We start from the raw sequence: 56,616 nt of genomic DNA, 5'->3' as shown, positions 1-56,616 counted from the left end.
AGTCGCCGCTCGGAACGGATCCCCATGATATAGCCGATGACCAGCATCCGGATGATCAGCCCGGGTCGATTGAGGGACGTCCTAGGGGAGCTGTAGAACGGGCGCAGAACCTCCCGCATGCCATCCATATCGAGGAAACGGTCAATCTCTCGGAGCATGTGATCCGAGGGCACGTGCCGGTCCAAATCGAAGTCATAAAACAACTGCGCCGGTGCGTCCTGAGTTCCCATCATGATGAAATCCTCCAATTCCCTCATAGTTGAGTGAATCAAACGACTTGCCGCGCCGCAACAAAGACTTTTTCAACAGCATGGGCGCGAAGAGGACGTCGGTTTAGCGGCCGTCGATTGGCCGCTTCGGGCCGTTCTTGCCTTTAATCGGAGCCCGCCAACATCCAATGCCACGCCGCATCCGAAGCTCGCAAGGAGCCCACTGGAATGCTGCACTGAACGCCGACGGCGGTTATGCAATGGTATTACCCCTTTGCAACGTCGAACTTTCAAGTCGGCGGCGCAGTCAATCGTGCTAAGCCTGCTGAACTCGAAACGTCAATTCGCCGATGACCCATCATGAATTATCAAACGGCTCTCTGGTGTGTCGCTGCAGTGCCGAACCTCAGTTGTTGCTTGTCGCGTTAGCTGGTGGCTTCCATCCCGTACACCGCCAGCTTGTTCCCGTCCGGGTCGCGCGTGTAGGCCGCCATTGCGCCAGGAGCCCAAGGGCGGGGGCCTACCGCGCCTTCGTCAGGCATCCCGAGGGTCATAGCCGCCTCATGAAAGGCGTGGACAGAGGCGTGATCCGGTGCTCGGAAGCTGATTGTTGTCCCGTTTCCCGCCGTGGCGGGCGCACCGTTTCGCGGCAGGGTGACCATGAAGCTGGGTGCGCCATCGCCCCAAAATGATCCGGTGTCGCCCAGATCCGCAATCCGGGACCAGCCAAGGGTGGCCAGCACTTTGTCGTAAAACTCGCGCGCGGCTTCGATGTCGTTGGTGCCGACAGCAATATGGGTAAAATTCATCTTGATTTCCTTAAGGTTGGATTGAGGTGTTTCGGATCTCGGCCAGCACCCGCGCGGCGTCGCGCGACGGTGGCAGGCCGAACAGGCGTGCATATTCCCGGCTGAATTGGGTTGTGCTTTCATACCCGACCGAGAAAGCGACGGAGGTGGCCGTCCCTGCGCCGGTCAGCAGAAGCGTTCTCGCCTGTAGCAGGCGCAGCTGCTTCTGGAACTGCAGCGGGCTGAGCGAGGTCACTGTCTTGAAGTGCCTATGAAAGGCGGACACCGACATGGCAGCGCGGCTTGCCATGGCCTCTATGGTGACCGGCTCCATGTAATTTGTCCGGAGCCATTGAATAACCTGATGGATGCGGTGGAGCATCGTGTCGGGCGTGGCGATGTCGCGCATCATCGTGCCCATCGGGCCGGACAACACGCGATAGAGGATCTCGCGCTCATAAACCGGGGCCAGTGCCGGGATGTCCTCTGGCCGCGCCATCAGGCGCAGAAGACGCGCCCAGGCATCCAGCAGGTCCGGCGTGACGGCCGCGACGGAAAATCCCTCCTGACGCGCGTTTGCGCGGATCGGGGGGATGTCGGCCAGCAAGGATGCGATGCGCGCTGGCTCCAGCGTCAGGGCAACTGCAAGATAGGGCGCGCCATCCTCGGCCGCGTGGATGGTGCCGATAGCCGGAAGATCGACCGACATCACAAAATAGGTGGCAGGATCGTAGCGCAGGGTGCGGTCGCCGACCGACATCGTCTTCGATCCTTGCAGGATCAGGTTGATCATCGGCTGATAGACTGCCGCAAGCTCGTGCTCGGGCACACGTCCCTTTACCATCGCAAGGCGTGGGATTCCGGTTTCCGTTCGCCGGTTTCCGGCATGCGCCATGAGGTGGCGCAGCTCTTCGAGGGTTTTCTGGGTCATGTCCGCAGTCATGATGATGCTTTCGCTAGGGGCTCTAGGGGCTCTAGGGGCTTGTCAAAGGTGACCGACTTCGTGCCCTTCGCCAATCCCGAACACGCCAGAAAGTAGGATCAGGCAAGTTTGCGCCACGATCGGATGGGCGCGGCGATGTCGAGTTGCCTACCTTGAGGCAAGACAATGGAAGGAACACGAAATGAAGATAGCAATCATCACCGGTGGAAGCCGCGGCATCGGGGCCGCCACCGCCCTCGAATGCGCCCGTGACGGCATGGGCGTTATCCTGACCTACAACGCCAACCGTCAGAAGGCGGAAGAGGTTGTTGCGCAAATTGAGGCGGAGGGTGGCACGGCCGTTGCCCTGCCGCTGGATGTCGGCGTCAGTTCATCTTTCGGTGCGTTCCGGCGGTCAGTGGCGGATGCCCTTGCATCGGTCTGGTCGCGAGAGACCTTCGATGCGCTGGTCAACAACGCGGGCTACGGCGTCTTCAATCCGCTGGAGACGGTGACCGAGGACGAGTTCGACGGGCTCTTTCGCGTGCATCTGAAGGGGCCGTTCTTCCTGACGCAGACGCTTTTGTCGCTCATGGCCGATGGCGGGCATATCGTGAATATGGTCAGCGCGACCTCGCGCGTGGCGACGGCGGGCGTGGCGCCTTATGCCAGCTTCAAGGCCGGGTTGGAGGTGCTGACTCGGTATCAGGCCAAGGAGCTTGGGCATCGCGGCATCCGCGCCAATTCCATCGCGCCCGGGCCGATCCGCACCGACCTTGGCGGTGGGCTGAACGCGGAGTTCGAAACGCTGCTGGCCGGGCAGACCGCCCTTGGCCGTGTCGGCGAAGCGGCAGAAGTCGGGGGTGTCATAGCAAACCTCCTGTCCGACAAGAGCCGCTGGATCAACGCGCAGTCGATCGAAGTCGGCGGCGGCTACATGATCTGAGGAGATCCCCATGCTCGACCATATCTTCCTGACCGTCCACGAGTTTCGCCGGTCCATCGCCTTCTACGAGGCCGTGCTGCCGGTGCTCGGCATCACTGTTCGGCACGATTACGACGGGGCAGACGGCCATCCCGACCTCAAGGGGTTCGGTGCCAATGGCCGTATCTTTTTCTGGTTGCGTCAGGGCAACCCCGCACCCGGCGCCGTTCATGTGGGCTTTGTTGCAAACAGCGAGACAGAGGTGCAGGCGGCCCATGCCGCAGCCCTTGCCGCCGGGGCGCAGGATCTGCACGGCCCTGGTCCCCAGCTTCACTACGACCCGAGGTATTACGCGGCGCAGGTCCGCGACCCCGACGGCTACAGCCTCGAATTCGTTTACAAGGATTGGCAACACTGATGACACATCTGATGATCTATGGTGCGACCGGATATACTGGGCGCATGGCGGCGGCTCACGCCAAAACACTGGGCCTCCCGATACTCGTTGCGGGACGCGATGAAACCCCTCTGCGCACTCTGGCGGAAGAGCTTGGGGTCGATGCCCGCGTCTTTGCACTCGACGAGACGGCGGATATCGACGCCGGTCTGACGGATGTGGCGGTGCTGCTCAATTGCGCGGGCCCTTTCCTGCACACGGCTGACCCCCTGATGCGGGGGGCGCTGCGCAACGGCGTCCACTACCTCGACATCGCGGCGGAACTGGACAGCTACCGGCTGGCCGAGACGCTGGAGGACGCGGCACAGGCGGCTGGCGTGATGCTCTTGCCCGGCAGCGGCGGCAGTGTCGCAATGCTTGGCTCGCTGGCCGGGTTTGCGGCCAGTCACGTGGCCGAGCCGCGCAAAATCAGCGTCGCGTTGCACGTCACTGGTGCCATGTCGCGCGGGTCGGCAATCAGCGCGTCGCAAAACCTGACAACCCGAACCATGGCGCGGGTGGATGGCGTTCTTGTAGACCGCGACCCATCGAAGTTGATGGATTTCGACTTCGGCATGGGGGTGGTGCCCTGCTTCCCGGTGACGCTTCCCGATCTCATCACCCTCTGGCGCAGCACCGGAGCACCGAACGTGGAGACCTTTGTTCATGTGTCGGGCACCGCCTTCCCCGAAGGCGATCTGTCCGACATGCCCGACGGCCCGACGAGTGAGGAGCGCAACGCCAGCCGCTATCAGGCGTCTGTTTGCGTGACCGGCGCCGATGGCCTCAGCGTCCGCGCGGTTCTGGACACCGTCAACGGCTACAGCTTCACGCCCCTCGCGGCGGCGGAAGCGGCGCGCCGTGTCATGCGCGGTGAAGCTCGCCCCGGTTTCCAGACACCCGCCGGCCTGTTCGGGCCGGGATTTGCCGAAACCATCGCGGACACGCGGATCACCTTGCTGGACTCAATGCCAGCCCATGCGGAGACCTGAGACCATGACGCACCAAGATCGCACATCCGACATCATTGCGGTGACTGATGCCCTCTACCGTTTCGCCGCCGGGATCGACCTGCGAGACAGGGACCTTCTGGCCTCTGCCTTTGCCGAAGGAGCCGTGTCGGACTTTCGGCCCGCCGGCAAAAAAGCGGGGTTCGACTATCTCGTGCTCAAAGGCAGGGACACCATCGTCGCGGCCTTGCTGGGTTCACTCGCCCCCCTCGACACGTCGCATTCTGTCAGCAATCCTCGCGTGATCCTGAATGGTGACCTTGCCAGTCTGGATGCGCTGGTAGAAGCGCAACACGTGCCGCGCGCGGATCACACGCGCCACTACCTGATGAAGAACAGGTATGACGTCGAATTGGTGCGGCGAGGAGATGCATGGGTCATCCAGCATGTGACCATCGATAATATCTGGCGAACCGGCGATCCTTCTGTTCTTGCCGGAATATGACGCGAGACTAAACGTCGCCCCCTGGGCTTTGCGACCACTTGCGCAAGGCGCAGGGTGCATATCGCCTGATTGAGCGTCGACTTTTCCCAAGGTTGTCGAAATGTTTCGCGTCGTCGCAGCCCGAGATAGGAGGGGCTGGGAGCAGTCGTTATCATTGGCCGTGCGGCTGACAGCTTCGTCCCGTTCTGCCGCTCGCCCGTCTCCACGAGTGCGAACGCAGCGAACGACCGGTCTGGTGAAGCTGCAACGCGGCACCTGATGAAGAGACGAAGGCCCGGAAAGGGCCGGTCTCGAACGGGAAACAATTCGAAAAACGGTTCGGTGGTGCAATCAATGCTGATGGTTTCTTCCACGCAAGAATGCAAGTAAGCGTTTGGGTCTGTTGTAAACGTCTATTTCGCAGAGAACCGAATGTTCATTTTTCCATATTACAAACGCCTCTTTCTCAAGTTTGGCACCTGCAACGGGACCACCAACGAGTTGGGCGACATCGGGCCCGCAGATTTCCTTGGTAGTCGGGATGACACGGATAAGGAAAGCGTCAGGCTTTACCGAGCCCTTGCACGGACGCTTCGCGCGGATGGGTTGAAAGGACTTCAGCAAGAAACACGTCTCAGCCGAGAAATCCAACGGTATCACGAAAGCAAGTCTTCAGATTCTGAAGCCTACAGGGAAATAAAGGCGCTTCAAATGTCGTCATTGTCGGATTTCCCGATTACCAACGATGTCTCGATTTTGCTTTCGCCGCCTGTGATGCAATCTAGTCCGAGGAAGCGCGTTTCCATCTTGGAAATGATTGAGCGGGCGGAGAAGCTCGCAGTGGGTTCACGAAGCGGAAAAGCTACGCCTAAGGACTTCCTGTATTATCCGTGGGTGGGAGCTGGTAAACCTCTCATTCCCGTGCCCAACGAGACGGAAATTGAGTGTGTTGAGCGTTTGGTCACCAGTGATGTCATGTTCTTTCTGTGGGTGATGGCACTCATTTCAAGTGTCGGTATTTGGTCAAGAATCGACATTGAGAACCTTGTCCCCGCACGGGCTGACCAGCTTGGAGGCGCATGGGTGTCTTGGCTACAAGTCTTCACTCTGCAACCAAAAACGGTACCTAAGAGAGGGCCAAAGCCCGTGTATCAAAACGTTGCGACGCTTCTGGTTAGCGGAGACCCAGATGGTGGGCCGATGCAAACAGTTGCGGACGAGTTAAGTGCCTTGGATCGCAGTAAGAAAAGGCTCACCGCGCGCGTATTGGATCGGCATCGCACTCTCTTGGCAGCCGCATTTGCCGCGAATTTTGATGCGGAGGAAGAGCATCCCAATCGCGCGGAAGAGTTGGCGGCGGTCGCATGGTGCGTTGGATCAGTTCTGGGGTTCCTGCAGTTTTCCAAGGAGGTAGGTCTGTCTGAGCTGTGTGATAAATATCCTTCGGCGGATTTGGATAGTGCCTTTGATGATGGGTTGGCGTTTTGGCCTCATTTGGTGCGTCACGCGCGCGCATAAAACGCCCCCCACAGGTTTGCGTGAGGGGCGCAGTGTTCGTCTACTTCCCCTTGCCTCCCCCGTTAGAACGTCCGCCGCCACTTGGGTTGCCTGTTGTGGACGGCCAGCCTCCGCCGTTTCCTTGTCCTTTGCCCATTTCAACGTCCTTTCCATATCTGATTGGTCTAGGTGCCTCCAATCTACAGTAAACGCGCCGGAAACATTCAGATGGGTCGGGACAAAGCGACTTTGAGGTTCAAGACCACTTGAGCAGTGTTTCCGCTTGGCTCGAGACAGTATTGATAGCCACAGGGTGTCCGTTGTCAGAGTTTTTGGGAGCAATGGCGGCCTAAACCAAGAGAGCCTTTGGCTCATCTTGTAGGTTTGATTGTGCAACGAATGGTCGTGTGTGGATAGCTCCTGCATAGCAAGACATTTTTTGAGGTGAGTTTGCACTGGTCAGAAGCAGACGTGTGTCCGGCCTGTTCGCGCGGCACTCGTAGTCGCTGGCCCTGATGGTTTCCGCGACCAAGTCCCAAACGGCTTATCGAACAACACTGTGTCCTGGACATTCGACGGGTTGTCTTGGTTGGCGGGCTGACTGTGCGCCATCATTTCAATGGTCTTGCTGTCTCGGGTGTTCCTTTTCCTTCCCTTAGGCTGCGTGGGGCCGATAGTATTCGTTCCTGGTCAGCACTGCCCAGACTATTCGTGCGGTCTTGTTCGCCATTGCGACGGTCGCCAGTCGAGCAGGCTTTCGTTCCAGTAGGCCTATAGCCCATGATCGACACGATCAGGGTTCACTTTCTTTTGCCGCAATCGCGCTGTCATGCCGGTCACCAGAAGACGTCGGATGTAACGGTCGCCCATTTTCGTGATCCGCCTAAGCGTTCCTTTCCGCCACTGGATAAGTTTAGCGGCGTGAGGCCTATCCAAGCAGCAAACTGTCGGCCATTCTTGAATTGCTTTGCGTCGCCGACAGTGGCGACAATGGCCGAAGCGGTCACTGGGCCAACGCCGGGAATCGTGCGTAGCAACATCACGCGTTTGTCCAGTTTCGAATGCAGCCGCATGCGCATCTCGTACCAGCGGAAGCGCAAGTGCATCGCAACAAGTTGGTGGCTAAGTTGACTCAAGACATCTATTGCGAACTCTGGAAGAGCTGGTTTTTCGCCCTCCAAAACACCCTTTGCATATTTGACCGCGGTCCCAGTCCCTTGTGGAATGATGACGCCAAATTCGGCAAGCAAACTGCGAAGCATGTTGCTCAATTGCGTTCGCTGCCTGACGATCAAATCGCGCGCGCGATGCAGGAAGAGCACGGCTTGTTGTTCCCCGGACTTGGGAGCAACAAACCGCATCGTCGGACGCGTCACTGCTTCGCAGATGGCTTCAGCATCATTGGCGTCGGACTTGCCGCGTTTGACGTAGGGTTTTACATAATTGGCTGGGATCAGGCGAACATCATGCCCAAGTTTGCTGAGTTCCCGCGCCCAGTAATGACTGGATCCACACGCCTCCATGCCGATCAGGCAGGGTTCCAGATTGGTGAAGAACTGCATGAGTTGTGCTCGGCGGATTGCGCGATTGAAGACAACCTGCCCATCCTTGGTAATTCCGTGGACCTGGAAAACATGTTTGGCCAGATCGATGCCCACTGTTGCAACTTGCATTGGGTAGCCCCGGTTCGCGTGCACCGACGCAGCCGGGGCATTTTTATGCGCGACATTCTACGTCGGGAAGGTGCCAAGTTCGTTGGATAGTTTGGCCTTGTTCGTCTATACTTAGTGCTAGACGACGGTAGGAGAACAACATGCGCCTAATCGACCCGCGCAACGGCAAGCAATTGACCATCGACTTAGACTTGTCGCAGCGATGCGCGAAAGAGTTTTCGGATTTGGCGAAGCACGAATGCAAACATGAACGGAAAGAACTTCGGCGCGGCACGAACAAGGGCGGGCACCCCGTCATAAGAATGCAGTGCTTGGATTGCGGGCTTCGTGTGGGCAATGCCTTGAAAGCGCCACCGAACGCGGAAGAACTGCCCGGCTTTGATGATGCGATGCACGACGCATACTTGGCTACTCGGAAAGCTGCCAAGGAAAAGATTGACCTGAAATACGTCGAAATCCAGCTACGGCGATGGAAGGCGAAGGAACGGGGCGACAGCTACTACCAGCAAGCCCACAACGCCTATCTTGCTTCGCCGGAATGGCGCGACCGTCGGCAACGCGTCATGGACCGGGCGCAAGGGCAGTGCGAGGGGTGCAGGTTGGCGCAAGCGACTGAAGTGCACCACCTAAGCTACGACCATTGGGGCCATGAATTCCTGTTTGAACTTGTCGCCCCGTGCGGCGACTGTCACGACCGCATTCATGCCAAGGGCGACCACGAAGCTATGGTGGCCGGTTGCAGCGGTTGCCTTCACGCCAGCCGGGGCCATTATTGCCGCCTCTACGACGTTCCCATGGTCACGGCGCTAGAAGCCGACGAACTGTGCACCTTTGAGCGTGACGGCTTTGAACCTGCCCGATAGTTGTTCACGACTTCGTGAGCGTTCGACGGGCTGGAAGGGCGCGAACAACCACCTCAAAAGCAAGAGTAGGTTGTTAGTAGAATTTATGTCGTGCCAATTTACCCAACGAAATCAAGGGTGAATTGGCTCCGGCGGTAGGGATCGAACCTACGACCAATTGATTAACAGTCAACTGCTCTACCGCTGAGCTACGCCGGAACATGTGGCGCTGTATAGCTATGTGGTTTGGGCCGTGCAAGGGGGTTTTATGACAAAACTTGGATTTTTGTGCCGCTTTCTTTTAACGCACTGAAAAGGTCGCGGATTCAGCCAGTTTTGGCGTGGCTGAAACCCGATTTTTTTGGCTTAGATCAATGAGATGAGCCAATGTGTTGCGGGCAGCCATGGGCAGGTGAGAGGCTGGCAGATCGGTGTAAACTGCGCGGGTGAGGGTGAGGAGATCCATTGGTTTCTCGCCTAAGGCGCGCAGAATTTGCGCCTCACGTGCGGCCCGGTGATTCAACAGGAACCTGATCCGTTCCCTTGGGGTTTGGACCGGCGCGCCGTGACCGGGATAGAGCCGGGCCGGGGCATGGTTTACCACCAAGGCACAGCTGTCACGAAACGCCGCCGCATCGCCATCGGGCGGGGAAATCAGCGACGAAGACCAGCCCATGATCAAATCGCCGGAAAACACCGTATCGTGAAAGCCAAAACACAGGTGATTGCCCATATGTCCGGGGGTGTGCAGCGCTTTGATCGCGCCCGCCGGGGTGTCCAGCATGGTGTCATGGGGGACGGTTTCGTCGGGAACAAAGCCGTGGTCCAAGCCTTCGCCCCCGGCCAAAAGCCCATCTTGAGCCAGCGCGTCCATATGTGGGGCGCGGCCGGTTTGGGCATCGCCAAAGGCAAAAATCGGCGCGCCGGTTTCCTGCGCCAAAGCGCGCGCGCCGGCGCTGTGATCGACATGTGCGTGGGTGACGAGGATATGGGTGAGGCGGGTGCCTTGGGGCAGGGCGTTTAAAATTGCCGCGCGGTGGCTGGCGTCATCCGGGCCGGGGTCGATCAAAACGCGGGCTTTTCCGGTGCCCAGCACATAGGTATTTGTGCCCCAATAGGTCATCGGCGAGGGGTTCGGTGCCAAAATGCGGATCACGGCATCGTCAAGCTGGGTCAGGGTGTCTGGGCGCGGGTCCACTCGATTTCTCTTTCCATTGATGCGGCAGCAAGGCTACCAATAGCGCATGTTTTTTACTTGGCTCAAAAAATATATGCCACGTGGGCTGTATGGGCGCGCGGCCTTGATCCTTTTGGTGCCCGTGGTGGTGATCCAACTTGTGGTCATGGTTACCTTTTCGCAACGCTATTTTGAAGACATCACCCGCCAATTGATGCGCGGGGTGGTGGCCGAACTGAATCTCTATGTGGCGGCGGTGGAGGGTATCCCCGAGGGTCAAATCGCCCCAGCTCTGGCCGAACTTGACGCGCGGTTGGAATTTGCCTCTGGCTTTGGCACTCTTGATCCGGTCGCCGATGCGCGGCCTTGGTATGACATCTCATCGCGGGTCATTGCGGCGGTTTTGCGCACGGGAATTGAGGGGGTAGAGGGGGTGGATGTGTTGACGCAGCCCACGGTGGTGCATCTGTCGATCCTGACCGATGCGGGCCGTTTGGATGTGCGTTTGCCGCGTCGTCGCGCGTCGGCCTCCAATCCGCATCAATTGATGGTCTGGACGCTGTTCACCGGCGTGGTGATGACATTGATCGCGGCGGTGTTCCTGCGCAATCAATTGCGGCCGATCCGACAATTGGCGCGCGCTGCCGAAAGTTTTGGTCGCGGTGAAATCCGGCCTTATCGGTTGGCGGGCGCGGTCGAAGTCCGCTCGGCCGGGGCGGCGTTTTTGAACATGCGGGCGCGTATTGAGCGCCAGATCGAACAGCGCACATTGATGTTGTCCGGTGTGTCGCATGACCTGCGCACGCCTTTGACGCGCATCCGTCTGGGGCTTGCCATGCTCGATGTGCCACCCGAGGACGCCAAAGACATCACCGACATGCAATCCGATCTGGATGAGATGGAGCGGTTGATTGATGCCTTTTTGGCCTTTGCCCGCTCTGACACATTGGAAGAGCCAGTGCGGCTTGATCTCTGTGCGCTGGTTGTGGCGGCCAAAGCCAAGGCCGAACGTGCCGGGGGGCAGGTCAGCCTTGGTGAGATGCCGGATCATGAGGTCTGGCTTACGGCCCGGCCCGAGGCTCTGGCCCGCGCGCTAGACAATCTGGTCTCAAATGCTCTGCGCTATGGCAACCGAACCCAACTGAGCCTGCGCCTGTTTGAGCGTGCCGTGGTCCTGTCGGTTGAAGACGACGGGCCGGGGATTGAGGCCTCTGCCCGCGAACGCGCCTTGCAACCCTTTGTGCGCCTGGACGCCGCGCGCAATCAAAACCGCGGCTCGGGCGTCGGGCTTGGCCTTGCCATCGCGCTTGATGTGGCGCGCCGTCATGGTGGCACACTCCGGCTTGGGGTCAGCGAGACGCTTGGTGGGCTCAAGGCCGATTTGGTTTTGGCACGCTGATCTGGCGCATCACAACACCAACCCCGCGCCAAAGGCGGGAGAGGGCGTTAAAAATGCCCGTTCTTCCATCAGCTCATTGATTTGAAAGAGGTTTGGTAGGCCCGGCAGGACTTGAACCCGCAACCAAAGCGTTATGAGCGCTCTGCTCTAACCAATTGAGCTACAGGCCCCTACCAATGCTGTGACTATTGCGGACGCGCGCCGGGGTCAAGAGTGGCTGTGATTGCGCGTGCTTTTGCAAGCTCACGCTTTTCTTTATCCCCCATCTGCGTTAAAGCGCGGAGCAAATGATGCCAGTTTGGGGACCAGAGATCATGAGCGACGGCAAAAACGGCCTGACATATGCGGATGCAGGTGTGGATATTGATGCGGGCAATGCGCTTGTGGAGCGGATCAAACCGGCGGCGAAAAAGACCGCGCGTCCGGGGGTGATGTCCGGGTTGGGCGGTTTTGGGGCGTTGTTTGATCTCAAGGCGGCGGGCTACACCGATCCGATTCTGGTTGCGGCCACCGATGGCGTTGGCACCAAATTGCGCATCGCGATCGACACCGATCACGTCTCGACCGTGGGCATCGATTTGGTCGCCATGTGCGTCAATGATCTGGTCTGTCAGGGCGCGGAACCTTTGTTTTTCTTGGATTATTTTGCGACGGGCAAACTCAAACTCGACAATGCCACTGCGGTGATCGAAGGCATCGCCAAGGGCTGCGAACTCTCTGGTTGCGCGCTCATTGGCGGCGAAACCGCCGAGATGCCGGGCATGTATGAGGACGGCGATTTCGACCTTGCGGGCTTTGCCGTGGGCGCGATGGAGCGTGGCTCTGACCTGCCGGCAGGCGTTCAGGCGGGGGATGTTTTGCTGGGTCTTGCCTCCAATGGCGTGCATTCCAATGGCTATTCCTTGGTGCGCAAAACCGTTGAAGTCGCGGGCTTTCGTTGGTCCGATATTGCGCCGTTCTCGGATGACACTTTGGGCAATGAGCTGCTTAAACCGACGCGGCTTTACGTCAAGCCGGTGCTCAAAGCGATCCGCGCGGGCGGTGTTCATGCGCTGGCCCATATCACCGGTGGCGGCTTGACCGAAAACCTGCCACGCGTGTTGCCCGAAGGCTACGGTGCCGACATCAACCTCAACGCTTGGACCTTGAGCCCGGTGTTTGCTTGGCTGACCGAAACTGCGGGCCTGTCGCAGCATGAATTGCTCAAAACCTTCAACGCTGGAATCGGCATGGTCGCCGTGGTGTCCGCCGATCAAGCGGATGCCCTGAGCGCATTGTTGGAAGGCGAGGGCGAAACAGTCTACCGTATCGGCGAGATTACCCTTGGCGCGGGCGTGACCTATGAGGGCGAGCTTAAGTGAGCGTGACGCATAAAAAGGTCGCCATTCTGATCTCGGGGGGCGGCTCAAATATGGTGTCGCTGGCAAAATCCATGGTCGGTGATCATCCGGCCCGGCCTTGTTTGGTGCTGTCCAATGTGCCGGGCGCGGGCGGGCTGAACAAGGCCGCTGACATGGGCATTGCCACGGCTGTTGTCGATCACAAAGACTTCAAGGGTGACCGAGAAGCCTTTGAAGAGGCTTTAATTTCTGCGATTGACGCCTATGCGCCCGATGTGATCGCACTGGCCGGGTTCATGCGCATTCTGACGCCGCGATTCATCACGCATTATGCGGGCCGGATGCTCAACATCCATCCCTCACTTTTGCCGAAATACAAAGGCCTTCACACCCATCAACGCGCCATTGAGGCCGGGGATGCCGAGGCCGGATGTTCGGTCCACGAGGTCACCGCCGAGTTGGATGGCGGGCCGATTTTGGGGCAGGCGCGGGTGCCAATTTTGCCCGATGACACCGCAGACACCCTTGCGGCCCGTGTGCTGCCACGCGAACATGCGCTTTATCCTGCCGTCCTCAGACGCTTTGTCGTGGGGGACATCACCCGTGTCGATCTGTAACTGCTGTTCCCCGCGTTTTGGGCAAAGCACTTTCATTTCGACCGCAAACCCCGTATCACGGTTCAATCGGCGGGATGACCCCGCGCCGCTCAAAAAAGAAGTCTAGATGATCACACTCACAACGACCGAGGGCCTTCAGGCCTTCTGCGACCGCGCCAAAAAGCAACCCTATGTCACGGTCGACACCGAATTCCTGCGCGAGCGGACCTATTATTCCAAACTTTGCCTCGTTCAACTCGCCATTCCGGGCGATGCGAAAGAGGATGCGGTTTTATTGGACCCGTTGGTCAAGGGCCTCGATCTTGCACCGCTTTATGAGCTGTTTCGCGACACCAGCATCGTCAAAGTGTTTCATGCGGCGCGTCAGGACCTTGAGATTTTCTTTATCCAAGGCGGCGTGATCCCCGATCCGCTGTTCGACACCCAGGTCGCGGCCATGGTCTGTGGCTTTGGCGAACAGGTCGGATATGAGACCTTGGTGCGCAAAATTGCCAAGGAAAATTTGGACAAGACCTCGCGCTTTACCGATTGGTCGCGCCGTCCTTTGACCACGGCACAGGAAAATTATGCGCTGGCGGATGTGACCCATTTGCGGGTGATTTACGAATTCCTGCGTGATGAAATCAAACGCGAAGGCCGGGAAAAATGGGTGGCCGAGGAGCTGGAAATCCTCACCTCGCCCGCGACCTATGTGGTGCAGCCGGATGAGGCGTGGAAACGCGTCAAGACCCGCACCAGCTCGGGTAAATTCTTGGCCGCCGTCAAGGAACTCGCCGCCTTCCGCGAGATTTATTCGCAAAGCCGCGACATCCCGCGCAACCGCGTTTATAAGGATGACGCTTTGTTGGAATTGGCGTCAACCAAGCCGACCTCGCTGCAAGACCTGTCGCGCTCGCGGCTTTTGCTGCGCGAAGCGCGCAAAGGTGAGATCGCCGACGGTATTTTGCAAGCCATTGAAAAAGCCGCAAAATACACCGCCGCCGAGATGCCCAAACTGGACCTGAGCAATGATAAGTTACAGGTCAATCCGGCTTTGGCCGATATGTTGCGGGTGCTGCTCAAGGCGAAATCCGACACCTATAATGTTGCCGCAAAAATGATCGCTTCGGCCTCTGATCTGGATATGATCGCCGCTGGAAAACGCGATTTTCCGGCGCTCAAAGGCTGGCGGGCCGAGGTGTTTGGCGTCGATGCGCTGCGCCTGTGCAAGGGCGAAATCGGCCTTGCCGTCAAAGGTCAGCGCGTGGATGTGATCGAGCTGTAAAGCATTGGGCTGAGGGGCACGCGCGCCTCAGCCCTTTCCTTAGCTCAAAGCCATCACAAAGCGTGGGCCTCGCGGGGCCAGAGGTTCAAATCCACAGGCCAAATAGGCCGCTTGCGCCGGTTTGTTTTCCGCATGGGTGCCGACCGTCAGTTGCACACAGTCCAGATTGCGCGCGGTTTCCCGCGCCGCAATGATCAAGGCGCGGCCAATGCCCATGCCGCGCTGATCCGCGTCGACATAGAGGTGGTGCAAATCCATGGTCCGCAGGCCAAATTGCAACTGAAGCCCGCCGACAAGGGCGGCATAACCCACGATTTTACCGTGACTCTGCGCCACCAAAATCCGCGCCCAGGGCGAGGGGGCGTAGATCAGGTCGATCAGCGCGGCCTCGTCAAGGCTCATGCGGTCGCCGTGTTGGCGGGTCAAGGCGTCGATCATCTGCAAAACGCGCGCGCAATCACCCCATTCCATCGGACGGATGGACAGGGGCACATGCGTCAGATGCGAGGTCTTGGCGGGGCGGGGTTTGGTCATCACTTGGGTCTCCTGATTACGCGCCACAGGACACCAACAAAGTTAAAGCCGCCCTATGGCGGCCGTGAAATTTACATGACAAATGGCCGCATCCTATGTGGAGCGGCGATAATACGCGGTCATGGCGAACAGATGTGTCATGGGGGGGAGAGTGCGAGAGGCGGCGCGGCCTGTCAATCTGAAAACGTGGCATAGGGACTCGGGGGCCAAAAGAGGGGCGCTGTGAAAAGAGCGCCTCAATGCGTCGAAATGGATCGAACATCAAGGCCAATCGCATGAAAACCCCACCTCAGATCATTCACTGAGGTGGGGTCGGTCAATTTTGGGATGCGGATTTCGGCCGATGCTGTGTGGAAACGCCTATTCATGATAGACTCGGGCATGGCTGATGGAGGGCGCAATGTCGGGTTTCATCGACGGGGGGGATCGGTCGCAGGCAGCATTTTTCCGGAGCGTCTCGAAGACGGGATCGGCGAAGATCATCTGCTGCGCGTTGTCGCTCTGTTCGTCGATGAGCTTCGCCCACCCGGAGCTTGGCTTCGCCCACCCGGAGCTTGGCTTCGCCCACCCGGAGCTTGGCTTCGCCGGCACCGCCACTGCACGCACAGGCCGCCGCGCGGACAGGCCGCCGCACGGACAGGCCGCCGCGCGCGCCAACCGTTGCCAAGAGGTCGGGCGGCGGAGTGTCCACACAGAGGCCTCCGGCCCTGACCTGCCGTTGGCCAATTGACCTGACGCTGCGGCACAGCTTTCGCATTGCTGTCTTTCGTGCGCCGCGCAGCAATTTCACTGGCTGGAGTGCCGCAGTGTGGAACAAAGCGGAAATCGATGATTGTGTGAATATGTCCGAAATTGCGATTTCGAACGTTCTGGATCGCGTATTCGGGCTCTTTGCCCGGCGCCATCCGTCATGTGCAAGGCGTTGCAGCCACATGCGCAACTCAACCAACCATGCACAAAAGGACACCAGACATGTCGCGCGAAACTTTCACTCTTCTTATGACCGCCCCGGTCGCGCTGCTCCTCACTTCGCTCGGAGCCAGCGCCCAAGAGGCAGATCAGCAAACCAACTGGCCCATGAGCGCTGCCGTTCAGACGGTGGCAGGACAAGAAATACCTGCCGGGGCCTATGGGGTTGCCTACATTGATGCCCCGCGCGTGGCGACGCTGCTACAGCTGAGGGGGGTCACGGGACGCGGCACCGTGATCGTGAAGAGCGATGACAGCCACGATTGCCTGACCATCCCGATCCGTTTCGTCGCAGGCGATTTCGGAGGCGAAGGCATCTCTACCAGTGAAACCCATCCAATTCGTCTGATCCTGCGATCCCGGCGGGTCGCCGGAGCTCTGGCGGCTGGCGATGATGTGGTCAGCGATATGTATCGCGTTAGCGCCCAGATGGACGACCCCGAGGCAGACATCATTATTGAGAGTGGATTGAGTGAAAGTCATGGTTTCGTTCTCAATCCGGGACGCTCCGTCGTGGCCGACATATTTGGTGCCGCGACAAGCCGGACCGCGTGCTCTGAGCTTCAGGCTCAGGGCTCATGACCAGAAGATGACGGTTTCGGCGATGCATATGGGCTTATGAAAGTGTGTGTGCATCTGTCATAGCTGATCGCGATGCGTCGCCAGTCCTTGTGGCGGTCGGACATGCGCGCGATCTGGTTGCGCGGCTGGTGCAATTTCGTGCCAGTTTTCGACTGGTATGTCGCGGCTTGCCTCGGAGTGGAGATTTCGATGCCGCGACGGGTCACCTGCCAGCGATTGCAGCACTCACGCCTCTGACTCCGATTGTGATTTTGCGCACTGTCGGGCTCAATGCGTTGCTTGGGTTGGCATTCGGCTGGCTGTTCTGGCGGCGTGGCCTCGAACACGCGATGGTTGCCCATATTGCCCGCATCTTGCATTTTGGCCTGTTGCCGTCGCGTTTTAGGCTTACTGCGCTCCGCGCCATCATGGCGCTTTATCTGTGTCCGTCAGTTGGTGGCATTATCAGTGCGAAATTGTGACGGAGTTTGCCCGGTCACCCGGCGAAATTCGGTGTTGAAGCTTGATTTGCTGACAAAGCCCGCTTCAAACATCACTTCCGTGATGGACAAGTCGGTCTTGCGCAGGGTCTCTTGGGCGTGGCGAATGCGAAAGCCGTTGATATAGCGGGAGAAGTTTTCGCTTGTCGTTCTATTTATCGCGTTGGAGACATCCCGCACAGGGACGGATAACCGCCGAGCGACCCGCGCAAGCGTGAGGTTGCTGTCCGTGTAGAGGTGCGCGTCATTCATGAGCGCATCAAGTGCCGCCCGTGTCGCGTGATCGTTGTCGGTCGGCCCTTCGACTTTTGTTGCACCGCCCTTTGTGACCTGAAGCAGCATCGGTGCGCCGATGAGAGCGACAACAAAGACGAAGGCCGTGAACACACCCGACACCCCGGTCAGAAATGTCAGGATATAGGCATCGCCCGCGAACAGGCTGGCGGCGACAATCGAAAGATCCGTCGCCACCATCATGCCAAGCAGGACAATGGTGGCTTTGATCGCGGAGCGCAGGATTATCAAGGCATGCGGCGCGACATGGACGAAGTCATCTGCTTGGCGGCGCAGAAGGCGGGCCATCAAAACGAGGTAGATGCTGTTGATCCCAAGGACAAACATATCTGCCGAGATCGGGAGGTTTGCCAGTATTGCCAATTGCGCGACAACGACCGGCGCGCCTCGCAAAAGGAGCGTCTTGCGCCAGTTCGACCCCAGGTCCGGGGTCAGAGCCGAGAAACCGAGATAAGCCGAAGGTGCGACCATCACGGCCACCAACGGCTGAAGCCGAGCAGCCAAGGGCGCGTCGAATGAAAGTCGGAGCCCAAGCAACACGCCGATGCTCGCCAAGGTCAGAAGAAAAATGCATAGAAATAGGCGCGCTTGAAAGGGCATGCGGGTGTCCTGCGCCAATGCAAAAGCTGCGATTGTCGTCAGAACACTTACGAGCCACACGAGGGGCAGAGTGATCATTGGTCTTCCTTCTGGCCAAACAATAACCTGATCGTTGCTATACCGCAGTTTTTTTGACTCATCACGTCGGGTCAACAACAGTTCAGGTCTCCTTGCGGCGAGCACCGTTGATGGGAGGCGCTGATAATCAACGCCTCCCGGTCATTTTACGAAGCGGGCATTGCCATCTTGAAGGTTTCGTCGCCGCTGGCGTCAAAAACGCCTTCGCCGATTATAACAAAGCCATATCGCTGGTAGAACGGCAGACCGATTTTGTTGTCTTTGAAAACCTCGACGGTCAGCGGTCCTTTGAGGGCAACGATATGGTCTACCATTTGACGCCCCCTGCCTTTGCCTTGTTCAGAGGGGGCGAGGAACAAGCCTCCAATTTCCGTGCCGATCATCGCAATGAAACCGACCGGCGCGCCCTCGCTTTCCAAGACCCAGTTTTCGGCGTTTGGCAGATAGATATTTCGCATATCTTTGCGCACCTGATCTCTGACTTCATCCGACAGGAAAGGGTGCGCGAGTGGTTCTGCCATATCCCAGATTGCGATCAAGGCATCGGTATCGTCCGCTTTATATCTACGTATCATTGTCTTATTTCCTGTTTTTCTGCTGGATCGCGTTGATCATTTTATGAAGAGATTTGTCGGCAGTTTTACGTTCGGCCAAAGTGGACGCGTTAAAGCGTTCTTCCGCGACCAGTTTGTTCCATCGCGCACGTCGGTCAGGATCAATCTCGCCGCGCGCCAATGCACCTTGGATGGCGCAACCGGGTTCTGTGCCATGTCTGCAATCGTTGAAACGACATTGGCGCGCCAAGGCAACGATGTCAGCAAACACATCTGCAATACCGGTCTCTACATCGGTGAGTTGAAGCTCTCGCATGCCGGGCGTGTCCAGCACCGCGCAGCCCTCGGCTGTAAAGTGCAATTGTCGCCGCGTCGTCGTGTGGCGGCCCTTGCTGTCATCTTCGCGAATGGCAGCCGTATCGGCCATACCATCGCGAAAGAGAGCATTGACCAGTGTCGATTTGCCGACACCAGACGACCCCAGAAAGGCAATCGTTTGGCCCGGCTTGCGCCATGGAGCCAACTTGGCGATTGGTTCGTCACTCAAGGCATTGAGCACCTCGACCAAAACACGGTTTGAAATCGCGCTTGCCGCTTTAACGTAGGCGTCCGGGTCGTCGCAAAGGTCTGCCTTGGTCAGCAAGATCACAGGCGTTACCTGCGCCTCGAACGCCAAGGCGACATAGCGTTCGAGCCGCGCGATGTTGAAGTCCTTGTTGCAGGACGAGACGATAAAGACCGTATCCACATTGGCAGCAATCAGTTGCCGTTTGCGGTCTGAGCCCGGCGCACGACGCTCAAAAACACTCTTGCGTTCCAACACCTTACTATTGGACGGCCTTTGCGGATTATAGATCAACCAGTCACCGACTGTCGCATTTGGCACCGGCGGGATGAGGGTATCAAGATTTTCACCCAGCACCCGCAGGCCGGTTCTGTGGACTTCAACCACGCGAACCGGTGGTGCATCAGCAGCCGCGTCAAGATCGGTTTGTTGGCTGAAGAAAGGGTTCCAGCCAAGTCTTTCCATAGGAGAAGGCTCGCGTTCAGGGATCTTGCTCGAACCCGAAGGCGGCAAGAAATCGGAATAGTCCCGTATCATTTTTGGGATCTTTCATGTTCGAAGGACGGGCCAAGCCCGTGCCATAAATTTAGAATGACCAGATTGCACAAAGCTATTCGCCCGCAGAAGTCACGCGGCGGCGTTGGATTTGGTTAGCTGTGCTTCGGGAGGGCGCTTTGCCTCCCCGCATTATCGGGTCATAAAATCTCCATGAACATGCGGCTTGCGTAAGGGATTACGGTGATTTTTGCAAGACTTTCAGCCGTTCGGATTGGGATAGGCCAACAATTGTCCGCGATGCAGCATCAAGCACCAAGGACATGAATCTGTCCTGCAGCGGTGCCGAGAAAACCCAACTTTGAGGATCGCCTGAATGGCAGAGTCACCTGATCTCTCCATGAGATTTCGACTTGCGGAGGATGCCCGCAAACCGCCCGTTTCGGTGAAAAACTCCGCATAGGGTAAATGGCCTTGAAAACTCGGAACCTGTTCTCACCACGAGAGTCTCGGGCGCATGCAAAAGCGTCTGGAAAACTTGAGCTTACAAATATGGATCTTGCGGATAGTTTTCGTCGCTGGACCGGTGCAGCGGATGGCGCGAATGTATTTTTGACGGAGACCCCTCATCGGATCAAAGCGCATACACTTTATCCATCACAGGCTGATTTTTCGTAAGAAATTTCGAATTTCCACAGGTGCCGTGCTGCCCCCCCCTCAGGGCGGAACAAAGATCAGAGCACGGGCATCATCTGAGAAAATTTTCCACCCCAAAACAACAACGGCTTGGCCGCGCTGTCCTGTTCGAAATGGGTCACTTTGCCAATCAGGATAACGTGATCACCGGCCTCGATTTCCTGAACAACATCGGTCAGGAAAAAGGCCGCAACACCTGACAGGACGGGCAACCCGTTGCACGGGCTGAACACCTTTGCCATATCGGGATTGTGACGTCCGGCGAAATGCAGCGCGACCCCCTCCATCTCATTGGACAGGATGTTGATCGCGTAGCGGCGAGAGGCGCGCACTTTCTCAAGCATTTTGGCGTTTTTATCGAGAGAGATCGACACAAGCGGCGGGTCCAATGACACGGACATAAAGGCGTTTGCCGTCATGCCGTGATCACCCTCAGGCGTCGTTGTGCTGATGACCGTCACGCCGGTGGCAAAACTGCCGCAGGCGTTGCGCAGCGCGCGGGGGTCGATTGTAAGGGCTGTCTTAGACATGGGTTTCTTCTTTAAATCTTGTGTCATCCGCCATCAGCCGACCGGCGAGCAAGGCGTCAAATCCAAGCGCGCCCTGCAGGTCTTTGGCCTGAGCCAGGTGACCGTCTGCGCGCAATCCCCGGATGCGGGTTGAGGAGACGACTTGGCCGCCGTCGCATAAAACCGGGTCCGCCAAAGCGACGTTGAAATGCTGTCCCAACAGGGTCACATCCCCCGCTTGTCGACAGCCAAATCGGAAATCGTCCCCAACATGAACCGTCAGAGGTGACAGGCGCGACAGATCAGTGATGAAGTCTTCTGGCGAACGGGTGCAGTAGGTTTTGTTGAAGCAGGCCACAACGATATAGTCCGGGCCAAGCCGGGCCAGTCTGGCGATTTTATCCGTCAAAGTGGAGAGCGGCGCAGCGCGGCCAAAAAACACTTTCGGCGCGGGATCAAAGGTCCAGACCACGCAGGCCACGCCTGTGCTTCGGGCCTCGGCCACGGCACGTCGGATCAGAGTTTGATGGCCGCGATGCACACCATCAAAGGCCCCGATTGTGACGATGCTGGCGTCGAGCTGTATCTGACGATCCCCGACAATTTGGGTGTGAGATCCACTGAAGTTCAATCCCATTTCATCCTCCCGTTTTGAAGGGTGGCCCAACACAGGCGGGCCACCCGGATTTTTACCCTTGAAAGCCGCCGCCAAGACGGTTGACATCCCATGGGTTGATCATGTCGGGCACGGTCCAACCGCTGAGATCATATTCCGCCATGTATTGTTCGACGAGATTTTGCATCATCTCGAATTCGCCGGTCGCCTGCGCGGTCAGCATGGTTTCGATGCGGATATTTTCGTAATTGCCGGCATAGTTGCTTTCATAAAGCTCATGCCGCCCGCCAAATTCGGACCCCAAAGCGTCCCACAACAGTTTGAGAAGTTTGACCCGGTCAATCGCCACCATCCCGTTGGAGCCGCGCACAAAGCGGTCCAAATAGGGGCGGATTTCCTCTGACTCAAAATCAAGCGAGGAGGACGGCAGATAGATCAAACCAGAGGCCACGTGGCGTTCGATCAGCTCTTTGATCCGTCCATACGCCATGGGCGCAAAGACGCGGTAGGCCAGACCATAGTTGACATTGGGCAGGTTGTACCCCTCCGTGCCCTCCCACGGCACCGGGCTTTTGACCATCGCATCAGACAGGCCCCAAAACAGGTTGCGCCATGCGATAACCTCGCCCACCGCAGTTTGCGGTCCGCGAAAGCCGCCCGCGCCCGTGGCCTCCAACGCTTTGGAAAACAGACCGGACAGAAAGTCGAGTTTGACCGCGAGGCGCGTGACCCCGTGCAGGGTAAAGCGTGGCACAAATCCCGATGCCGGGAAGAATGCGTTGATCTTTTCCACATCGCCGTAAATGAAGACGTTTTCCCACGGCACCAAAACCTTGTCGAACACCAGAATGGAGTCGTTTTCATCCAGCCGAGAGGACAGGGGATAGTCAAACGGTGTGCCCATAACGGCTGCGTTCAACTCGTAGCTGGCGCGCGAGATCAGTTTGACGCCTTCAGCGCCCATCGGTGCGGTGAAGATCAGCGCGAATTTCTTTTCTTTGATCGGAATGCCATAATGCGCGATGAAATTGTAATGCGTCAGGGCCGAGCCGGTGGCGACCACTTTGGCCCCTGAGACGATCAACCCCGCATCGGTTTCCTTTTCAACCTGCATGAACACATTGCCGGTTTCCTCAATCGGCAAGTGACGGTCGATCGGTGGGTTGACGATGGCGTGGTTCCAGTAATCCAGACGCTCTTGGGTCCGGTTGTACCACAGCTTCGCATTGGGGGCGTATTCGCCGTAAAAGGCACTGTTGGCCCCCAAAGTGCCCAAAAACGACGCCTTGTAATCGGGCGCTCGCCCCATCCAGCCGTTGGCCACACGTTGGGTCCCGGCAATGGCATCCCGGCTTGCGACGAGATCTTCGACGGTTTTTGTGCCTTTGAAAAACGGATGCGTCCATCCTCCCGACCCGGTGTCCGTGGGCCGTCCCAATGTGTCCTTTTCTGCATGCAATTTATCATACCAGCGCGCCACCATGCGCGCCGAATTGCGAAATGCGGGATGTTTCGTGACATCCTTCACACGTTCGCCGTGAATATAAACACACCGATCATCCTGAAGGCTATCAAGGTATTCCGCGCCAGTGTAGGGCGCTGTTTTGCTGGTTGCCTGGTCTTTCATGTCGTCCTCCCTTTCCCACATACGCGTGTCGCGCTTTTGGAAATTTGAGACTGCCATGAGATAATATTTATCGAAAGGTATGTAGAGATACCTCGACTTTTTCCGCCATTACCGGAAAGATTTGATCGGAGGTGCGCCATGAAAACCATTCGAAAAATCGGAACTCTTCTCCGCCAATTCACCCATTCCTCGCCCGAACACAGCCTCTCGGACCTCGCGCGTGCAACGGGCAATTCGACCAGTGGCACCCATGATCTGGTCAGCGGCCTTGTTGATATTGGCATGCTGCAAAAAATTGATCGCGGGCGGTATCGGTTGGGGCCGTTGATCTCGTCGCTGCACCGTGTGCTGGAGGACAATTCGGCGCTTATTCGCGTGTCGCGACCTGTGCTTGATGCGCTTCAGGACGAATATGGCGAGACGGTGCATTTAACGCGCCATGACAAGGATCGCTTGTTGGTGCTCACCGCCGTCGAGGGAAAGCGCAACGTCCGGGTCACGACCTCGGTTTTGAGCCCGGCCACCGCCTTGCACGATGCGCCTCCCGGCTTGCTGCACCTCTCTACTTTTTTGCAACATCAACGCGAGACCTATCTTGAGGCTTTGCCCACGGTGGTGAGGCGGGCGGCCCGCGAAGACCTGACCCGCATCCAGGCTGACGGGTATTGCGCCGGCCCCATTCATCACGAAGACGGCGTGAGTTGCTCGGCGGCGTTGATCCGAAATCATGCCAATTTGCCGGTTGGCGTGATCAGTCAAAGCGTCCCTGCGGAGCGGTTTGACACACAACCTCGCGCGTTTCGAAACATCACATTGGAAGCGGCGCATAAAATCAGCGCGGCATTGGGGCGGACTGGAACAGTCCCATTCATCCGCTCCAATGAGCATTAGAATGCATTGTTTTCCTCAGCCATGCGCAGTTTGAAGTAAATACCGTCAGCCCGGACGTAGACGAATTTTGAGATGGTGCACAGAAGCGGTTATCCTGCCCTTATAGAAGGCGTTGCAAATCGTTCGGTTCTAAGACGGAAAGAGTTTTCTGAGCTGCTGCCGGTTTCGTGGACACGAAGATAAGATCGTGACCAAGGAATCGGAGATCGGACATGGTAAGACGGAAGTTCACGAAGGAGTTCAAGTTTGAGGCTGTGAAGCTGGTGACAGAACGGGACGTGTCAGTGGCGCAAGCTGCCGGGCATGGATATGCGGATTCTGGCGAAGCCGCTCGGCAGTCAGGCCGATGTTCAGGGTATGCTGCGCCGCCGATTGCCGTGGGGACCGATTCAGGTGAATTGGAGGTAGGGGGGGAAGTCGAGGGGGGGAGGGATGATGGCGGTGATTTTGAGCTGTGCAATGGTGCGGTCGCGCGCCTTTTCGAGATGCATCGCAAGCATGCTTGCGGCGGCGGTTATGGAGCCCGAAAGGGAGAGTTCAATCACTTGTCCGAGTTCCAGACTCGATTGCGTGTCCGGCGGGAGACCCAGGGCAAAGAGCGCCGACTGGCAGGCCTCTAATTCGATGCGGTTGCTCGAAGCAAATGCGGAAAGATCCGCGTTCGACGTCGTTAGAATAACCATTTCAAAAAAGCGCTGATCAAGAGAAAACCACTGAGCCGGAGTCAGCGTCGACTGTGTCGAGAATGTGCGGATTTCTTCTGCAAGGGATCGAAGTTTTTCGGTTGGAAGCTTTGCTGATTTGAGTGCTGCCACTTCAAGGATGCTTCGTAGTTCGAATTTGTCCTTTATTTTCTTAGATGTAAGGGGCTCTACGACCCAGCGGGAGGTGCGGCTCTTTTGGACCAAGCCACGCTCCTGAAGGCGTCCAAGAACATCGCGGATGATTGTGCGGGAGACGTTATACTCTTCCGCCATCTGCGCCTCGAAAATGCGGTAACGTCCAAACACAGGACACCGTGTCACGTGATAGGCGACGTCATCGTAAATTCGGAGCCAACTGGGCTTTCCAACGCTTTCGGACAGCGTGCTGTGATCCAGTTCGATTTGGCGAAGGTCGACGCGTTTTGGCGTGAGGTCTCTGCCGGCCACCACAAAACCACGCCCAGAGAACCTTTGGATTGCCCCTTCGGCTTCGATGATTTCAAGCGCTCTTTTGACCGTGGCACGCGACATGTCTAGTCGCTCGGCCAGGGCGCTTTCTTGCAAAACCAGGCCAGGGCAGAGGTGGTCGAGCGCGATGTTGTGGCGAATGAATTCCGCGGCAACCTCGAAAAGAGGTGCCCGCTTGTCGTTATCTTCAGTGGTGGGCGCGGGGTCTTCTGAAATGGCCATTTCTGCCTCGTCTGGTTTCCTTCCCTGACAATAAGAGGTGGGAGGAATTGATAAAAGCAAATTATTTTTGTGCGCAAAAATCAAAAATAACAGAGCGCCATAACTTTAAGCAAATGCGGCTTAAGCCTTTAATAGTACAATAATAATGCATTCCCTTGCGCTCACCTCACTTTAACAAAACGATTTTTAGAATACAAAGATCATTTATTTACTTTACGAAATACAAGAATCGATGTTTGTATCAACAAAATCAAAAATATCGAAACAGGGGAAAATCAGTGCTGACGCTAAGCCGAGTAAGCCGCAGATACGGCGAAACTGTCGCCTTGAGTGGCGTGGATTTTGTCGTCCCGGAAAACACATATATGTCGCTGCTTGGCGCGTCCGGTTCGGGAAAGACGACTCTTTTGCGCCTGATCGCGGGGTACGAAGAACCCGATCAGGGAGAGATTTCCATTGATGGCGAACGGATCGACGGCCAGCCCTCTCATCTGCGCGACATTGGGTTTGTGTTCCAGAACTTCGCTCTTTTTCCACATCTGACCGTGGCCGAAAACGTAGCGTTCGGGTTGCGCTATAGGGCCTCTGCGCCGTTGACCAAAGAGTCCGAAATCAAAGAGCGGACCGAAGACATGATGGCGCTTGTCGGGCTGTCGGGCTTTGGTCACCGGGCGGTCAGTGCGATTTCCGGCGGGCAGCGTCAGCGCGTTGCGCTCGCCCGAACGCTGGTATGCGAACCGCGGATTGTTCTGCTTGACGAACCGCTTGGGGCGCTTGACGCCAACTTGCGAGCACGGATGTGCGACGAGTTGAAAGCAATCCGGGAACGTCTCGGCGTAAGCTTTCTTCATGTGACCGGCTCCGAAACAGAAGCTCTCACCATGGGCGACAAGGTGGCGGTTCTTGCGAATGGACGCATTGTGCAGTCCGACGCACCCGATATGCTTTTCAACCAACCTGGAAATGCCGAGGCTGCGCGGCATCTCAATGCATGGAACATCTTTGAGGCCGGGCTGTGTCGCGGTGATTTCTCTTCGGGCACAATCGCTGTGCGGTTTGACCAGATGGATGTGAGCGCGGAAGGCGCCGCACCGCAAGGGCGTCCCGCTTTGGGCGCGAAATATCTGACTGGAGAATTCAACGGGCCGACCGCGCTGTCCTTTTTTCGCGCGGATGACGGCACGCTTTTGCAGGTCATTGATCACCTGAGCCAACCCCGCTTGCCCGATCTTGTCGAAGGTCAGCGCTACGATATCCACTTTGCCCCGCAAGCCTTGCGCCAATTTCACGGAGCCGCCTGATGTCAGCCCTGTCTACAGACACCCACTCCGCCACCACACATTCCCCCGCCGAATTGCGCGAGAAAAAGGACCGGCGTCGCGCGATCAGCCTTTTGACTCCGGGCCTGTTGTGGATGTTTTTCTTCATGGTCCTGCCGATGGCTATGGTGATCTATGTGTCCTTCTGGACCCAGACGACATTCTCGGTGAATTCGACCCTGACCACCGCAAGTTGGAAACACTTCCTGAGTTCTGCGACCTATCTCAGTGCGATCTGGACCACACTGCGCATCTGGCTCATCGTTTTGATCGCGACCGTTGTGGTCGGCTATCCGGTGGCGCTTTTCATCGGGCTTTTCGTGCGCAACAAGACGCTGCAAACGGCTCTGCTCGTGGCCTGTGTGATCCCGTTCTGGACCTCTTTCCTGATCCGTGTGATCGCATGGCGTCCGATGTTGGGGACCGAAGGGGCGATCAACGTGATCCTAATGAAACTCGGGATCATCTCTGAACCTCTGACTTTTCTTTTGTTCTCCGAGTTTTCCGTGCTTGTCGGCATGACCCAGATTTACTGCGTATTCATGGTTGGGCCGATCACCTTCATGCTGGGGCGGATCGACATCTCCGTGATCGAAGCCGCACGCGATCTCGGAGCCTCCTTCGGAACCATTTTCCGCCGGATCATTCTTCCGCTGTCACTGCCGGGGGTCATTGTCGGTGCGATCTTTGTTTCCGTCATGGTGCTTGGCGAGTTCGCGACCGCGGCATCGCTTTCGGGCCGCAAAGTCAACCTTCTTGGAAATATCATCGTGAGCCAGGTCGGTTCGCTCAAATGGGCCTTCGCTGCCGTCGCAGGTGTCGTGCTCACCATCATCATCACCGCCGTGATCGCGCTCGCTCTGCGTCTCGTCGATCTGCGAAAGGAAATGTGAGCCATGGAATCTCGTATCCTTCGTCCGACCCTCGCCATTTATACGGCATGCTTTCTGCTGTTTCTCTACGGGCCGATGATCGTCCTCGCGATCCTCTCCTTTCAAAGCATCGACGGCGGTCCACAATTTCCGATCCGCGACTGGTCGATCTACTGGTATGAGCATCTTCTGGGGCTGGCCGAGACCTCTCGCGTGTCCCAGCTACCAGTGGGCGAGAGCCTGATCCGTTCTATTGTTCTGGCCTTTATGACCACGGTGGTCGCCACGGTTCTTGGCGTTATGAGCGCCGAAGCCTTTCGCACAAAATTCAAAGGCTCCGGTCCTGCCTTTTACCTCATCATCCTCGGGATGATGGTGCCGGGGGTTCTGGTCGGTCTCGGGATGGCGCTTTTGTCCAATACGCTCGATCTCGGACGGGCATGGTGGGGGACGTCTTTCGTCCTGCACGTTGTCTACACCTATCCCTTTGCTTTCCTTGTCATGCTCGCCATTTTCAATCGGTTCGACCGCACGGTTGAAGAAGCCTCCCTCTCTCTCGGTGTCAGCCCGGCTCAGACGTTCCGCCGCGTGACGTTCCCGATCATTTTTCCGGGGGTGCTCTCCGCCATGCTGTTCTCTTTCACGCTCAGCTATGACGAGTTTGCGCGAACGCTGTTTACGGCTGGCCGCGACCTGACCCTGCCGCTGGCGATCTATGGCACCTTTTCGGTGGAAATCTATCCCAATCTCTTTGCTTTCGGTGTTCTCACGACGCTCTTCAGCTTCACGCTTTTGGTCATCTACGGACTGTTGATGAAGCGGTTTACATCCAAAGCCTCGCGTTACAAAGGCCAGGAGGACGCATGATGATTGCACTTGTTACCGGAGCAGGGTCTGGCATCGGGGCCGCGATCGCCCAACGTCTCGCCGCCGACGGGCATATCGTCGCCGTCAATGACCTTTCGCTTGAGGTCGCCAAAACAACCGTCGCGCAAATCCATGCCGCCGGGGGTGTTGCCGGAGCCTATGCCGCCGATGTCAGCGACGAGGCCGCCGTCACCGAGATGATCGCTTTGATCACCGAAGATTTCGGCGCGCCGGAGATTTTGGTCAACAACGCGGGCTTCGGCCATCAGGCGCCTTTCATCGAGATCACGCCAGAGATGTTCGACAAGATTTTCGCCGTGCATGTCCGTGGCAACTACCTTTGCACCCGGGCCTGCCTGCCCGCGATGCTCGCGAAAGGGCAGGGGCATATCGTCAATATCGCCTCGCAACTCGGCCAGATCGGCGGTGTTGAACTGACCCATTATGCAGGGGCCAAGGCCGCTGTGATTGGGATGACCAAATCTCTCGCCCGTGAGGTGTCCGCCAAGGGCGTGCGCGTCAATGCCGTCGCGCCGGGGCCGATCAATACACCTCTGGTCGAGGCTTTGTCCGAAGATTGGAAAACCGCCAAGCGCGCCGAGTTGCCTTTGGGACGCTTTGGCAGTCCGGCCGAAGTGGGCGGTGTTGTCTCTTTCCTTGTCTCCGACGATGCGGCGCTTTTCGTTGGACAAACGCTCGGGCCGAACTCCGGCGACGTCATGCTCTGACCTCTTCAAACGGATATGAATCAAATGGATAAACGTATTGTTCTCATCACCGGCGCAGGCATCGGCATTGGCCGCGCCACCGCTCTGGCCTTTGCCGCCCAAGGCGATCATGTCGTTGTAACCGATGTGCTCGAAGACAAAGGCAAAGCCGTCGTCGCAGAGATCGAGCATGCCGGTGGCAGTGCAGAGTTCCACCCATTGAATGTGCGTTCTACCGAGGCGGCGGATGCGCTGGTCGGTGATCTCAACAGCCGTTTCGGCGGGATCGACGTGATCGTTGCCAATGCGGGCATCGCCCTGCGGGTCCCGATGTCGGAGATGACCGACGAGACCTGGCATGAGACCCTCGACATCAATCTCTATGGCATGTTGCGGGTGATCCGTCCGGCTTTGCCCGCGATGAAAGAGGGCGCGTCAATCATTTGCCTCTCTTCCATTATGGGCACGAATTACGGTTGGGACGAGCATGTGCATTACTCGACCGCGAAATCCGGTGTGATCGGTATGATCCGCGGTCTGGCGGTGGAATATGCCCAGAAGGGCATACGCGTCAACGGCGTCGCTCCGGGTTACATTCGCACCGCGCAGCTTCTCAATCCGGGGCATAGCCTTGGACCGGATGCTGCCGAGATTGCCTCGCCTTACATCCCGATGAAGCGATTGGGCGAACCCGCTGAAATCGCCAATGTCATCAAGTTTCTTGCGTCTTCTGACGCGTCCTACCTCACCGGTCAGGTCGTGACGGTGGATGGGGGCTTAGCCCCCGGACGCTACTGAAGTCGCCAATGATAAGAGGCGAATAACGCCTCGTTTTCTTTCGATCAACGTCAATACGCCAGCAATAGGGAAAGACACTATGACTTTGAAATCCAACCGCCGTACCTTTCTGAAATACGGTGCCGCTGCGGGGGCTGCCGCCCTTGGTTCCGGTTTGCACCCTTGGTCGCGCATGGCTTATGCCGCGAACCTTTCCGATCTGGAATTGCGCACCACCGGTCTGTCCACGACCGTTCAGGATCGCATTCTTGAAATGTTCAAGGTCCAGACGGGCGTTGGAGCGACCTCCGGCACGCCGTCCACATTTCCGGACGCCCAGACCAAAATCCTGTCTGGCTCCTCGGATTACGATTGCTGGGAAATCATCGGCGAGCGCCTTCCGGCGCTGATCGCGACCGACAATGTGGAAACCATTCCGGCAGCGGAGCTTCCGAACTGGGCGTCGATCCGCGACACTTTCACCAAAACCAACCCGAAATGGCAGCCGCAAGAGCAGATCTCCGGCCAAATTTGGGCGGACGATGCGCAGACACAGCTCTACATGGTGCCAGCCGTCTACAACTACGACTCCATTGGCTATAATCCCGACGTGTTGAGCGCCGAGGAGGCCAACACATGGACCGCGCTGTTCGATGAAAAATGGCAAGGGAAATCTGGCCTGAACGTTGACCCGCTCATCGCCATCGGTCAGGCCGTCCTCGCAATGAATTCGCTCGGTTTGCTTGAGGCGAAAAACCCCGGCAACCCGACGAAGTCCGAAATCGACGAAGCCGCCAAATTCCTTATCGCCAAGAAGAAAGCCGGTCAGTTCCGTGCGCTTTGGGGCGATTTCGGTGAGCTGGTGAACCTTATGGCTTCGGGGGAAATGGTTGTCTGTGACGCGTGGCAGCCCGCCGTCATGGCGGTGAAGGCACAGGGTAAGCCCGCCAAATACGCGACACCAAAAGAAGGGTATCGCGGCTGGGCCATCGGTCCATCAATGCTCAAGGGGACGCCAAACCGCGAGGCCGTCATCGCCTATGCGAACTTCTGGTTGTCGGGTGAGCCGGGCATCGCCGTGACCGAACAGGGCTACTATTCGCCGTCCACAAACATCAAAGACGCGATGGACCCCGACAAATACGCCTTCTGGTATGAGGGTCAGCCGTGGAAAGGTGAGCCGGAGCGTGGCATCAATCCGGGCGATCTGCGCGATGGCGGGTCTCTTGATGAGCGCGCGTCCAACGTTGCGTACTGGCACCAGTGGCCGAATGAGTACGATCACCTGATCATGCGTTGGGACGAATTCCTGAACGCCTGATGCGTGACCGCGGGCGTCTGATGCCTCTTCGGACGCCCGCCCATTTCCAATGCTTAAAAACCGAAAGTTGAGTGCCATGGTCCACGACCTCGAACTTATTTCCGTTGGTAAAACCTATCCTGACGGCACCGTTGCTGTTTCTGATTTCGACCTGAAAGTGGAGAAGGGCGAATTCGTGGCCTTTCTTGGACCAAGTGGATGCGGTAAATCCACGACTTTACGGATGATCGCAGGGTTTGAGCACATCACCAATGGCGACGTCTTGATGATGGGGCAGAATGTGACAGATGTCCCGCCTGAGAAACGGCCAACCTCCATGATTTTCCAAAACTATGCGTTGTTCCCGCATATGTCGGTGCGCGAGAATGTCGCTTTCGGGCTTGATGTCAAAGGCACTCCCAAAACGGAACGCGACCGCAAGGTGGATCGCATCCTCGATATGTTCGACCTCGAACAGGTCGCGGATCGCAAGGCCGATAAACTATCGGGGGGCCAGCGTCAGAGGATCGCGCTGGCGCGTGGTCTGGTCGTTGAGCCGGAAATACTTTTGCTCGACGAACCGCTCGGAGCGCTGGACGCAAACCTACGACGGATCATCCAGAACGAATTGAAGCTTTTGCAGCGCGAACTGGGCATCACTTTTATTTTCGTGACCCATGCGCAATCCGAGGCTCTTGGCCTCTCAGACCGCGTCGTGGTCATGTCCAACGGGGTGGTGGAACAAATCTCCCCGCCGCGCGACTTGTATCGCAGGCCGAAAACGCCCTTTGTCGCGGATTTCATCGGCTCGAACACGGTGTTCGAGGGCACACCCAAAGGGGCAACAGCAAAAGGGTTTGGCCGGATTGAGACCCCCTTTGGTCTGATCGAAGGTGTCGGGCTTGGCAATGAGAGCCTTGCTGTCGTGCCTGCGGAGGCCTTTCGCATCACGCCACAGAACACGCCGGGCGAAATCCGGTTCGAAGGCCGCTTGGCCGAGCGCAAGTTGGTTGGCGCCGTCGGTCATCTCAAAGTGCGGCTTTCAGAGGACCGTGAGATTGCCGTCGAAGTGAGCGCCGATCGTCCCGAGGTGCGCGCGCTTGAACTGGGCGCACCGATCACCCTTGGGGTCGACCCGGCCTCTGTCACTCTTATTCACACTTAACCCCCCAACAGGAGACAAATCCAATGGCAAAAGAAATTCTCGTCGGTTTCGGGATTGATGTTGACGCCGTGGCCGGCTGGCTCGGGTCCTACGGTGGCGAAGACAGCCCCGATGACATTTCCCGCGGTCTGTTCGCAGGCGAAGTCGGCTCGATCCGTCTTCTCGATCTGTTCGACAAATTCGGGATCAAAACCACTTGGTTCATTCCCGGCCACTCCGCAGAGACCTTTCCCGAACAGATGAAAGAAGTCGCAAAGCGCGGTCACGAGATCGGTATCCACGGCTATAGCCACGAAAACCCGATCGCCATGACACCTGAACAGGAAGAGGCAGTGCTCGACAAATGTATTGATCTGATCACCGAACTTTCGGGCAAGCGTCCGACCGGCTATGTTGCGCCGTGGTGGGAATTCTCGGCCGTGTCCAACGAGCTTCTGCTCAAAAAGGGTATCAAGTACGATCACTCTTTGATGCATAAGGATTTTGAGCCGTACCGCGTACGTGTGGGCGATACATGGACCAAGATCGACTACGCCGGCAAGCCCGAGGACTGGATGAAGCCGCTTGTGCGCGGTGAGGAAACCGATCTGATCGAGATTCCTGCCAACTGGTATCTCGACGACCTGCCGCCGATGATGTTCATCAAGAAATCCCCGAACTCCCACGGTTTCGTGAATCCCCGCGACATCGAACAGATGTGGCAGGACCAGTTCGATTGGGTCTATGAGAACATGGATTACGCCGTTTTCCCGATCACCATTCACCCGGATGTCTCTGGCCGTCCGCAAGTGTTGCTGATGCTCGAACGCTTGTTCAAACATATGGCCGCGCATGATGGTGTGAAATTTGTCACCATGGACGAAATGGCCGACAACTACGACAAAAAGTTCCCGCGCGGCTAAACCTCGCGGTGCCTTTGGCGGACGGGCAATCCCCGGCTCCGTCCGCCATTTAACGAGACGAAGGAGAGAGGCATGTGTTCGCTTTGCGGTATTCTTGGCTGTGATGACCACTGGACCAACGCGATTGTGCGCCCAGGTGTCTACACCCGTAATCATGACACGCAATCGCGCCGTGCCGAGGGCATGCGACGCCTGAAGTCTGCCAATGCAGTCCTCTCATATCGCCGTCTTAAGCTTGATGTCTGGCAAGGGCGGTCCTATGTCATGACGTCTCCGACCGGTGGCTCCAGCGTGTTCGAGGCCCTGTCCCATCTTTGGTCGGAGGCGGAGGCCTTATCGGGCCGCGATCTTGATCCGCTCGACGATGATCTCATTGAATGGATGGAAGAGAGGACAAGCCTATGACTCCTGTCATCCTGCTCACTGGGTTTCTTGGGTCTGGCAAAACAACGCTTCTGCAACGCCTGCTCACCGATCCCTCGATGAAAGGCGCGGCCGTGCTGATCAACGAGTTTGGCGAGGTTGGGTTGGATCACGAGCTGCTGGACCGCATTGATGACACCGTGGTGTTGTTGAAATCCGGCTGTATCTGCTGCACCGTTCGGGGTGAAGTGGCCGATGCATTGTCCAATCTCCATAGCCTAAGGGCGCGCGGCGAGATCGTCTTTGATCGGGTGGTGATCGAAACGACAGGGCTGGCTGATCCATATCCCGTCTTGCAAACGCTGACCGCGCATCCTGTGCTGCGGTCACATTTTACCAATGGCGGCGTTCTCACAACAGTGGATGCGGTCAACGCTGTGCTTCAGGTTGAGCATCGCTCAGAGGCCGTGCGTCAGATTGCGGCGGCGGACCGGATCGTGTTGACCAAGACGGATCTCACGGAGCCAGAGACGGAACAGGCGCTGCGGCGGCGTCTCGCGCGGATCAATCCGGGCGCACTTATTTTGACGACAGAGGCTTCTGTTGACGTGATCCTTGGGGGTTTCGGCTCGACCGATTTCGCCAATACTCTTGCCAGCGAGGGGGGAGGCGATCCCCTTTGCGGACCAGCCTGTGATCACGCAGAGCACAAACATACCCATCATGATCATGCGCATGACCGCCACCACGCGCATCACCATGACGACGCGCTTGGCGTCACCAGCTTTTCCTTGGTGATTGAGCAGGAGATAGATTGGACTATGTTCGGGACTTGGCTTACACTTTTACTGCATAAGCACGGTGAGAGGATTTTCAGAGTGAAAGGTATTCTAGCGATCGAGGGCGAAGACAGCCCGATTGCGATACACGGTGTTCAACATCTCGTTCATGCTCCGACCCATATGGTGAATTGGCCAAAGGGGCCACGCCAGTCGCGGATCGTCTTTATCCTTGAAGGGCTGTCGCCGGACCAAATTCGCCGCTCCTTTACAGCCTTCATGGGGCTTTCTGAGGCCAGGACTGCGGCGGAATGACAGAGCCGCTTCGCATCCTGACAACTGAAATCCAGCCTTGGCGCTTTCTAAAAGACCGCGCTGAGAGTGATCTTGGGTTTCCTCTTGAATTCATCGAAATGGATTTCAACAGCGCGCAACGTTCCGCCGCGCTCGACCCGGCAAGCTATGATATTTATGATCAGTGTTTTCATAATCTCGACATTGTCTGGTATTGGCGCGCGGTGCAGGCCATTGATACCCGCCGGATTACACATTGGGACGATTTGGGTGAGTTGTCGCGGATGCCCGGCGCGCCGGGGCGTCAGGCGCTGGGCGATATCCCTGCGTCACGCCTGTTCGTCCAACACGACATGACCCTCTCGAACAGTCCGACAGGGCAGATATCCATGCTGCCTACCTTTTACAATTTTGACAGTTTTGCGGTTGAAACCACTGACGTGGATGTCGACCGTGACATCGTGAGTTGGGCGGAACTGCTGAATCCAAAATGGGCGGGTCGTGTCGCATTGGTGGATGAGCCGGCGATCGGTCTGTTCGATCTCGCTATGGCACTGGCGGCATCGGGGCAGATGAGTTTCGAGAATATGGGCAACATGAGTGTCGAAGAGATCGATGCTTTAAGCGAACATGCCCGGTCCCTGATCCTTAGCGGGCATTTGAGTCCCTTCTGGCTTCGTGCGAATGAGCCAGTGGAGCGGTTTTTGGAGTGTGAACTCAAACTCGCCTCGATCTGGTCGCCCACAATCGTCGAAATGAAACGCCAAGGTGTCCGCGTGCGTCAGGCCCATCCGCGCGAAGGCTACCGCGCATGGCATGGCGGCATGTGTCTGTCCCGCGTGTTGGAGGGGGAAAAACTCGACCGCGCCTATGAGTGGCTGAACTGGTATCTTGATGGCTATGCGGGGGCCGTGGTGGCGCGACAGGGCTATTACATGTCTGTGCCTGAACGGGTGAAGGCGCATCTGCCACAGGCCGATTGGGCGTATTGGTACGAAGGCCAACCTGCGGCGCATGTTCTTAAGGATGTGGCCGGACGTCCGGCGATACGGGCGGGGGAAACCCGTTCGGGCGGCTCTCGCGAAGACCGGTGTCGTCATATCGCGATTTGGAATTCCACCATGGACGAACATAACTATGTCGTGCGCCGGTGGAATGAATTGGTTGATTTGGCTGCCACCAAGGCGCGCACCAATCGCCGCGCCAGCTAAAAAGAAACGCACTCGTCGAGAGAAACCCAATGAAAAATGTAACCCTTATCGCCACTGGCGGAACCATTGCCTCTTCTGCAGATAAAGCTGCGGGTGCCGTGAACGCGGGGCTCACCGGCGAAGCTTTGTTGCGCAGTCTGCACGATCCGCTGGATGGAATTTCAGTCTTGGTTGAGAATTTCGAGGCCGCGGGCAGCTATGCGCTCGACCTTGCCACGATTCATCACCTGTGTCGCCGCATCGATGCCGTGCTCTCCGATGATGCGGTGGATGGGGTCGTCGTCACCCATGGGACCGACACGATGGAAGAAAGCGCATTCCTTGCTTGGGTGCTCACAAACACCGACAAACCCGTGGTGTTCACAGGCGCACAGCGCCATGCCGGTCAACCGGATACGGATGGGCCACGCAACATCCACGATGCGATCTGTGCCGCTGCCAGTGCAGAGCTGATAGGCGCGGGGCCGGTCATCCTGTTCGAGGGCGACATTCATGGTGCGCGCTATGTGACAAAGGCTCATACCTCGCGCGTGGATACGTTTCGTTCGATTGGCCATGGGAAATTAGGCGAGGTGGATCATGGCAAAGTGCATCTTTACACGCGACCCGCGCAGGCGCGTGTGGCACTTGATACGCCGAAGCTCGACCCGGATGTTGAATTGATTGGCCTCGGTCTTGGCAGTACGCCACGGCTGATGGGGCTGGCGGCGGATCATGGTGCCTCAGGGATTGTCCTGTCCGCTTTTGGGCGCGGCAATGCGCCGAAAGGCTTTGCCGATGAGGTCGCGCGGTTGGTTGCAAAAGGCTGTGTCGTCGCGGTCGCGTCCCGTTGCCAGGAGGGGCGCACCCGTGCGGTTTATGGCAAAGACAGCGGCGGGGTGACGCTGGTGGAACATGGCGCCCTGTTGGCTGGTGATCTGTCTGCCGTGAAAACCCGGTTGCTTCTTTCCGCTCTGCTGGGGGCTGGGCTATCGGGAAGTGCTCTGTCGGAGGCGTTCGCCCGCTATATCTGACTTGCGGCATCCGCTCCTCAAAAGCGGTCGGGTGGTTGCCGGGCGGTTGCGGCGAGGGAAACGCCTTGATGAAATTGTCATGAAACATGCGTATTGTTTCGGATATTTCTGACCCCTGCGTCATGCAAAACGCCCACAACATTGATATGTCTGGTAGCGTCACCCTTTCTCCTGCTTCAGGTGAAAGGCGTGACGCTTTAGTCGGACCGATGGAGCCTGTTCAACACCCCAGTACTGCGCCAAACTTTGCTCAATACGCCGAGCATTGAAGACACCATTTGCAACAGATTTCATGCATTGCCAATATCAATGGCAGGTGCCTCAGCACAGGCAGACATCACGTTGGGCTGTGTATTTAAGCTGATTTTGTATTCAAGATGATTTAAATCATGATGACCGAAAAATCTGTGGGTTATTGATTGTCATCGCATTTGGTTGCATTTTATTTGGGTGTACCCTAATGGTTTGACCGGGTTGTTCTGCATCTTCCTAAAGGCTGTATGAGTTAACGACGGTTGTCACATTTCTACTATAGAGGCATACATGCGAATTCTAGCTGTCGACGACGACCCGTACATACTTGAACTTCTTCCAATGATTGCGCTAAAGGCGGGGTTTTCCAAAGTGTCGACGGCCCCCTCCGGGGCCGCTGCGTTGGATCTTTTGAAAAACAGTGAGATACCATTCGAATGTCTCCTTCTGGATATCAATATGCCTGAGATGGATGGTATCGAACTTTGCACCCATGTCCGTGCAATCCCGTCCTATCGCAAGACGCCAATAGTCATGCTGACTGCGATGAAAGAGCGGGAATACATTGATCGTGCCTTTGAAGCTGGGGCCACAGATTATGCCAGCAAACCGTTCGACATAGTTGAATTGCGGACGCGTTTGCGACTGGCAAAGGAACTCATGGTCGCCCGGAAAAGTAACCTGCACACGAGTGGCGAGAGTTTGCCGCAGTCCCCCTCTGTTGGATCCGGCACCCCATCCCCTCTTTCCGAAGCCGTGATGATTGAGGGTATCAAAAACCTTGTCGATGAAAGAGCCTTGGAAAATTACCTGAAACAGCTTTCGAGAGCGGGCCTTGGGGGCTCACATATCTTTGCTGTCAAAATACACCAGATCGAAGCCATCCATGCCCGCGCCTCAGTGGCGGAGTTCTCATATGCACTCACGGAGGTGATAGATGCGATTTCCAACGCGTTGGGCACAACCAGCTATCTGATGTCCTATGTCGGCCACGGTGCTTACATTGTTGTCTCCAACGGGCCACGCTTTGAAAGCTCTGAAGAGGTGGAAGCCAACATTCAGACCATTCTCGACGAAAAGAACTCCGAATACGACAATGGTGATCCTCTGGATATCGAAGTGTCCGCCGGAAACCCGCTGCAACCCAACACCAGTGTGGCGCTTTTGATCCAAGAGACTTTTGCACGCGCCATTGCGCGTGCCGAGGCCCGAGTTGAGGAGAAAAAGAACGGGCCGAGGCCGATAAATATTCACTCAACCTACGGTGTTCCAAAGTGACCCGAAACAGATCAGTGGGCTGAACTCCCGCCTGGGTCTTCTATCGGAACTGTAAACCAAAATGTGGTTGTCTCATTTGGAATGCTTTCAAAGCCGATTTCCCCCCCTGTCTGCTCAACAATTTGTTTGGTGATGCTGAGACCCAGACCAGTCCCACCCTTGGGGTGGGTCGTTCCGGGAGAGGCTTGGAAAAAGGGCTCGAACATTTGAGCCTGCATGGACACAGGAATGCCTTCACCTTTGTTGCTGACGGAAATACGCACGGCTTCGCTTTGTGCAATAATCGAAATGTCGATTGAACTCCCTTTGGGGGCAAATTTTGTGGCGTTAGACAGGAGGTTGGCCATCACCTGTTCAAATCGTTTAGGATCAACAAAACCGCTTGCCGTCCGATCCGGGCAGATGACGTTGCAACGCACATCAGATATATCTGCAGCGGCTAAATTTGCCATCACGGCCTCCTCGACAAGCAAGACAAGCTGCTTTCGCGATAAGGAGAACTGCATCTTATTGGCCGAAAACTTTTCGAAATCCAGAATGTTGTTGACCAAACCGCGCAGGCGCTCCCCGTTTCTTTGCGCAATGAACAACAAACGCTGAGCCTCATCCGACAGGGGTTCGTCGTTCAGGGCGGACAGCAGCATCAAAGAACCAAGAACCGATGTCAGCGGCGTTCTCAACTCATGACTGACGGTGGACACAAACGCACTTTTAAGCTCGTTGAGACGCCGTTTTTCGGTGATATCTATTATTTGGCATATGAAATATTCCGGGCATCCATCAGCATCTTTAAGCATATTCACGGTTACAAGCGCCCACATGATGGACCCGTTCGCCCGAATGCAGCGCTTTTCGATCTCGTAATGCGAAATTTCACCGGATTTCAATTGGTTAAATAGACGAATTTCATCACCCTGATCATCAGGATGCGTCAATGTTTGAAAATCGAAAGTCAGAATCTCCTCGCTGGAATACCCCAGAAGATTACTCACAGCCGCATTCACACGTTGTAAATGACCGTCTAAACCGACAATGATTTTCCCAATGACCGGACTTTCGAAAGAGGCTCTGAACTGTTCGACACTCGCGCGCAGTGCGTTTTCAGTGGCCTTTATGTCGGAGATATCCATCATTGCGCCACTCAAACGAATAGGCTGACCTGCCTCATCCCGTTGCGACACCGCGATATCGGTGCGCATCCAGCCCCATTGCGTTCCATCCCGCGACCGTAATCGATATTCGCAACGGGCGCGTTCGCGTGTGTTTTCAAGACAAAGTCGGATTGGCTCCAGTGCGGCGTCAAGGTCGTCAGGATGCACGCGCTCGCGCCATTCCACCTGAACGTCCACCTCGTCCGTGGGGGTCAACTCCAGCAACTCTCGCCAGATATCCGACACAATCACGGTGTCATCAACGGGGTTGTATTCAAAAACGCCAATATGAGCGCCAACTATGGCATTGTTCGCCCGTTTCAACTCGTCTCTGACCAAACTCGCGGTTTTCAACTCGTTTGAAATGTCTCTTAAAACCAGTGCATGTTGTGGGCCATGGTCGGCATCAATCCATATCGTGACATGGACCGAGAGAGTGAGCAGATCCCCGTTTTTATGGCGTCCCGCTATTTTTTTAATGAGGGTATCCACGGCAGGAGGTTCGATGAAAGCATTCAACTCAGCCAAGGATTCAACGTTTAAAACATCACATATGTTGCGTGCTATCAACTCGCCTTCGTCATAGCCAAACAAGCGATTGGTCTTGTGATTGCTATGCAATATTTGACCTTCTGATCCTAAAATCATAAGCGCGACCTGCATGTGTTTGAAGGCTTGAATGATCGGAAAATCTTTCAATTGGGTGTTCAAAGCTCTTCCCCACGCGTTTCGCAAATGACAGATGCACAAATTCGGTGCTGTCACTCAGGTTTCCTGTGCGATTGAATTGGTGGCCTCAGGCAACGACTTTGTCTACCTTGCTTTTCGAAGTTTTGCAAAATTCACGGACGTGTTTGTCCTTTTGGCGCTTGGTATGAGGGAGACAGGGTGCTTTTCTGGTTCAGAAAATGCGAAATTCACCCCGGGTTGGGGTTGGATCTTTAGATTTCAATGGCCTCTGAGACCGCAAGAGCAGCTTCAAGCTCGACGCCCAGAGACCAGACCGTGCTGCCAACTTGCCGTGGCCCAACAAAACGGAACCATGCGCAGCTTGCCAGTCTTCTTGCCAGTCTTCTTGTCCGTCTGAGTGAGCACTGTTCGCGATGACGGCAGAGGGGTGAGGGCGGCGGGGTGAAGGCGGCGGGCGTTACACGGACGCATCCAAGACCAGTGCAGAGCCGATCCCACCCGCAGCGGCGATGGTGCACAGGGCGGGGCCGGGGCGTCGCGTCAGCTCGTGGAAGGCGCGGCAGACCAAGATGGCACCGGAGGCTCCAATCGGATGACCGCGCGCCAGAGCGCCACCTGAGATGTTGGTTCTGTCTTCGGGCAGATCGCCCAGTCTGATGCATGCGATGGCCTGCGCGGCATAGGCCTCCATCACTTCGATGGTCCCCAGATCATCTGGCGTGAGAGCGGATGCCGCAAGCACGCGTTTGATGGCTGAGACGGGGGCCATTCCGGGCAATGCCGAATCCGCGCCGACGCTGGCATGGGCGCGGATGGACACCGCATGATCCGCGAGAGCCCCCATATCATCGGCCACGACAAGGCAAAAGGCCGCCCCATCCGCCTCCACCGCCGTTGCGGCGGCGCTGACCGAACCCGCTAAGGCTTTGGAGCGACTGGCGGTTTTCATGGTCAATCTGCGTGTGAAGGCGTCCCTGTCCACGCCTCGGATCGAAACGATTTCGGCCCTCAGAACATCCTGTGCCGCCGTGGCCTTGCGATGGCTTTCGATGGCAAAATCATCCTGCTCTTGCCGCGCAATGCCCAAATCGCGCGCAAGATGGTCCGCAGCAACGGTCAGGTCCGGGTCCTGTTCGGGAAATGGGCTGAACGGGGGGCGGGTGTAAAATCTCGGCGCGCCGTCCTGACCGGATTGCGTTGCGCGCAGGGGACGCTGCGAAAAGCTTTCGCTTCCTCCTGCGATGACCGCACGGGCAAACCCCGCATCGACCCAAGCCGCCGCCATCGCGATCGCATCAAGCCCCCCTGCACATTGGGCGTCGATGCTGATGCCCGACACATGCCCAAGGCCGGAAAACAACGCGGCCATACGGGCGGGATTACCGCCGCCGCCCAGAGCGTTCGACAGAAAGATTTGCCCGATGTCGCCGGGTTTCAGGCCGGTATCGCGCAACATGGCATCAATGACAGGTGCGGCGAGTTCATGCGGGTGCAAGGTTGAAAATGCCCCGCCACGGGGCACGACTGCGGTGCGGCGGGCTGCGATGATCAAGGCCATGGGGGAGCCTGCGTCAAGCCTGCGAGATCCGGTTTTCCCGAGGCCAACAGGGGAAAGTGGGCGGTCAGGATGATCTTGCGTGGCACCATGGTCGCACCGAGGGCCTTGGTGATTTCCTGGCGCAGCCATGCGTCATCGGGGGGAGCCGTGGCCCCGGTTTCGATATAGGCGACCAGCACATGCCCGCGTCGCGCGTCGGGCCATGTGGTCACGGTCGACAGGCGGTCGGGCAAAAGTGTGGCCAAGAGCGTTTCAAGCGCCTCGGGGTGAACATTTCGGTCCGCGATTGTGACCATCCGATCACGCCGCCCCATCAGGAAAAGATAGCCGTTCTCGTCGAGGCGTCCGATCTCTCCGACTGTCATACCCGCTTCATCTCGTCGCGTCGCGGCACTTTCACCGTCGACGTAATGATCGAACAGATAGGGGCTTTGCACCCAAACCTCGCCCACACCGTCCTGCGCCGCGCGGATGTCCAGCGTCACGCCGGGATAGGCGCGGCCGACCGAACCGGGGGGCGTCTGGGCGTCGGTCAGCGTCACGAAACTTGTCTCGGAGGCGCCATAGAATGCGCGAAGCTCCGCGCGGGGGAACATCTGCGCGACATGCGCTCGGGTCGCCTCATCAAGCCGCCCGCCACCGCACAGCACGACACGCACCGAGGGGACGGGGGGACCGCTCAGCATCCGCAGGTGCGTCGGCGTCGCATAGATCACGCTGATCTGGTGACGGTTCAGCTGTTCGATCTGCGCTTTGGGCCGCAGCCCGTGCAGCAGGTGAAGACCAAGCCCGCAGTGATGGGATTCCGCGATGCCGTAGAGCGTCAGGGAATGGCTCAAGGCCCCAAAAACCGCCGCCCGATCGGAGGGGGCGAGGGCGAACAGCTTGCGGTTGACGGCGAAACTTGCGGTCCATGAGCTTCGGCTGCGCCGTATGACCTTTGGCTGTCCCGAGCTTCCCGATGTGCAGCATTCGATGGTCTCCCGGCCTGCGATTTCCAGAACGAAGGGGGCGCGAGGGTGCACGCGAAAGGCTTGGCCGGAGTTGAGACATGTCAACAAGCGCCGCAGGGCTGCGGCCTCTTCGCCTTCGGTATCGACCCCAGTGTTGGCCCCGGTATCGGCCCCTGTGTTGGCCCCAGTATCGGCCCCGGTGTCGCCCCGAAGCCGCCTGTCTCCCAGATAGACCTCAGTCGCGCTCATCGGGGTGATCTTTCTCGAAACCATGGAACGTCGCGTAGTCCTCAATCGGCGCGCGCTCTGTCCTGAGAGCATTGACCGCGGCCTGCCCGTCCGGTCGGCCAAGAGCGATCCCGCACACCACGATGTCGTCCTGCGCCAGACCGAGCGTCTGATGCGTCAACCGTCCGTGATTGGCCAGCGCCCCGATGCCGCAGGTGCCATAGCCCATGCTGTGCGCGTGTAGCATCAAGGCCATCAACGCCATGCCCAGATCCATAAAACAGCCCGCGCCCATCGTGCGCTCGATGGTCACGACGATGCCGACGGGGGCATCGAAGAAACGGTAATTCTTGGCAAATTGCGCCTGCCGTCCGGCGATGTCACGCCGTTCGATCCCCAAGGCATGGTAAAGCGCATACCCGGCTCTGGTTTGCCGCGCGCGCAGATGAGGCGGCAACGGATTTGGGAAATAACTGTATTCGGAGGGCTCGGGCGGACTTTGCGCAACAGAGGCAAGTGCCTCGCGCAGCCGATCAAGCGGCGCGCCGGTCAAGACATGGAACCCGCCGGGCTGTAGGTTCGCGCCACTTGGCGCGCGTCGCGCGGCGCAGAGTATGTCCCGCAGGTCGGCCAAAGGCACCGCATCCGGCAGGAAGGCGCGGCAGGAGTTACGCTGTTCGAGAAGCTGAAAGATAGGGTTGCTCATAACGGGGCAAGGGCCTTCCTCGGCAGTTCATTGTGACAGCACTCTCTTTGTATTTATTGAGGCGGCGCTCCCTTGTCCAGCCTGCGTGCCTCACCCAACTGCGGCACTCGTTCAACGCTGCGGTATGCGAGAGAGGACGCGCGCGGGATTTGGTGCGCGGGATTTGGCGCGCGGGACTTGGCGCGGCGGTGATGGCCCAGAATGAAGCCTGTGAAGCGTCGTGGACGACCCTGTTTGGCCAGATTTTATGCGGCTGTGACGTCTTCGGCCAACTCTCGCAAATGATTTGCAATTTCCGGGGCAGCAAAGCGTTGGATGGGCATCAGATGATAACAAATGCGAATGCCGTTTTCATAGCGTGCCTTGATTGAAACCATCGTTCCTGTTTCAGGCATCGAGAACCCACCAACCAGAATGTCCAATCCACAAGCATAGGCGAGATCGCCGTGATCACTACACCAAATAACGGCCTTATGTGTGTCAGGATCGGACCAAAGAACGATTCCGTCCATAATTGAAACCTTTTAAATTCATGTCATCCATTGAGCATATACTCGTATCATGAGCAGAAGGCGTATAACATTCGGATTTATGTGTCATGATATGATCATTCTGACGCTGTTTGGCGTCAAGCGGACAGCCTATCCTAAGATTTTACACAAAACTGTATCAACCAACCCTATTTTTGCGCATACTCTGTGTCATCAGGGCGGGTTTTCATGTGATACAACGTCTTCGCCATGCCCCGAGAAGCGCGCAGCTTTGTTTTTCAACAGAATGCAATCTGAGGGGGGCATGACGTGAAACAGGATGTATCTCCTGCACAGCTGAGGCGTGTTTTCGGAGAGAATTTAACGCGTCTGTCGGAAGGTGCCACCTCCGTCTCACAGCTGTGCCGCGACCTTGGCATCAATCGTACGCAATACAATCGCTATCTCAAAGCCGAAGCGTTCCCGCGCCCGGATGTGTTATATCGCATCTGTCAGTATTTTGATGTGGATGCGCGGATTTTGTTGGAGCCTTTGGACAGCATCAAATCGCAAGCTCAAAAAGGGGCTGCGGTGCGCGAACTCGCGGGGTTTTTGGGCGGATTGAGCGAGGTGGGGATCTCGCCGGCGGAACTGCCAGACGGGCCCTACCTGCATTATCGGGTGTCCTATTTTGACGCCTGCGCGCTAAGTTGCCATTTGTTCACGCTCAAACGCGATGAGGTGGGCGTGATGCAAATCTCGGGCTTTATGTCGCGTGTCGCCAGCGAAAGGGTGGGCTTTGGCAAAGCGATGTCGATGCGCCGCTATCGCGGGATCGTGTTTCGCCAAATGCTTGGGTTTTCTTTTATTTCGGCGATGGACCGCGTGCCCTTGATGAACCTCGGCGGGTTTGAACCAAATTATCTTGGCAATCCGAGGTTCCTGTTCGGCAGCGCCATTTCAACCCAAGACGTGCGCGCGCCTTCGCCATTGCTGTTGGAACGTCTTGAACCAAGTTTGGCGGTGATGATCCGGCGGCGACATGACATTGGCATTCATCCGCGCGGGGGGTATCCGGCTTTGGTGCGGGGATATTTCGACAAACATGCGCCAATGAGGTAGGCGCGAAAAGAGCGCCCAAGGGCGCTCTGTCAGATGTCACATGCGGGGTTAACCCAAAACGTTTTAGTCTTTGCCGCCCCGACCCAAAGCCGCCACACCCGTGCGCGCGGTCTCGATCAGGCCCAGCGGGCGCATCAGATCGGCAAAAGCGTCGATTTTCTCGGACGTGCCGGTCATTTCAAAGACAAAGCTCTCCAAGGTGCTATCGACCACATTGGCGCGGAAAATTTCGGCCAGACGCAGCGCTTCGATGCGCTTTTCGCCAGTGCCATGCACCTTAAACAGTGCCAATTCGCGTTCGATCGACGGGCCTTCGACGGTCAGGTCATGCACATCATGAACCGGGACAATGCGCCCGACCTGCGCTTTGATTTGTTCGATCACATCGCGGGTGCCAGTGGTGACAATGGTGATCCGCGACAGGTGCCCCGCGTGATCGACCTCAGCTACGGTCAGGCTTTCGATGTTATAACCCCGACCCGAAAACAACCCGACCACGCGGGCTAAAACGCCCGCTTCGTTGTCGACCAAAACGGCCAGCGTGTGTTTTTCAATCACCTCGGCGTGGTAGTCGCGAAGGTCATAGGCGGAATGGCTGGTGGAGCCTTGTTGGATGCGTAGAGCAGACATGTGTTCTCTCCCTTAGCCCGCGCAATTGAGCGTGGCATCGAATGTGTTGATCTCACCGCGTTTCACCAACGTGCGCACGGCACAGCCGGAGGCGGTTTCAATGGCGGCACGGGCGGCTTCTTCGAGCTTGGCAAAATTAAGCCGCCCCGTGTGATAATTTCTGGCCACGGCAGTGTCGCCCGTGACCTCAACGGCAAATGTGAACCCGTCTTGCGAGACCTCGGTGGCCTCGCCCGACAGGCACCCCGCAAGACCCCATGTCGCCACCAAAAGGGCGAGGGCCGTGCGCAGTGTTTTCATCAGCCGTTTCATCGGGTTACACCAAAACCGCGCCGTCGGACATGATCGCGCCTTCGGTCGAGGCCTCGCCCATCAGCATTTCGTTATGGGCCTTGCCTGACGGGATCATCGGGAAACAGTTTTCGTGTTTCTCAACGAGGCAATCAAAGATCACCGGGCCATCGTAGTTCAGCATCTCCATGATCGCGTCATCGAGATCTTTCGGGTCGGAACAGCGGATGCCTTTGGCACCAAAGGCTTCGGCCAATTTCACGAAATCGGGCAGGCTTTCGGACCAGGACGAGCTATAGCGTTCGCCGTGCAGCAATTGCTGCCACTGGCGCACCATGCCAAGGCGTTCGTTGTTGAGGATGAACTGTTTGACGGGCGCGCGGTATTGCATCGCCGTGCCCATTTCCTGCATGTTCATCAACCACGACGCTTCACCCGCGACGTTGATCACAAGGCTCTCAGGATGCGCCAATTGCACGCCAATGGAGGCGGGGAAACCGTAGCCCATGGTGCCCAGGCCGCCCGAGGTCATCCAGCGGTTCGGATCTTCAAAGCCCAAAAACTGCGCCGCCCACATTTGGTGTTGGCCGACTTCCGTGGTGATATAGCGGTCCATGTCCTTGGTCAGCGCTTCAAGGCGCTGGAGGGCATATTGCGGTTTGATCACCGTGTCGGAGTTCTTGTAGCTCAGACAGCGCACTTCACGCCATGTGTCGATCTGCTCCCACCACGCCTTGGTGATCGCGGTCTTACGTCCGCGCGATTTCCAGACCTTGAGCACATCTTCCAAGACATGCCCAACATCGCCCAGGACCGGCAGGTCCACGCGGATGACCTTGTTGATCGAAGAGGGATCAATGTCGATGTGGATCTTTTTGGAATTCGGGGAGAAATCCTGAATCCGCCCGGTGATCCGGTCGTCAAACCGCGCGCCGATGTTGATCATCAGATCACAGCCATGCATCGCCATATTGGCCTCATAGAGACCATGCATCCCAAGCATCCCCAGCCAGTTTTTGCCAGAGGCCGGGTAGGCGCCCAGACCCATGAGTGTGGAGGTGATCGGAAAGCCCGTGGCCTCGACCAATTCGCGCAACAGTTGCGAGGCGGCCGGGCCGGAATTGATCACGCCGCCGCCGGTGTAAAAGATCGGTCTCTCTGCTTTTTCAAGCATTTGGACGATGTTGTTGATGTCCTCGATCGAGGCTTTCACCTTGGGCTGGTAATGGCTGACCTTGGCTTTTGCCGGGCCGACATAGGTGCCGTCAGCGAACTGAACATCTTTCGGCAAGTCGATCAACACCGGACCCGGACGGCCCGATGTGGCGACGTGGAACGCCTGATGGATGGTTTCGGCCAGCTTGTCGGTGTCTTTGACCAACCAGTTGTGTTTGGTACAGGGCCGGGTGATGCCGATGGTGTCGGCCTCCTGGAACCCGTCGGTGCCGATCATAAAGGTCGGAACCTGACCGGAGAACACGACGAGGGGGATGCTGTCCAAGAGCGCGTCGGTCAGCCCGGTGACCGCATTGGTCGCGCCGGGGCCAGAGGTCACCAAGGCGACGCCGGGTTTGCCGGTCGAGCGGGCATAGCCTTCGGCGGCGTGGATCGCGGCCTGTTCATGGCGCACAAGGATGTGTTTGATGTCGTTTTGCTGAAAAATCGCATCGTAGACGGGTAGGACCGCGCCCCCCGGGTAGCCAAATATCGTGTCCACACCCTGATCCTTCAGGGCCTGAACCACCATCTCCGCTCCGGTCATTTGACGTGTCATCTTACTCTCCGTCTCACAAATCAATCTGTTTTAGGCAATAAAAAAGCCCCCGTTTTGGCGGGGGCGCATGGGAACCTATATGGTCAACCGTCACCGGCCCATGCGCTGTTGTCCTACTACTACAAGAATGCCGTTCATGGCGTGGATCCTTTCAGGGGTCCTTTATTGCTGTGCAGCGAACATTATGGTCGTGGACGCAGGGCGTCAACCATAAAATCGGCATATTGATTAAACAAAGTGTCGTAGATCGACGGTGTGTTGAAATAAAGTTGCGACTTTTGCGGGTTCAGGCGGGAATTGCGAAATCATGCTCACAAATCATGGGACAAAGTGTCGGGCTCTGGTGGCGGTGCGGCCTTAAAGTCGTCATGGGTGTCGGGGTCAAAATAGGCCTCGCCATCGTTCAAAATCTCCCGCCACCAATCAATCGTGTCATCAAGGGTTTTGCGTGGCATCCCGCCCATCAGGCTAAAGGAAAAATCGAACACCAAATCGCCGTCCATATCGACCGAGGCTTTGCCAAAGCGGAAATCATAATTGAAATCGTTCACTTCGGAGAGGTCGGTGATGTAGTCATCGCCGTCGAAAAAGGCGGAAAACGTGGCGCTTTTACAATCGGTTGTGCCGTCGCAATCGTAGAAATAGAGGCTGTATTTTTTGCCATCGATCCGACCGCGAAACATTGCGATGCCTTCGCGATCGGTGTCGCGTTCGACCGAGCCAAAGCCTTTGAGCAACGACTCGATCTCGTCCAAGGTGCTGAAATCCAAAATCTGATCGGCGCTGGCGGGGGCGGGGGCCATGGCCCAAAGGGCCGCGCCAAACGCAAGGCTGTGCGACAGCGTGTGCGACAGCGCACGCAGGGAAAACGGCAGGGAAGGCAGGACAGCGGCGAATATCGGCATGGGTAAAGCCTCTTGGGTAAAATCACCGCAATCTTAACCGGGGGCTTTGGGGGCTGGCAAGGTGGGCAGGCGATGCGCCGCCGCTGTTGCACCCCGCCGAAACGTCTCAGTCCCGGCGGGGGCGGTTTCACGACAGATCAACAAGATAGATCAAGCGGTGAGGATGATTTTCATCGCCTTTTCGCGCGCCGCGTTGCCAAAGACCTCATAGGCCTCAATGATCTCATCCAGTTTGAACCGGTGCGTCACCAACCGGCCCGGATTGACCTTGCCGGTGCCCAGCGTTTTCAACAACATCGGCGTGGTGTTGGTGCTGACCAGACCCATCGAAATGTTGATGTTCTTGATCCAGAGATCTTCGATATGCAGCTCGACCGAGGTGCCATGCACGCCGACATTGGCGATGTTGCCGCCGGCGGAGACGATTTTTTGGCAAATATCAAAGGTTGCAGGCACGCCCACGGCCTCGATGGCGACATCGACGCCAAGACCGCCGGTCATTTCCATGATCTTTGCAATCGGGTCTTCGCTGCCGACATGGATGGTGTCGGTGGCCCCGAATTCTTTGGCCAATTCCAACCGCGCCGGGTCCATGTCGACCATGATGATCCGACCGGGTGAATAGAATTGCGCGGTCAACAGAACCGACATGCCAACAGGTCCCGCGCCAATGATGGCGATGGTATCGCCGGGTTTGACGTTGCCGTATTGCACGCCAATCTCAAGGCCGGTGGGCATGATGTCAGAGAGCATCACCAGCGCCTCTTCGTCGGCACCTTCTGGGATCGGGTAGAGCGAATTGTCGCCATGGGGGATGCGGACATATTCGGCCTGTGTCCCGTCGATCTTATGGCCAAGAATCCAACCGCCATCCGAGCAATGGGCGTAAAGCTGACGCTTACAATTGGCGCATTTGCCGCAGGAGGTGACGCAGGAGATCAGCACGGCATCACCGGGTTTGAAATTCTGCACGGCGGAGCCGACCGCCTCAATAATGCCCACACCTTCGTGGCCAAGGGTGCGGCCGGGGGTCACGGCGGGCACATCACCTTTGAGAATGTGCAAATCGGTGCCGCAAATCGTGGTCTTGGTCACTTTGACGATCACGTCGGTGGGTTTGTCGATGCCGGGTTTGTCTTTTTCTGTCCAAACTTTCTCGCCTGGGCCTTGATATACGAGTGCTTTCATCTGTGTTTCTCCTCCAGAAGTCTACGACACTGTCGTTGCGTGAGACGAGCGAACGCCTGTGCGCGGCCCGTGTCGGACAGGAGCCTAGCTGGACTGAGAGCGAAGAGTAGACCGCAGTATACCGTGGGCTGATCCATTGCGGAAATCCCGGTTCGAAATCGGAAGCGGACTATGCCGCACTGCCGAAACGGGGTGGTTTGGGAGGAAGGTTTCGTTATAGTATAACGCTCCAATCCGTACAGACACTGCGGCTCAGGGGCAGTGCACCACAGGGACGCTGCGCTGATGGGGCACTGATGGAGCGCAGACTCAGATGCGGCGATTGCGCAGCGTGTTGGCGGGGGTTTCCCCGAACCGCTTGCGATAGAGCGCCGTCATCGCGCCAAGGTTCACGTAGCCTCGCGCGCGGGCAATGCTGGTCACGGTCTCGCCCGGCTGCGCCAGGTGTAGCGCCCCGCGCAACCCATCCAGCCGTTGTGCGGTGAGAAACTCATGCGGGGTGATGCCGCGAAACCGGCGAAACCCGTCCGACAGGCTGCGCGCGGTGATGCCAAGCTGGGCTGCGACCTCGCCAATGGTCGGCGCGCGGGCGGCGGTGTCTTGCATCAACCGTTCGGCTTCGCGGACATAATGCGGCGCGGCGGCGCGCGCACCCGTGTCCAGATTGAGCCCGGCACAGTCCGCCCAATTGCGCAACAGATCAAGACAGAGGGTTTCTTCGATGCGCCGTTCGATAAATGCGTCCGCAATGCCGTCATGTTTGGCGTCAAGGGTGCGGGTGGCGTAATCCAAAAGCGACAACCATGCCGATTGCCCGGCGCCAAAGATCAGGCGATTTTGCCAAAGATCATCTTCGGGCACAAAGTCGTACCAACGCGCAGCGGTTTCCTCCATCAGCGCATGTGGGATGGTCAGGTTGAGCTGTAAATCATTACCATCGGCAAGGTTCCAATAGCTCGTGCGGCTGCAATCGACGACATAGCTGTCACCCGGGCGGGTGTCGACGGCGTCATTGCCATTGAGCGGATGACGCACCGAGCCGCGCAGCGTGTTGACGACGATGATATTGCCGGAGGTTGGGTCAAAATCGTCGGCCCGTGTCGGCGTGCCAAAGCAAAAGCGGCTAAAGGTGATCCGCCCGATCTTGAGATTTCGGATGGTGGCGTTTGGGTCCATACCGCGGGTGAGGGGGCGGGTCGACAAGGGCATATAGGTCTTGGCGCAAAACGCGTTCACCACCGACCAGTCGCGGGTTGTGGTCAACTTATCTTGCAACAAAGGCGCGCCGCGCCGGTCCTCCAAAAGAGCCGTTTCCAACATGCCGGATCCTCCCAGTCCTGCGAAGTCACGGTCCGTTGCCCGCAGGTTGATCCTGTGAGGCATTGATCCCGTGTCTTGCCTGCGTCTTTGGCAAAGTCTGCCGAAAGCCGCGCCGTGCGGCAAGAACAATCCATGTGCAATGTGTTGAATAGGAGCGAAATCGAGGCGGGGCGGCTGCACGGTTTGGTGCGGCCACAGCGCGCATCTGCCGCAAGGTCAAGCTGCGGTTTCATCATTTTGTCGTCTGTCTGTCATCGCTCTGTTGCCGAAGATCGGCACCTGTGGTCAGGACGCGAGCGCGGGGGGTCTTTGACGCCCCAAGACGTTTGCGCAGATAGAGCAACATTGACTGCACTGGAGCCAAAAATGAACAATCAGGATTTCACCGATCTCTCTTGGGATGAATTTGACGAGATGCGTGACCCGCGCCCTGAGGCCAACGGCTTTGATGCCGTGGTCGAGCGTGCCATTTCGCGTCGTGGGTTCCTGGGCGGTGCACTGGCCTTTGGGTCGGGCGCTTTGGCCATGGGGGCGGGTCTTTTGTCCTCCACCACCGCCGCACGCGCCGAAGGCATGGGCTTTGCCTTTAAACCGATCGACATCGCGACCGATCACGACATCCATGTGCCCGAGGGCTATCAGTGGAAAGTGCTCGCACGTTGGGGCGATGCGTTGTTCTCCGATGCACAAGATGCCTATTCCCCAGAGACCGGCGTTGACGTGTCGAAATCCGACCGCGTCTTTGGTGAAAACACCGATGGCATGGAATTGTTCACCGATGGCGACAAACAGATCATCGCGGTCAATTCCGAATATGTGAATTCGAAAATCAACCTGCCGGAAGCCTCCAAGGGCCTGCCGCAAAATGCCGACGAAGTGCTGTTGCTCAAAAACTTGCAGGGCGTGACCGTCATGGAAGTGGCTGACATGGGCAACGGCTATGAGATCGTTGTGGACAGCCCCTACAACCGGCGCATCACCCACGAAACTCAAATGACCATGGACGGCCCGGCGGCGGGCTCCGATCTGGTGAAAACCAATGCCGATCCTGAGGGCATGTCCCCCAAAGGCACGATGAACAACTGTGGCTCGGGCAAGACGCTTTGGGGCACTTACCTGACCTGCGAAGAGAATTTTAACGGTTATTTCGGCGCCACTGGTGAGTATGACGTCACCGACGAGTTCAAACGCTACGGCATCGGCGGCGAAGGCCGCTACGCTTACGAGAAATTCGATCCGCGCTATGATCTCTCGAAAGAGTCGAACGAGCCGCATCGTCATGGCTGGATCACCGAGATCAACCCGCTTGATCCGGCGTCCACTCCGATCAAACACACCGCTCTGGGCCGGTTTAAACACGAAAACGCCGAAATGGTTCAGGCCGCCGATGGTCGCGTTGTGGTCTATATGGGCGACGATGAGCGTGGCGAATTCATCTATAAATTCGTCTCCAACGGCGTGTACACCGAGGGCGGTTCCACCGAGGGCCTGCTTTCTGACGGCACGCTCTATGTCGCCAAATTCAACGACGATATGTCGGGCGAATGGTTGGCTTTGACGCCGGAAACCACTGGCATGTCGATCGAAGACATCCTTGTCTTCTCCCGTATTGCTGGCTCCAAAGTCGGCGCGACCACGATGGATCGCCCGGAATGGGTCGCCGCGCACCCGTCCAAGGTGGAGGCCTATTGTGCCCTGACCAACAACAAAAACCGTGGCGTGAAACCGAACGCCGGTGGTGACGACACCCCGGTCGGTGGCCCGAACCCGCGTGAGAGCAACAACTTTGGTCAAATCGTGCGCTGGATGCCAGCGGGCGAAGATCATGCCGCTGATGCGTTCACATGGGATCTCTATGTCATGGCCGGCAACCCGAGCGTCTATGACAACGTCTATGCCGGTTCCAAAAACGTCACGGCGGGCAATATGTTCAACTCGCCCGACGGCATGGCCTTCTCCTCGGATGGCTACCTCTGGATCCAGACCGATGGCGATGACAGCAACGAAGGCGAGTTCGAAGGCCAAGGCAACAACCAGATGCTGGTTGGCAACACCGAAACCGGCGACATCGGCCGCTTCCTCACCGCTCCGAACGGGGCTGAGGTCACGGGCCTGTGCTGGTCTGCGGATAAAAAGGTTGCTTTCGTGGGCATCCAACACCCGGGTGGCTCCTGGCCGGACGGCGCTGGCAAACCGCGCTCCTCGGTGATTTCCGTGTGGCGCGAAGACGGCGCGCTGATCGGGTAAGCGGTTCCTCTAGGGTATCAGGCCTAGGATCGAAAGGGGGTGCGGTGAAAACCGCGCCCCTTATTTTGTGTCATGTGCTAAGTTAAAAAAGCAGTATCTTGCTATGATATTTCAATCAGAACATAATTGATGTCTGTAATACTGCTGTTTTTGAGGAGAAACATTTGGATCACGAACCAACCAATTTACCTGCGCAAATTGCTAACGCTCTTGTGTCAATTCCAAAAGGTTTGACGCCGGGTGTTATCAAAGCTTTGGACCGTTTGGTTGGTGCGACTGTAGATGTGCCTGTTGCATGGCTTAATCAAAAAAAGGCGAAAATCGATGCTCAAACGGAGTCCTACAAGTTAGTTGAAGCCTATATTGCTCAATCGGTTGTGTCAGGTGTGGAGGCAAATCCTGAAATTGCGCAGCGTGCCATGAACACGCTGATCAGGAAGGAATACCGTAAACAGTCAAACCGTGAAGCGGTTGCAGCTGCGATGGTTGAAGATTTGCGGAAAAATGCTCGTGAAACTTCTGAGAAAGAAGTCTCCGCGGACAATTTAACTGAGCTAGACGATGATTGGCTCAATATTTTTGAGCGCTACGCTGAGGATGCATCAAGCGAACGATTGCAAGGGCTTTGGGGGCGGGTTCTGTCCGGAGAAGTTCGGCAGCCGGGGCGTTTTTCAACGAGAACTTTGCGCTTTCTTTCCGAGTTTTCGCAAGCCGATGCGCTGACTTTTGAGAACTTTGCCAAGAAGTCATTTGGCGACAACGCACCTGCAAAACTCGTCAATCCCGCACAGGGCGAAGATATTAGCCATTTGATACATCTTGAGGCTAGTGGATTAATTCATGGGGCCAGCGGGCTAGGATTGCAAAAGACTGTGATATTCAATGATAAGGGAGACGCTTCTATCAGAGAAGGTAATATTATCATATTTTTGCATGGGGAGCCGGAGCAAAAAATTGAATTTGAGGCTGTTGTTCTAACTCCGCTTGGTCGAGAGGTGCTTTGTCTTGTTGGAAGTAGAAATGTACGTGAAGCTGCGCGATCTGTAGCGCTAGCAATTAGGACGCCAAAGATCCATGAGGCATACCTCAATGTTCTGACTATAGGCGAAAATGAGCAGAGAATTGAAACCAAGGAAGTGCTTTGGGTGAAGGAAATACCTGAAAGTCAGTCTGTTGATGGAAGTGCAAACTAGTTCTCGCGATTTCAGGCTTGTTCCCCTCCCTCCGCAATAATCCATCCCCCCCTCTGCATTCCCGCGCAACATTCGCGCGAAATGTCGCGCTTCGCCCCCTTCAATCTTTCGATCTGCCTTTGTAGGTTGCCTGCGATTTGACGCGGGGGCGTTCCCTCCGCGCGCCTGATGGAGATACACCTATGGATCGTCGTTCTTTTTTGAAAACCTCGGCACTGGGCGGGGCGTCTGCCGCTGCCGCCGCCGGTCTGGCCGCTCCGGCTCTGGCCCAAGGGGCACCGCGCACCCTGACCATGGTCTGCGCTTGGCCGCGTGGTCTGGCGGGTGTCTGGGATGCGGTCGAACGTTTTGTCGACAACGTGCAAACCATGTCGGGCGGCACGTTGGTGATCGACGCACGCGCGGCGGGCGAACTCGTTGGCGGGCTTGAGGTGTTTGACGCCGTGACCGCCGGTCAGGCCGATATGTACCACGCCGCAGACTATTATTTCACCGGTCAGCACCCGGCCTGGGCCTATTACACCACGGCCCCCTTCGGCATGACCGCGCCGGAAATGATGAGCTGGTATTACGGCATGGGCGGCAAGGATTTGCATCAACAGTTGGGCGATGTCTTTGGCCTGCACACTTCGATCGCGGGTCAAACCGGCGCGCAAGGCGGCGGTTGGTTCCGCAAGGAAATCAAATCGGTTGCCGATTTTCAGGGTCTGAAATTCCGCATGCCGGGCTTGGGCGGCGAAGTGGTTGGCAAACTCGGTGCCTCGGTTCAAGTCATGGCGGCGGGCGAAATTTACCAGGCGCTCTCCTCGGGCGCATTGGACGGCACCGAATGGGTCGGGCCGTGGTCAGATGAAAAACTTGGCCTGCAAGAGGTCTGTCAGTTCTTCTATCCGGCGGGCTTTCATGAGCCGGGCTCCGCGCTGTCGGTCAACACCAATCTTGAGGTGTTCGACAGCCTGAGCCCCGCCGAGCAGCGCATCCTTGATGTCGCGGCCGCCGAATGTCACCAGTTCGACTACGCCTTGTTCATCGCCAACAACGGCCCGGCGCTGGGGCGGTTGATCAGCGGCGGCACCCAGATCAAGGAATTTTCCGACGATGTCTGGGACGCCTATGGCGCGGCCTCGAAAGAGGTGTTGGACCAGTATATGGGTGACGAAATTTTCGCCGAAACCCGCGCGGCTTACGAATCCGCGATGGGCGAGATTTCGGGTTGGACGGGGCGTTCGGACAGCGTTTACACCGCCCAACGCAACCGGGTTTTGGGGCTGCTTTAATCCGCTTGATCCACTCTGAGACCATGAACGCGCATCCCTTAGGGGCTGCGCGTTTTTTATGCGTTCAAGAGGCCGTGCTGAATGTCCGTCCTGAATGTTCGGCATGGATGTCCTGATGTGATCCAGATCAAGGTGAGGGGGGGGTGAATATGCGCCTATGCGCATAAAGGAGCACCTTCATGATTCTGCCCATCCTCTCCGCCCTCGCTGACCCCACCCGCCTTGAGGCGATGCGCCTTTTGTCGGACGGCGGCGAGCACTGTGTCTGTGAATTGATGCGGGGGATCGGGGCGACGCAAAGCCGGATGTCGCGGCATATGCAGGTGCTGAAACAAGCGGGGCTGGTTTTGGATCGACGCGATGCGCAATGGGTGCGCTATCGCGTCAACCCGGATCTGTCGCCCGAGG

54 protein-coding genes, 2 tRNA genes and 3 pseudogenes (2 of these 59 only partly in view) are annotated in these 56,616 nt (G+C 57.2%); 33 read left to right on the top strand and 26 right to left on the bottom strand.

Translation table 11 applies throughout. From position 1 onward, the window contains the following. The 3 genes and pseudogenes from BLT54_RS14405 to BLT54_RS14395 all read right to left on the bottom strand — a co-directional run. Window positions 1-233 (bottom strand): annotated as a pseudogene (locus BLT54_RS14405) (transposase) (its annotated part extends 1 nt beyond the left edge of the window); the annotation flags it as partial. A gap of 401 nt (window positions 234-634) precedes the next feature. Further along, on the bottom strand, window positions 635-1,018 hold the full coding sequence (locus tag BLT54_RS14400; protein WP_074645994.1) for a VOC family protein: 384 nt from the start codon (window positions 1,016-1,018) through the stop codon (window positions 635-637). A gap of 10 nt (window positions 1,019-1,028) precedes the next feature. Beyond that, entirely contained in the window at window positions 1,029-1,928 is a 900-nt protein-coding gene (locus tag BLT54_RS14395) for an AraC family transcriptional regulator (RefSeq protein WP_074646047.1), read from the bottom strand. Window positions 1,929-2,121: 193 nt separating this feature from the next. Between BLT54_RS14395 and BLT54_RS14390 the strand changes: the two genes are divergently transcribed. From BLT54_RS14390 to BLT54_RS14370, 5 genes are all read left to right on the top strand, one after another. Then, window positions 2,122-2,865: an SDR family NAD(P)-dependent oxidoreductase gene (locus BLT54_RS14390; protein ID WP_074645993.1), complete on the top strand. Its 744-nt coding sequence runs from the start codon at window positions 2,122-2,124 to the stop codon at window positions 2,863-2,865. A gap of 10 nt (window positions 2,866-2,875) precedes the next feature. Further along, the gene (locus tag BLT54_RS14385; RefSeq protein ID WP_074645992.1) at window positions 2,876-3,262 is read left to right on the top strand and encodes a VOC family protein; all 387 of its coding nucleotides are present in this window, start codon (window positions 2,876-2,878) and stop codon (window positions 3,260-3,262) included. After that, window positions 3,262-4,272 (top strand): saccharopine dehydrogenase family protein, encoded by a 1,011-nt coding sequence (locus BLT54_RS14380; protein WP_074645991.1) that lies wholly within the window; start codon window positions 3,262-3,264, stop codon window positions 4,270-4,272. The genes BLT54_RS14385 and BLT54_RS14380 overlap by 1 nt, the downstream gene beginning before the upstream one ends. 4 nt (window positions 4,273-4,276) lie before the next feature. Beyond that, on the top strand, window positions 4,277-4,735 hold the full coding sequence (locus tag BLT54_RS14375) for a nuclear transport factor 2 family protein (protein ID WP_074645990.1): 459 nt from the start codon (window positions 4,277-4,279) through the stop codon (window positions 4,733-4,735). Window positions 4,736-5,146: 411 nt separating this feature from the next. Then, window positions 5,147-6,232, top strand: coding sequence for a hypothetical protein (locus tag BLT54_RS14370; RefSeq protein ID WP_074645989.1), 1,086 nt, complete (start codon window positions 5,147-5,149; stop codon window positions 6,230-6,232). Window positions 6,233-6,866: 634 nt separating this feature from the next. Here the strand turns inward: BLT54_RS14370 and BLT54_RS14365 are convergent. Beyond that, window positions 6,867-7,884, bottom strand: a pseudogene (locus BLT54_RS14365) (IS110 family RNA-guided transposase). Window positions 7,885-8,024: 140 nt separating this feature from the next. Between BLT54_RS14365 and BLT54_RS14360 the strand changes: the two are divergent. Beyond that, window positions 8,025-8,747 (top strand): hypothetical protein, encoded by a 723-nt coding sequence (locus BLT54_RS14360; RefSeq protein WP_074645988.1) that lies wholly within the window; start codon window positions 8,025-8,027, stop codon window positions 8,745-8,747. 123 nt (window positions 8,748-8,870) lie between these two features. Here BLT54_RS14360 and BLT54_RS14355 read toward each other — a convergent pair. Beyond that, window positions 8,871-8,945: transfer RNA gene (locus BLT54_RS14355), tRNA-Asn, on the bottom strand. An 82-nt stretch (window positions 8,946-9,027) separates the two neighbouring features. Next, a complete protein-coding gene (locus BLT54_RS14350; RefSeq protein WP_074645987.1) occupies window positions 9,028-9,924 on the bottom strand; it encodes an MBL fold metallo-hydrolase in 897 nt (298 codons plus the stop codon). Window positions 9,925-9,970: 46 nt separating this feature from the next. Between BLT54_RS14350 and BLT54_RS14345 the strand changes: the two genes are divergently transcribed. After that, window positions 9,971-11,302, top strand: a complete 1,332-nt coding sequence (locus tag BLT54_RS14345) for an ATP-binding protein (protein WP_074645986.1) — start codon at window positions 9,971-9,973, stop codon at window positions 11,300-11,302. A 93-nt stretch (window positions 11,303-11,395) separates the two neighbouring features. Here the strand turns inward: BLT54_RS14345 and BLT54_RS14340 are convergent. Beyond that, window positions 11,396-11,472: transfer RNA gene (locus BLT54_RS14340), tRNA-Ile, on the bottom strand. A gap of 144 nt (window positions 11,473-11,616) precedes the next feature. On the opposite strand from BLT54_RS14340, the gene purM reads away from it, so the two are divergent. The 3 genes from purM (at window position 11,617) to rnd (ending at window position 14,523) form a co-directional block, all read left to right on the top strand. Next, on the top strand, window positions 11,617-12,663 hold the full coding sequence (gene purM / locus BLT54_RS14335) for a phosphoribosylformylglycinamidine cyclo-ligase (protein ID WP_074645985.1): 1,047 nt from the start codon (window positions 11,617-11,619) through the stop codon (window positions 12,661-12,663). Next, on the top strand, window positions 12,660-13,259 hold the full coding sequence (purN, locus tag BLT54_RS14330) for a phosphoribosylglycinamide formyltransferase (protein WP_074645984.1): 600 nt from the start codon (window positions 12,660-12,662) through the stop codon (window positions 13,257-13,259). Before purM ends, purN begins: the two co-directional genes overlap by 4 nt. 106 nt (window positions 13,260-13,365) lie before the next feature. Further along, window positions 13,366-14,523 carry a ribonuclease D gene (gene rnd / locus BLT54_RS14325; protein WP_074645983.1) on the top strand — a complete coding sequence of 386 codons (1,158 nt, stop codon included), beginning with the start codon at window positions 13,366-13,368 and terminating at the stop codon, window positions 14,521-14,523. Between the two features lie 39 nt (window positions 14,524-14,562). Here the strand turns inward: rnd and BLT54_RS14320 are convergent, their stop codons facing one another. Further along, window positions 14,563-15,057, bottom strand: a complete 495-nt coding sequence (locus BLT54_RS14320) for a GNAT family N-acetyltransferase (protein WP_074645982.1) — start codon at window positions 15,055-15,057, stop codon at window positions 14,563-14,565. Window positions 15,058-15,457: 400 nt separating this feature from the next. On the opposite strand from BLT54_RS14320, the gene BLT54_RS22585 reads away from it, so the two are divergent. The 3 genes from BLT54_RS22585 (at window position 15,458) to BLT54_RS22580 (ending at window position 17,069) form a co-directional block, all read left to right on the top strand. After that, on the top strand, window positions 15,458-15,787 hold the full coding sequence (locus BLT54_RS22585) for a hypothetical protein (RefSeq protein WP_074645981.1): 330 nt from the start codon (window positions 15,458-15,460) through the stop codon (window positions 15,785-15,787). A gap of 242 nt (window positions 15,788-16,029) precedes the next feature. Further along, complete coding sequence (locus tag BLT54_RS14310; RefSeq protein ID WP_218129385.1) at window positions 16,030-16,608, top strand: hypothetical protein; 579 nt, start codon at window positions 16,030-16,032, stop codon at window positions 16,606-16,608. A gap of 167 nt (window positions 16,609-16,775) precedes the next feature. Continuing rightward, complete coding sequence (locus BLT54_RS22580) at window positions 16,776-17,069, top strand: hypothetical protein (RefSeq protein WP_176832887.1); 294 nt, start codon at window positions 16,776-16,778, stop codon at window positions 17,067-17,069. On the opposite strand, the gene BLT54_RS14300 is transcribed toward BLT54_RS22580, so the two are convergent. The 6 genes from BLT54_RS14300 to BLT54_RS14275 all read right to left on the bottom strand — a co-directional run bounded on the left by BLT54_RS14300 (window position 17,037) and on the right by BLT54_RS14275 (window position 23,121). Then, on the bottom strand, window positions 17,037-18,059 hold the full coding sequence (locus BLT54_RS14300; protein ID WP_074645979.1) for a helix-turn-helix domain-containing protein: 1,023 nt from the start codon (window positions 18,057-18,059) through the stop codon (window positions 17,037-17,039). The genes BLT54_RS22580 and BLT54_RS14300 overlap by 33 nt on opposite strands. A 146-nt stretch (window positions 18,060-18,205) precedes the next feature. Next, window positions 18,206-18,634 carry a GNAT family N-acetyltransferase gene (locus BLT54_RS14295; protein WP_074645978.1) on the bottom strand — a complete coding sequence of 143 codons (429 nt, stop codon included), beginning with the start codon at window positions 18,632-18,634 and terminating at the stop codon, window positions 18,206-18,208. Between the two features lie 4 nt (window positions 18,635-18,638). Continuing rightward, window positions 18,639-19,715, bottom strand: coding sequence for a ribosome small subunit-dependent GTPase A (gene rsgA, locus BLT54_RS14290; protein ID WP_074645977.1), 1,077 nt, complete (start codon window positions 19,713-19,715; stop codon window positions 18,639-18,641). 692 nt (window positions 19,716-20,407) lie between these two features. After that, the gene (locus BLT54_RS14285) at window positions 20,408-20,899 is read right to left on the bottom strand and encodes a flavin reductase family protein (RefSeq protein ID WP_083351824.1); all 492 of its coding nucleotides are present in this window, start codon (window positions 20,897-20,899) and stop codon (window positions 20,408-20,410) included. Continuing rightward, window positions 20,892-21,515, bottom strand: coding sequence for an FAD synthetase (locus BLT54_RS14280; RefSeq protein ID WP_074646045.1), 624 nt, complete (start codon window positions 21,513-21,515; stop codon window positions 20,892-20,894). Before BLT54_RS14280 ends, BLT54_RS14285 begins: the two co-directional genes overlap by 8 nt. A 52-nt stretch (window positions 21,516-21,567) precedes the next feature. After that, complete coding sequence (locus BLT54_RS14275) at window positions 21,568-23,121, bottom strand: 4-hydroxyphenylacetate 3-hydroxylase N-terminal domain-containing protein (protein ID WP_074645976.1); 1,554 nt, start codon at window positions 23,119-23,121, stop codon at window positions 21,568-21,570. A gap of 138 nt (window positions 23,122-23,259) precedes the next feature. Between BLT54_RS14275 and BLT54_RS14270 the strand changes: the two genes are divergently transcribed. Then, a complete protein-coding gene (locus BLT54_RS14270; RefSeq protein ID WP_074645975.1) occupies window positions 23,260-24,012 on the top strand; it encodes an IclR family transcriptional regulator in 753 nt (250 codons plus the stop codon). Between the two features lie 212 nt (window positions 24,013-24,224). Next, window positions 24,225-24,311 (top strand): annotated as a pseudogene (locus tag BLT54_RS22205) (transposase); the annotation flags it as partial. Window positions 24,312-24,401: 90 nt separating this feature from the next. Here the strand turns inward: BLT54_RS22205 and BLT54_RS14265 are convergent. After that, window positions 24,402-25,406 carry a GntR family transcriptional regulator gene (locus tag BLT54_RS14265; protein WP_074645974.1) on the bottom strand — a complete coding sequence of 335 codons (1,005 nt, stop codon included), beginning with the start codon at window positions 25,404-25,406 and terminating at the stop codon, window positions 24,402-24,404. A 278-nt stretch (window positions 25,407-25,684) separates the two neighbouring features. Between BLT54_RS14265 and BLT54_RS14260 the strand changes: the two genes are divergently transcribed. From BLT54_RS14260 to BLT54_RS14200, 13 genes are all read left to right on the top strand, one after another. After that, window positions 25,685-26,707 carry an ABC transporter ATP-binding protein gene (locus tag BLT54_RS14260; protein ID WP_074645973.1) on the top strand — a complete coding sequence of 341 codons (1,023 nt, stop codon included), beginning with the start codon at window positions 25,685-25,687 and terminating at the stop codon, window positions 26,705-26,707. After that, entirely contained in the window at window positions 26,707-27,618 is a 912-nt protein-coding gene (locus tag BLT54_RS14255) for an ABC transporter permease (protein ID WP_074645972.1), read from the top strand. The genes BLT54_RS14260 and BLT54_RS14255 overlap by 1 nt, the downstream gene beginning before the upstream one ends. Before the next feature lie 3 nt (window positions 27,619-27,621). Then, a complete protein-coding gene (locus tag BLT54_RS14250; protein WP_074645971.1) occupies window positions 27,622-28,464 on the top strand; it encodes an ABC transporter permease in 843 nt (280 codons plus the stop codon). Then, window positions 28,461-29,192, top strand: a complete 732-nt coding sequence (locus BLT54_RS14245) for an SDR family NAD(P)-dependent oxidoreductase (protein WP_074645970.1) — start codon at window positions 28,461-28,463, stop codon at window positions 29,190-29,192. The genes BLT54_RS14250 and BLT54_RS14245 overlap by 4 nt, the downstream gene beginning before the upstream one ends. A gap of 24 nt (window positions 29,193-29,216) precedes the next feature. Further along, window positions 29,217-29,969, top strand: coding sequence for an SDR family NAD(P)-dependent oxidoreductase (locus tag BLT54_RS14240; RefSeq protein ID WP_218129384.1), 753 nt, complete (start codon window positions 29,217-29,219; stop codon window positions 29,967-29,969). Between the two features lie 79 nt (window positions 29,970-30,048). After that, window positions 30,049-31,269 carry an ABC transporter substrate-binding protein gene (locus tag BLT54_RS14235; protein WP_074645968.1) on the top strand — a complete coding sequence of 407 codons (1,221 nt, stop codon included), beginning with the start codon at window positions 30,049-30,051 and terminating at the stop codon, window positions 31,267-31,269. A 76-nt stretch (window positions 31,270-31,345) separates the two neighbouring features. Further along, window positions 31,346-32,413, top strand: coding sequence for an ABC transporter ATP-binding protein (locus BLT54_RS14230; RefSeq protein WP_074645967.1), 1,068 nt, complete (start codon window positions 31,346-31,348; stop codon window positions 32,411-32,413). A gap of 23 nt (window positions 32,414-32,436) precedes the next feature. Then, window positions 32,437-33,315: a polysaccharide deacetylase family protein gene (locus tag BLT54_RS14225; protein ID WP_074645966.1), complete on the top strand. Its 879-nt coding sequence runs from the start codon at window positions 32,437-32,439 to the stop codon at window positions 33,313-33,315. A 72-nt stretch (window positions 33,316-33,387) separates the two neighbouring features. Next, window positions 33,388-33,720: a hypothetical protein gene (locus tag BLT54_RS14220; protein ID WP_074645965.1), complete on the top strand. Its 333-nt coding sequence runs from the start codon at window positions 33,388-33,390 to the stop codon at window positions 33,718-33,720. Next, the gene (locus BLT54_RS14215) at window positions 33,717-34,772 is read left to right on the top strand and encodes a CobW family GTP-binding protein (protein WP_074645964.1); all 1,056 of its coding nucleotides are present in this window, start codon (window positions 33,717-33,719) and stop codon (window positions 34,770-34,772) included. Before BLT54_RS14220 ends, BLT54_RS14215 begins: the two co-directional genes overlap by 4 nt. After that, on the top strand, window positions 34,769-35,962 hold the full coding sequence (locus BLT54_RS14210; protein WP_074645963.1) for an ABC transporter substrate-binding protein: 1,194 nt from the start codon (window positions 34,769-34,771) through the stop codon (window positions 35,960-35,962). Before BLT54_RS14215 ends, BLT54_RS14210 begins: the two co-directional genes overlap by 4 nt. 29 nt (window positions 35,963-35,991) lie before the next feature. After that, a complete protein-coding gene (locus BLT54_RS14205) occupies window positions 35,992-36,975 on the top strand; it encodes an asparaginase (protein ID WP_074645962.1) in 984 nt (327 codons plus the stop codon). A gap of 543 nt (window positions 36,976-37,518) precedes the next feature. Then, entirely contained in the window at window positions 37,519-38,505 is a 987-nt protein-coding gene (locus tag BLT54_RS14200) for a response regulator (protein ID WP_074645961.1), read from the top strand. Window positions 38,506-38,516: 11 nt separating this feature from the next. Here BLT54_RS14200 and BLT54_RS14195 read toward each other — a convergent pair whose 3' ends face one another. The 5 genes from BLT54_RS14195 to BLT54_RS14170 form a co-directional block, all read right to left on the bottom strand. Beyond that, complete coding sequence (locus BLT54_RS14195) at window positions 38,517-40,367, bottom strand: sensor histidine kinase (protein ID WP_074645960.1); 1,851 nt, start codon at window positions 40,365-40,367, stop codon at window positions 38,517-38,519. Between the two features lie 436 nt (window positions 40,368-40,803). Further along, window positions 40,804-41,904 carry a thiolase family protein gene (locus tag BLT54_RS14185; RefSeq protein WP_074645958.1) on the bottom strand — a complete coding sequence of 367 codons (1,101 nt, stop codon included), beginning with the start codon at window positions 41,902-41,904 and terminating at the stop codon, window positions 40,804-40,806. Next, window positions 41,895-43,106: an AMP-binding protein gene (locus BLT54_RS14180; RefSeq protein ID WP_176832890.1), complete on the bottom strand. Its 1,212-nt coding sequence runs from the start codon at window positions 43,104-43,106 to the stop codon at window positions 41,895-41,897. The genes BLT54_RS14185 and BLT54_RS14180 overlap by 10 nt, the downstream gene beginning before the upstream one ends. Then, complete coding sequence (locus tag BLT54_RS14175; protein WP_074645957.1) at window positions 43,093-43,791, bottom strand: nitroreductase; 699 nt, start codon at window positions 43,789-43,791, stop codon at window positions 43,093-43,095. Before BLT54_RS14175 ends, BLT54_RS14180 begins: the two co-directional genes overlap by 14 nt. Window positions 43,792-44,036: 245 nt before the next feature. Continuing rightward, a complete protein-coding gene (locus BLT54_RS14170) occupies window positions 44,037-44,303 on the bottom strand; it encodes a hypothetical protein (protein ID WP_074645956.1) in 267 nt (88 codons plus the stop codon). Between the two features lie 288 nt (window positions 44,304-44,591). On the opposite strand from BLT54_RS14170, the gene BLT54_RS22200 reads away from it, so the two are divergent. After that, complete coding sequence (locus BLT54_RS22200; protein ID WP_143026823.1) at window positions 44,592-45,383, top strand: helix-turn-helix domain-containing protein; 792 nt, start codon at window positions 44,592-44,594, stop codon at window positions 45,381-45,383. 63 nt (window positions 45,384-45,446) lie between these two features. Here BLT54_RS22200 and ilvN read toward each other — a convergent pair whose 3' ends face one another. The 6 genes from ilvN to BLT54_RS14135 all read right to left on the bottom strand — a co-directional run bounded on the left by ilvN (window position 45,447) and on the right by BLT54_RS14135 (window position 51,491). Beyond that, complete coding sequence (gene ilvN / locus BLT54_RS14160; RefSeq protein ID WP_009571613.1) at window positions 45,447-46,013, bottom strand: acetolactate synthase small subunit; 567 nt, start codon at window positions 46,011-46,013, stop codon at window positions 45,447-45,449. A gap of 12 nt (window positions 46,014-46,025) precedes the next feature. Further along, window positions 46,026-46,313, bottom strand: a complete 288-nt coding sequence (locus tag BLT54_RS14155; RefSeq protein ID WP_074645955.1) for a hypothetical protein — start codon at window positions 46,311-46,313, stop codon at window positions 46,026-46,028. 16 nt (window positions 46,314-46,329) lie between these two features. Next, window positions 46,330-48,078: an acetolactate synthase 3 large subunit gene (locus BLT54_RS14150; RefSeq protein ID WP_074645954.1), complete on the bottom strand. Its 1,749-nt coding sequence runs from the start codon at window positions 48,076-48,078 to the stop codon at window positions 46,330-46,332. 311 nt (window positions 48,079-48,389) lie between these two features. Beyond that, window positions 48,390-48,983: a YbjN domain-containing protein gene (locus tag BLT54_RS14145; protein ID WP_074645953.1), complete on the bottom strand. Its 594-nt coding sequence runs from the start codon at window positions 48,981-48,983 to the stop codon at window positions 48,390-48,392. A gap of 150 nt (window positions 48,984-49,133) precedes the next feature. Further along, window positions 49,134-50,171 carry a zinc-dependent alcohol dehydrogenase family protein gene (locus BLT54_RS14140; protein ID WP_074645952.1) on the bottom strand — a complete coding sequence of 346 codons (1,038 nt, stop codon included), beginning with the start codon at window positions 50,169-50,171 and terminating at the stop codon, window positions 49,134-49,136. A 309-nt stretch (window positions 50,172-50,480) separates the two neighbouring features. Further along, the gene (locus BLT54_RS14135; RefSeq protein ID WP_074645951.1) at window positions 50,481-51,491 is read right to left on the bottom strand and encodes an AraC family transcriptional regulator; all 1,011 of its coding nucleotides are present in this window, start codon (window positions 51,489-51,491) and stop codon (window positions 50,481-50,483) included. A gap of 366 nt (window positions 51,492-51,857) precedes the next feature. Between BLT54_RS14135 and BLT54_RS14130 the strand changes: the two genes are divergently transcribed. From BLT54_RS14130 to BLT54_RS14115, 4 genes are all read left to right on the top strand, one after another. Next, on the top strand, window positions 51,858-53,738 hold the full coding sequence (locus tag BLT54_RS14130; protein ID WP_074645950.1) for a PhoX family protein: 1,881 nt from the start codon (window positions 51,858-51,860) through the stop codon (window positions 53,736-53,738). 164 nt (window positions 53,739-53,902) lie between these two features. Next, window positions 53,903-54,931, top strand: a complete 1,029-nt coding sequence (locus BLT54_RS14125; RefSeq protein WP_074645949.1) for a DUF2806 domain-containing protein — start codon at window positions 53,903-53,905, stop codon at window positions 54,929-54,931. A 182-nt stretch (window positions 54,932-55,113) separates the two neighbouring features. Continuing rightward, window positions 55,114-56,208, top strand: a complete 1,095-nt coding sequence (locus BLT54_RS14120; RefSeq protein WP_074645948.1) for a TRAP transporter substrate-binding protein — start codon at window positions 55,114-55,116, stop codon at window positions 56,206-56,208. A 179-nt stretch (window positions 56,209-56,387) separates the two neighbouring features. Further along, window positions 56,388-56,616, top strand: partial view of an ArsR/SmtB family transcription factor gene (locus BLT54_RS14115; RefSeq protein ID WP_074645947.1) — the 5' portion only. The gene runs 62 nt beyond the window's last position; only the first 229 of its 291 coding nucleotides appear in the window; the start codon lies at window positions 56,388-56,390; the stop codon falls past the right edge of the window.

Source organism: Celeribacter baekdonensis (assembly GCF_900102315.1).
Lineage (GTDB): Bacteria > Pseudomonadota > Alphaproteobacteria > Rhodobacterales > Rhodobacteraceae > Celeribacter > Celeribacter baekdonensis.
The sequence above is the reverse complement of the archived record's forward strand: the minus strand, read 5'-3'. Positions and strand labels throughout refer to the sequence as shown.

Excerpts from the sequence above, each read along its gene's own strand:
- BLT54_RS14400 (WP_074645994.1), bottom strand. The coding sequence starts at position 1,018 with ATGAATTTTACCCATATTGCTGTCGGCACCAACGACATCGAAGCCGCG.
- BLT54_RS14395 (WP_074646047.1), bottom strand. The coding sequence starts at position 1,928 with ATGACCCAGAAAACCCTCGAAGAGCTGCGCCACCTCATGGCGCATGCC.
- BLT54_RS14390 (WP_074645993.1), top strand. The coding sequence starts at position 2,122 with ATGAAGATAGCAATCATCACCGGTGGAAGCCGCGGCATCGGGGCCGCC.
- BLT54_RS14385 (WP_074645992.1), top strand. The coding sequence starts at position 2,876 with ATGCTCGACCATATCTTCCTGACCGTCCACGAGTTTCGCCGGTCCATC.
- BLT54_RS14380 (WP_074645991.1), top strand. The coding sequence starts at position 3,262 with ATGACACATCTGATGATCTATGGTGCGACCGGATATACTGGGCGCATG.
- BLT54_RS14375 (WP_074645990.1), top strand. The coding sequence starts at position 4,277 with ATGACGCACCAAGATCGCACATCCGACATCATTGCGGTGACTGATGCC.
- BLT54_RS14370 (WP_074645989.1), top strand. The coding sequence starts at position 5,147 with ATGTTCATTTTTCCATATTACAAACGCCTCTTTCTCAAGTTTGGCACC.
- BLT54_RS14360 (WP_074645988.1), top strand. The coding sequence starts at position 8,025 with ATGCGCCTAATCGACCCGCGCAACGGCAAGCAATTGACCATCGACTTA.
- BLT54_RS14345 (WP_074645986.1), top strand. The coding sequence starts at position 9,971 with ATGTTTTTTACTTGGCTCAAAAAATATATGCCACGTGGGCTGTATGGG.
- purM (WP_074645985.1), top strand. The coding sequence starts at position 11,617 with ATGAGCGACGGCAAAAACGGCCTGACATATGCGGATGCAGGTGTGGAT.
- rnd (WP_074645983.1), top strand. The coding sequence starts at position 13,366 with ATGATCACACTCACAACGACCGAGGGCCTTCAGGCCTTCTGCGACCGC.
- BLT54_RS14320 (WP_074645982.1), bottom strand. The coding sequence starts at position 15,057 with ATGACCAAACCCCGCCCCGCCAAGACCTCGCATCTGACGCATGTGCCC.
- BLT54_RS22585 (WP_074645981.1), top strand. The coding sequence starts at position 15,458 with ATGTCGGGTTTCATCGACGGGGGGGATCGGTCGCAGGCAGCATTTTTC.
- BLT54_RS14310 (WP_218129385.1), top strand. The coding sequence starts at position 16,030 with ATGTCGCGCGAAACTTTCACTCTTCTTATGACCGCCCCGGTCGCGCTG.
- BLT54_RS14300 (WP_074645979.1), bottom strand. The coding sequence starts at position 18,059 with ATGATCACTCTGCCCCTCGTGTGGCTCGTAAGTGTTCTGACGACAATC.
- BLT54_RS14295 (WP_074645978.1), bottom strand. The coding sequence starts at position 18,634 with ATGATACGTAGATATAAAGCGGACGATACCGATGCCTTGATCGCAATC.
- rsgA (WP_074645977.1), bottom strand. The coding sequence starts at position 19,715 with ATGATACGGGACTATTCCGATTTCTTGCCGCCTTCGGGTTCGAGCAAG.
- BLT54_RS14285 (WP_083351824.1), bottom strand. The coding sequence starts at position 20,899 with ATGTCTAAGACAGCCCTTACAATCGACCCCCGCGCGCTGCGCAACGCC.
- BLT54_RS14280 (WP_074646045.1), bottom strand. The coding sequence starts at position 21,515 with ATGGGATTGAACTTCAGTGGATCTCACACCCAAATTGTCGGGGATCGT.
- BLT54_RS14275 (WP_074645976.1), bottom strand. The coding sequence starts at position 23,121 with ATGAAAGACCAGGCAACCAGCAAAACAGCGCCCTACACTGGCGCGGAA.
- BLT54_RS14270 (WP_074645975.1), top strand. The coding sequence starts at position 23,260 with ATGAAAACCATTCGAAAAATCGGAACTCTTCTCCGCCAATTCACCCAT.
- BLT54_RS14265 (WP_074645974.1), bottom strand. The coding sequence starts at position 25,406 with ATGGCCATTTCAGAAGACCCCGCGCCCACCACTGAAGATAACGACAAG.
- BLT54_RS14255 (WP_074645972.1), top strand. The coding sequence starts at position 26,707 with ATGTCAGCCCTGTCTACAGACACCCACTCCGCCACCACACATTCCCCC.
- BLT54_RS14250 (WP_074645971.1), top strand. The coding sequence starts at position 27,622 with ATGGAATCTCGTATCCTTCGTCCGACCCTCGCCATTTATACGGCATGC.
- BLT54_RS14245 (WP_074645970.1), top strand. The coding sequence starts at position 28,461 with ATGATGATTGCACTTGTTACCGGAGCAGGGTCTGGCATCGGGGCCGCG.
- BLT54_RS14240 (WP_218129384.1), top strand. The coding sequence starts at position 29,217 with ATGGATAAACGTATTGTTCTCATCACCGGCGCAGGCATCGGCATTGGC.
- BLT54_RS14235 (WP_074645968.1), top strand. The coding sequence starts at position 30,049 with ATGACTTTGAAATCCAACCGCCGTACCTTTCTGAAATACGGTGCCGCT.
- BLT54_RS14230 (WP_074645967.1), top strand. The coding sequence starts at position 31,346 with ATGGTCCACGACCTCGAACTTATTTCCGTTGGTAAAACCTATCCTGAC.
- BLT54_RS14225 (WP_074645966.1), top strand. The coding sequence starts at position 32,437 with ATGGCAAAAGAAATTCTCGTCGGTTTCGGGATTGATGTTGACGCCGTG.
- BLT54_RS14220 (WP_074645965.1), top strand. The coding sequence starts at position 33,388 with ATGTGTTCGCTTTGCGGTATTCTTGGCTGTGATGACCACTGGACCAAC.
- BLT54_RS14215 (WP_074645964.1), top strand. The coding sequence starts at position 33,717 with ATGACTCCTGTCATCCTGCTCACTGGGTTTCTTGGGTCTGGCAAAACA.
- BLT54_RS14210 (WP_074645963.1), top strand. The coding sequence starts at position 34,769 with ATGACAGAGCCGCTTCGCATCCTGACAACTGAAATCCAGCCTTGGCGC.
- BLT54_RS14205 (WP_074645962.1), top strand. The coding sequence starts at position 35,992 with ATGAAAAATGTAACCCTTATCGCCACTGGCGGAACCATTGCCTCTTCT.
- BLT54_RS14200 (WP_074645961.1), top strand. The coding sequence starts at position 37,519 with ATGCGAATTCTAGCTGTCGACGACGACCCGTACATACTTGAACTTCTT.
- BLT54_RS14185 (WP_074645958.1), bottom strand. The coding sequence starts at position 41,904 with ATGGCCTTGATCATCGCAGCCCGCCGCACCGCAGTCGTGCCCCGTGGC.
- BLT54_RS14180 (WP_176832890.1), bottom strand. The coding sequence starts at position 43,106 with ATGAGCGCGACTGAGGTCTATCTGGGAGACAGGCGGCTTCGGGGCGAC.
- BLT54_RS14175 (WP_074645957.1), bottom strand. The coding sequence starts at position 43,791 with ATGAGCAACCCTATCTTTCAGCTTCTCGAACAGCGTAACTCCTGCCGC.
- BLT54_RS14170 (WP_074645956.1), bottom strand. The coding sequence starts at position 44,303 with ATGGACGGAATCGTTCTTTGGTCCGATCCTGACACACATAAGGCCGTT.
- ilvN (WP_009571613.1), bottom strand. The coding sequence starts at position 46,013 with ATGTCTGCTCTACGCATCCAACAAGGCTCCACCAGCCATTCCGCCTAT.
- BLT54_RS14155 (WP_074645955.1), bottom strand. The coding sequence starts at position 46,313 with ATGAAAACACTGCGCACGGCCCTCGCCCTTTTGGTGGCGACATGGGGT.
- BLT54_RS14150 (WP_074645954.1), bottom strand. The coding sequence starts at position 48,078 with ATGACACGTCAAATGACCGGAGCGGAGATGGTGGTTCAGGCCCTGAAG.
- BLT54_RS14145 (WP_074645953.1), bottom strand. The coding sequence starts at position 48,983 with ATGCCGATATTCGCCGCTGTCCTGCCTTCCCTGCCGTTTTCCCTGCGT.
- BLT54_RS14140 (WP_074645952.1), bottom strand. The coding sequence starts at position 50,171 with ATGAAAGCACTCGTATATCAAGGCCCAGGCGAGAAAGTTTGGACAGAA.
- BLT54_RS14135 (WP_074645951.1), bottom strand. The coding sequence starts at position 51,491 with ATGTTGGAAACGGCTCTTTTGGAGGACCGGCGCGGCGCGCCTTTGTTG.
- BLT54_RS14130 (WP_074645950.1), top strand. The coding sequence starts at position 51,858 with ATGAACAATCAGGATTTCACCGATCTCTCTTGGGATGAATTTGACGAG.
- BLT54_RS14120 (WP_074645948.1), top strand. The coding sequence starts at position 55,114 with ATGGATCGTCGTTCTTTTTTGAAAACCTCGGCACTGGGCGGGGCGTCT.